Origin of the sequence: Streptomyces sp. NPDC006643, from assembly GCF_042870175.1 — a bacterium.
Classification (GTDB): Bacteria; Actinomycetota; Actinomycetes; order Streptomycetales; family Streptomycetaceae; genus Streptomyces.
The window spans coordinates 1-56,504 of sequence record NZ_JBIAHA010000016.1; the positions used below are offsets into that span (position 1 = coordinate 1).

At 69.6% G+C, this 56,504-nt stretch carries 53 protein-coding genes, 3 tRNA genes and 1 pseudogene; 31 read left to right on the forward strand and 26 right to left on the reverse strand.

Going from position 1 to position 56,504, the window contains the following annotated elements; translation table 11 throughout:
• The 7 genes and pseudogenes from ACFYNU_RS21785 to rpmH all read right to left on the reverse strand — a co-directional run.
• Positions 1–248, reverse strand: a pseudogene (locus ACFYNU_RS21785) (cobyrinic acid a,c-diamide synthase); the annotation flags it as partial.
• A gap of 236 nt (positions 249–484) precedes the next feature.
• Positions 485–1,201 (reverse strand): 16S rRNA (guanine(527)-N(7))-methyltransferase RsmG, encoded by a 717-nt coding sequence (gene rsmG, locus ACFYNU_RS21790; protein WP_356591259.1) that lies wholly within the window; start codon positions 1,199–1,201, stop codon positions 485–487.
• A 110-nt stretch (positions 1,202–1,311) separates the two neighbouring features.
• Positions 1,312–1,824, reverse strand: coding sequence for a R3H domain-containing nucleic acid-binding protein (locus tag ACFYNU_RS21795; RefSeq protein WP_329384992.1), 513 nt, complete (start codon positions 1,822–1,824; stop codon positions 1,312–1,314).
• 60 nt (positions 1,825–1,884) lie between these two features.
• Entirely contained in the window at positions 1,885–3,171 is a 1,287-nt protein-coding gene (yidC, locus tag ACFYNU_RS21800) for a membrane protein insertase YidC (protein ID WP_356591256.1), read from the reverse strand.
• A 3-nt stretch (positions 3,172–3,174) separates the two neighbouring features.
• Complete coding sequence (gene yidD, locus ACFYNU_RS21805; protein ID WP_023540255.1) at positions 3,175–3,540, reverse strand: membrane protein insertion efficiency factor YidD; 366 nt, start codon at positions 3,538–3,540, stop codon at positions 3,175–3,177.
• The gene (gene rnpA / locus ACFYNU_RS21810) at positions 3,537–3,908 is read right to left on the reverse strand and encodes a ribonuclease P protein component (protein ID WP_356591254.1); all 372 of its coding nucleotides are present in this window, start codon (positions 3,906–3,908) and stop codon (positions 3,537–3,539) included. Before rnpA ends, yidD begins: the two co-directional genes overlap by 4 nt.
• A gap of 18 nt (positions 3,909–3,926) precedes the next feature.
• Positions 3,927–4,064 carry a 50S ribosomal protein L34 gene (gene rpmH / locus ACFYNU_RS21815; RefSeq protein ID WP_014047156.1) on the reverse strand — a complete coding sequence of 46 codons (138 nt, stop codon included), beginning with the start codon at positions 4,062–4,064 and terminating at the stop codon, positions 3,927–3,929.
• A gap of 360 nt (positions 4,065–4,424) precedes the next feature.
• On the opposite strand from rpmH, the gene dnaA reads away from it, so the two are divergent.
• The 12 genes from dnaA to ACFYNU_RS21875 all read left to right on the forward strand — a co-directional run bounded on the left by dnaA (position 4,425) and on the right by ACFYNU_RS21875 (position 20,092).
• Positions 4,425–6,257, forward strand: coding sequence for a chromosomal replication initiator protein DnaA (gene dnaA, locus ACFYNU_RS21820; protein WP_356591251.1), 1,833 nt, complete (start codon positions 4,425–4,427; stop codon positions 6,255–6,257).
• A gap of 945 nt (positions 6,258–7,202) precedes the next feature.
• Complete coding sequence (dnaN, locus tag ACFYNU_RS21825; protein ID WP_356591275.1) at positions 7,203–8,333, forward strand: DNA polymerase III subunit beta; 1,131 nt, start codon at positions 7,203–7,205, stop codon at positions 8,331–8,333.
• A gap of 133 nt (positions 8,334–8,466) precedes the next feature.
• Positions 8,467–9,405, forward strand: coding sequence for a phosphogluconate dehydrogenase (NAD(+)-dependent, decarboxylating) (gene gnd / locus ACFYNU_RS21830; protein ID WP_356591249.1), 939 nt, complete (start codon positions 8,467–8,469; stop codon positions 9,403–9,405).
• 50 nt (positions 9,406–9,455) lie between these two features.
• Positions 9,456–10,598, forward strand: coding sequence for a DNA replication/repair protein RecF (gene recF / locus ACFYNU_RS21835; protein ID WP_356591247.1), 1,143 nt, complete (start codon positions 9,456–9,458; stop codon positions 10,596–10,598).
• On the forward strand, positions 10,595–11,194 hold the full coding sequence (locus tag ACFYNU_RS21840) for a DciA family protein (protein ID WP_356591245.1): 600 nt from the start codon (positions 10,595–10,597) through the stop codon (positions 11,192–11,194). The genes recF and ACFYNU_RS21840 overlap by 4 nt, the downstream gene beginning before the upstream one ends.
• A gap of 625 nt (positions 11,195–11,819) precedes the next feature.
• Entirely contained in the window at positions 11,820–13,898 is a 2,079-nt protein-coding gene (gyrB, locus tag ACFYNU_RS21845; RefSeq protein ID WP_356591243.1) for a DNA topoisomerase (ATP-hydrolyzing) subunit B, read from the forward strand.
• An 89-nt stretch (positions 13,899–13,987) separates the two neighbouring features.
• A complete protein-coding gene (gene gyrA, locus ACFYNU_RS21850; protein WP_356591241.1) occupies positions 13,988–16,615 on the forward strand; it encodes a DNA gyrase subunit A in 2,628 nt (875 codons plus the stop codon).
• An 89-nt stretch (positions 16,616–16,704) separates the two neighbouring features.
• Entirely contained in the window at positions 16,705–17,394 is a 690-nt protein-coding gene (locus tag ACFYNU_RS21855) for a DUF3566 domain-containing protein (RefSeq protein WP_356591239.1), read from the forward strand.
• A gap of 82 nt (positions 17,395–17,476) precedes the next feature.
• Positions 17,477–17,550 (forward strand) — tRNA-Ile (locus ACFYNU_RS21860).
• A 323-nt stretch (positions 17,551–17,873) separates the two neighbouring features.
• Positions 17,874–18,113, forward strand: coding sequence for a hypothetical protein (locus ACFYNU_RS21865; protein ID WP_356591237.1), 240 nt, complete (start codon positions 17,874–17,876; stop codon positions 18,111–18,113).
• A gap of 272 nt (positions 18,114–18,385) precedes the next feature.
• Positions 18,386–18,520, forward strand: coding sequence for a DLW-39 family protein (locus tag ACFYNU_RS21870; protein WP_003958712.1), 135 nt, complete (start codon positions 18,386–18,388; stop codon positions 18,518–18,520).
• A gap of 270 nt (positions 18,521–18,790) precedes the next feature.
• Positions 18,791–20,092, forward strand: a complete 1,302-nt coding sequence (locus ACFYNU_RS21875; protein ID WP_356591235.1) for a hypothetical protein — start codon at positions 18,791–18,793, stop codon at positions 20,090–20,092.
• Positions 20,093–20,135: 43 nt separating this feature from the next.
• Here the strand turns inward: ACFYNU_RS21875 and ACFYNU_RS21880 are convergent, their stop codons facing one another.
• A complete protein-coding gene (locus ACFYNU_RS21880; RefSeq protein WP_356591233.1) occupies positions 20,136–21,665 on the reverse strand; it encodes a serine/threonine-protein kinase in 1,530 nt (509 codons plus the stop codon).
• A gap of 40 nt (positions 21,666–21,705) precedes the next feature.
• On the reverse strand, positions 21,706–22,254 hold the full coding sequence (locus tag ACFYNU_RS21885) for a DNA-binding protein (RefSeq protein ID WP_356591231.1): 549 nt from the start codon (positions 22,252–22,254) through the stop codon (positions 21,706–21,708).
• Between the two features lie 180 nt (positions 22,255–22,434).
• Here ACFYNU_RS21885 and ACFYNU_RS21890 point away from each other — a divergent pair.
• A tRNA-Ala gene (locus tag ACFYNU_RS21890) sits at positions 22,435–22,507 on the forward strand.
• Positions 22,508–22,624: 117 nt separating this feature from the next.
• Here the strand turns inward: ACFYNU_RS21890 and ACFYNU_RS21895 are convergent.
• Positions 22,625–23,248: a TetR/AcrR family transcriptional regulator gene (locus ACFYNU_RS21895; protein WP_356591229.1), complete on the reverse strand. Its 624-nt coding sequence runs from the start codon at positions 23,246–23,248 to the stop codon at positions 22,625–22,627.
• 221 nt (positions 23,249–23,469) lie between these two features.
• Between ACFYNU_RS21895 and ACFYNU_RS21900 the strand changes: the two genes are divergently transcribed.
• A complete protein-coding gene (locus ACFYNU_RS21900; RefSeq protein WP_356591227.1) occupies positions 23,470–23,865 on the forward strand; it encodes a DUF6344 domain-containing protein in 396 nt (131 codons plus the stop codon).
• 54 nt (positions 23,866–23,919) lie between these two features.
• Here the strand turns inward: ACFYNU_RS21900 and ACFYNU_RS21905 are convergent, their stop codons facing one another.
• Positions 23,920–24,603 carry a DUF5324 family protein gene (locus ACFYNU_RS21905; RefSeq protein WP_356591225.1) on the reverse strand — a complete coding sequence of 228 codons (684 nt, stop codon included), beginning with the start codon at positions 24,601–24,603 and terminating at the stop codon, positions 23,920–23,922.
• Between the two features lie 343 nt (positions 24,604–24,946).
• Between ACFYNU_RS21905 and ACFYNU_RS21910 the strand changes: the two genes are divergently transcribed.
• Both ACFYNU_RS21910 and ACFYNU_RS21915 read left to right on the forward strand, forming a co-directional pair.
• Positions 24,947–25,474, forward strand: coding sequence for a peptidylprolyl isomerase (locus tag ACFYNU_RS21910; protein WP_356591223.1), 528 nt, complete (start codon positions 24,947–24,949; stop codon positions 25,472–25,474).
• A 144-nt stretch (positions 25,475–25,618) separates the two neighbouring features.
• Entirely contained in the window at positions 25,619–26,512 is an 894-nt protein-coding gene (locus ACFYNU_RS21915; protein WP_356591221.1) for a rhomboid family intramembrane serine protease, read from the forward strand.
• Positions 26,513–26,842: 330 nt separating this feature from the next.
• On the opposite strand, the gene crgA is transcribed toward ACFYNU_RS21915, so the two are convergent.
• The gene (crgA, locus tag ACFYNU_RS21920) at positions 26,843–27,100 is read right to left on the reverse strand and encodes a cell division protein CrgA (protein WP_023540235.1); all 258 of its coding nucleotides are present in this window, start codon (positions 27,098–27,100) and stop codon (positions 26,843–26,845) included.
• 142 nt (positions 27,101–27,242) lie between these two features.
• On the opposite strand from crgA, the gene ACFYNU_RS21925 reads away from it, so the two are divergent.
• The 5 genes from ACFYNU_RS21925 (at position 27,243) to ACFYNU_RS21945 (ending at position 31,322) form a co-directional block, all read left to right on the forward strand.
• On the forward strand, positions 27,243–28,010 hold the full coding sequence (locus ACFYNU_RS21925) for a DUF881 domain-containing protein (RefSeq protein ID WP_356591219.1): 768 nt from the start codon (positions 27,243–27,245) through the stop codon (positions 28,008–28,010).
• A 160-nt stretch (positions 28,011–28,170) separates the two neighbouring features.
• Entirely contained in the window at positions 28,171–28,344 is a 174-nt protein-coding gene (locus ACFYNU_RS21930; protein ID WP_356591217.1) for a hypothetical protein, read from the forward strand.
• A complete protein-coding gene (locus tag ACFYNU_RS21935) occupies positions 28,341–28,982 on the forward strand; it encodes an aminodeoxychorismate/anthranilate synthase component II (protein WP_356591215.1) in 642 nt (213 codons plus the stop codon). The genes ACFYNU_RS21930 and ACFYNU_RS21935 overlap by 4 nt, the downstream gene beginning before the upstream one ends.
• Complete coding sequence (locus tag ACFYNU_RS21940; RefSeq protein ID WP_356591213.1) at positions 28,979–30,382, forward strand: class E sortase; 1,404 nt, start codon at positions 28,979–28,981, stop codon at positions 30,380–30,382. The genes ACFYNU_RS21935 and ACFYNU_RS21940 overlap by 4 nt, the downstream gene beginning before the upstream one ends.
• A gap of 172 nt (positions 30,383–30,554) precedes the next feature.
• Positions 30,555–31,322, forward strand: a complete 768-nt coding sequence (locus ACFYNU_RS21945) for a class E sortase (RefSeq protein ID WP_356591211.1) — start codon at positions 30,555–30,557, stop codon at positions 31,320–31,322.
• Positions 31,323–31,436: 114 nt separating this feature from the next.
• Here ACFYNU_RS21945 and pknB read toward each other — a convergent pair whose 3' ends face one another.
• From pknB to ACFYNU_RS21975, 6 genes are all read right to left on the reverse strand, one after another.
• Positions 31,437–33,446, reverse strand: coding sequence for a Stk1 family PASTA domain-containing Ser/Thr kinase (pknB, locus tag ACFYNU_RS21950; RefSeq protein WP_356591209.1), 2,010 nt, complete (start codon positions 33,444–33,446; stop codon positions 31,437–31,439).
• 367 nt (positions 33,447–33,813) lie between these two features.
• Positions 33,814–35,274: a penicillin-binding protein 2 gene (locus ACFYNU_RS21955; RefSeq protein WP_356591207.1), complete on the reverse strand. Its 1,461-nt coding sequence runs from the start codon at positions 35,272–35,274 to the stop codon at positions 33,814–33,816.
• Positions 35,271–36,680, reverse strand: a complete 1,410-nt coding sequence (locus ACFYNU_RS21960; RefSeq protein ID WP_356591205.1) for an FtsW/RodA/SpoVE family cell cycle protein — start codon at positions 36,678–36,680, stop codon at positions 35,271–35,273. Before ACFYNU_RS21960 ends, ACFYNU_RS21955 begins: the two co-directional genes overlap by 4 nt.
• A 25-nt stretch (positions 36,681–36,705) precedes the next feature.
• Positions 36,706–38,232 carry a Stp1/IreP family PP2C-type Ser/Thr phosphatase gene (locus ACFYNU_RS21965; protein WP_356591203.1) on the reverse strand — a complete coding sequence of 509 codons (1,527 nt, stop codon included), beginning with the start codon at positions 38,230–38,232 and terminating at the stop codon, positions 36,706–36,708.
• 141 nt (positions 38,233–38,373) lie between these two features.
• Positions 38,374–38,889 carry an FHA domain-containing protein gene (locus tag ACFYNU_RS21970; protein ID WP_023540225.1) on the reverse strand — a complete coding sequence of 172 codons (516 nt, stop codon included), beginning with the start codon at positions 38,887–38,889 and terminating at the stop codon, positions 38,374–38,376.
• A gap of 10 nt (positions 38,890–38,899) precedes the next feature.
• Positions 38,900–39,775, reverse strand: coding sequence for a DUF3662 and FHA domain-containing protein (locus ACFYNU_RS21975; RefSeq protein ID WP_356591200.1), 876 nt, complete (start codon positions 39,773–39,775; stop codon positions 38,900–38,902).
• A gap of 314 nt (positions 39,776–40,089) precedes the next feature.
• Here ACFYNU_RS21975 and ACFYNU_RS21980 point away from each other — a divergent pair.
• Positions 40,090–40,176, forward strand: a tRNA-Leu gene (locus ACFYNU_RS21980).
• A gap of 405 nt (positions 40,177–40,581) precedes the next feature.
• Here ACFYNU_RS21980 and ACFYNU_RS21985 read toward each other — a convergent pair.
• Positions 40,582–41,193 (reverse strand): NAD(P)H-dependent oxidoreductase, encoded by a 612-nt coding sequence (locus ACFYNU_RS21985; RefSeq protein ID WP_356591198.1) that lies wholly within the window; start codon positions 41,191–41,193, stop codon positions 40,582–40,584.
• A 107-nt stretch (positions 41,194–41,300) separates the two neighbouring features.
• Here ACFYNU_RS21985 and ACFYNU_RS21990 point away from each other — a divergent pair, with 107 nt between their 5' ends.
• The 4 genes from ACFYNU_RS21990 to ACFYNU_RS22005 all read left to right on the forward strand — a co-directional run bounded on the left by ACFYNU_RS21990 (position 41,301) and on the right by ACFYNU_RS22005 (position 44,739).
• Positions 41,301–41,666: a helix-turn-helix domain-containing protein gene (locus ACFYNU_RS21990; RefSeq protein ID WP_356591196.1), complete on the forward strand. Its 366-nt coding sequence runs from the start codon at positions 41,301–41,303 to the stop codon at positions 41,664–41,666.
• 159 nt (positions 41,667–41,825) lie between these two features.
• A complete protein-coding gene (locus ACFYNU_RS21995) occupies positions 41,826–43,277 on the forward strand; it encodes a DUF2252 domain-containing protein (RefSeq protein ID WP_356591194.1) in 1,452 nt (483 codons plus the stop codon).
• A gap of 104 nt (positions 43,278–43,381) precedes the next feature.
• Positions 43,382–44,308: a J domain-containing protein gene (locus ACFYNU_RS22000; RefSeq protein WP_356591192.1), complete on the forward strand. Its 927-nt coding sequence runs from the start codon at positions 43,382–43,384 to the stop codon at positions 44,306–44,308.
• An 86-nt stretch (positions 44,309–44,394) separates the two neighbouring features.
• Complete coding sequence (locus tag ACFYNU_RS22005; protein WP_356591190.1) at positions 44,395–44,739, forward strand: rhodanese-like domain-containing protein; 345 nt, start codon at positions 44,395–44,397, stop codon at positions 44,737–44,739.
• Positions 44,740–44,934: 195 nt separating this feature from the next.
• Here ACFYNU_RS22005 and ACFYNU_RS22010 read toward each other — a convergent pair whose 3' ends face one another.
• From ACFYNU_RS22010 to paaA, 5 genes are read right to left on the reverse strand one after another with little or no spacing between them, the layout of a single operon-like run.
• The gene (locus ACFYNU_RS22010) at positions 44,935–45,999 is read right to left on the reverse strand and encodes a 2Fe-2S iron-sulfur cluster-binding protein (RefSeq protein ID WP_356591188.1); all 1,065 of its coding nucleotides are present in this window, start codon (positions 45,997–45,999) and stop codon (positions 44,935–44,937) included.
• Complete coding sequence (gene paaD, locus ACFYNU_RS22015) at positions 46,000–46,506, reverse strand: 1,2-phenylacetyl-CoA epoxidase subunit PaaD (protein ID WP_356591186.1); 507 nt, start codon at positions 46,504–46,506, stop codon at positions 46,000–46,002. It lies immediately after the preceding gene.
• A complete protein-coding gene (gene paaC, locus ACFYNU_RS22020; RefSeq protein ID WP_356591273.1) occupies positions 46,500–47,234 on the reverse strand; it encodes a 1,2-phenylacetyl-CoA epoxidase subunit PaaC in 735 nt (244 codons plus the stop codon). Before paaC ends, paaD begins: the two co-directional genes overlap by 7 nt.
• A 41-nt stretch (positions 47,235–47,275) precedes the next feature.
• The gene (gene paaB, locus ACFYNU_RS22025) at positions 47,276–47,566 is read right to left on the reverse strand and encodes a 1,2-phenylacetyl-CoA epoxidase subunit PaaB (RefSeq protein ID WP_356591184.1); all 291 of its coding nucleotides are present in this window, start codon (positions 47,564–47,566) and stop codon (positions 47,276–47,278) included.
• Positions 47,563–48,591: a 1,2-phenylacetyl-CoA epoxidase subunit PaaA gene (gene paaA / locus ACFYNU_RS22030; protein ID WP_388767034.1), complete on the reverse strand. Its 1,029-nt coding sequence runs from the start codon at positions 48,589–48,591 to the stop codon at positions 47,563–47,565. The genes paaB and paaA overlap by 4 nt, the downstream gene beginning before the upstream one ends.
• Positions 48,592–48,704: 113 nt before the next feature.
• Between paaA and ACFYNU_RS22035 the strand changes: the two genes are divergently transcribed.
• The 3 genes from ACFYNU_RS22035 to ACFYNU_RS22045 are packed head-to-tail and all read left to right on the forward strand — an operon-like array spanning position 48,705 to position 51,683.
• Positions 48,705–49,469 (forward strand): DUF5819 family protein, encoded by a 765-nt coding sequence (locus ACFYNU_RS22035; protein ID WP_356591180.1) that lies wholly within the window; start codon positions 48,705–48,707, stop codon positions 49,467–49,469.
• Entirely contained in the window at positions 49,466–50,896 is a 1,431-nt protein-coding gene (locus ACFYNU_RS22040; protein WP_356591178.1) for an HTTM domain-containing protein, read from the forward strand. The genes ACFYNU_RS22035 and ACFYNU_RS22040 overlap by 4 nt, the downstream gene beginning before the upstream one ends.
• 34 nt (positions 50,897–50,930) lie before the next feature.
• Positions 50,931–51,683 (forward strand): RNA methyltransferase, encoded by a 753-nt coding sequence (locus ACFYNU_RS22045; protein ID WP_356591176.1) that lies wholly within the window; start codon positions 50,931–50,933, stop codon positions 51,681–51,683.
• A 49-nt stretch (positions 51,684–51,732) separates the two neighbouring features.
• On the opposite strand, the gene paaN is transcribed toward ACFYNU_RS22045, so the two are convergent.
• Positions 51,733–53,442 (reverse strand): phenylacetic acid degradation protein PaaN, encoded by a 1,710-nt coding sequence (paaN, locus tag ACFYNU_RS22050; RefSeq protein WP_356591174.1) that lies wholly within the window; start codon positions 53,440–53,442, stop codon positions 51,733–51,735.
• 269 nt (positions 53,443–53,711) lie between these two features.
• Between paaN and ACFYNU_RS22055 the strand changes: the two genes are divergently transcribed.
• Positions 53,712–55,241, forward strand: coding sequence for a 3-hydroxyacyl-CoA dehydrogenase (locus ACFYNU_RS22055; RefSeq protein WP_356591172.1), 1,530 nt, complete (start codon positions 53,712–53,714; stop codon positions 55,239–55,241).
• Complete coding sequence (locus ACFYNU_RS22060; protein WP_356591170.1) at positions 55,238–55,834, forward strand: TetR/AcrR family transcriptional regulator; 597 nt, start codon at positions 55,238–55,240, stop codon at positions 55,832–55,834. Before ACFYNU_RS22055 ends, ACFYNU_RS22060 begins: the two co-directional genes overlap by 4 nt.
• 45 nt (positions 55,835–55,879) lie before the next feature.
• On the opposite strand, the gene ACFYNU_RS22065 is transcribed toward ACFYNU_RS22060, so the two are convergent.
• On the reverse strand, positions 55,880–56,377 hold the full coding sequence (locus ACFYNU_RS22065; RefSeq protein ID WP_356591271.1) for an Lrp/AsnC family transcriptional regulator: 498 nt from the start codon (positions 56,375–56,377) through the stop codon (positions 55,880–55,882).
• Positions 56,378–56,504: the final 127 nt, after the last annotated feature.

The following is a 56,504-nucleotide window of genomic DNA, read 5'->3' on the forward strand; positions in this document are numbered from 1 at the left end:
CGGGGGGGGGGGGGGGGGGGGGGGGGCCCCCCCCGGCCCGCCCCCGCCCCCCCCCCCCGCGGGGGCCGCCCGGGGGGGGGGGGGGTGGGGGGGGGGGGGGGGGGTTTTTTCCCCCCACACCCCCCCCCCCCCGACGACTCGGAACGGGGGCCGGGGACCGGATCGGTCATCGGTCCCGCGATGTTGGCGTCGGACCGCAAGGATTCACTCTCCTCGACTTCAGGCTCGCAATGAGGAGAGCCTGCCATGCTTTCGGGGTCGGGAACCAGCGAGGCCCGTGGTTCTGTGGATGAATCCGTATCTGTGGCCAACCCGGTACCTCTTACGAGGGGTTTCTTGCCCCGTGGTGCGGAAGCGGCTCGACCTCGATCGATAATGCCCTGCAACAGTGAGCGACGTTTCACGTGAAACACGATGCACTTGCCGCAGGGCTAGACCGTTACGACACTCCGCAGTCGATGGCCAGGGCTGCTTCTATGGAGCATCACCGACGGCGGCGCGCCCGGTCCGCGCGGGCGGCCTTGGCGCGCTTCGTCGCGAACCGCACCCCGCCGGGGCTCTCCCCGACCTCCGCGCGCACCACGGTGGCCGGCGGATCCACCAGACCCTCACCGACCCGCAGCACCGAGGAATCGATCACACCGAGCTTGCTCAGCGCCGACCGGGCGCCCTTCAGCTCCTCCTCGGCTGTGTCGCCCTTGAGCGCCAGCATCTCGCCGTACGGGCGCAGCAGCGGTACGCCCCAGCCGGCCAGCCGGTCGAGCGGGGCCACGGCACGCGCCGTCACCACATGGACGGGCTGGAGCGTCCCGAGTACTTCCTCGGCCCGTCCCCGTACGACCGTCACATGGTCCAGGCCCAGCAGCTCGACCACTTCCTGGAGGAAGTTCGTCCGCCGCAGGAGCGGCTCCAGCAGCGTGATCCGCAGATCGGGGCGCACGAGCGCCAGCGGGATCCCCGGCAGTCCGGCCCCCGAGCCGACGTCACAGACGCTCACGCCCTCGGGTACGACCTCGGAGAGCACCGCGCAGTTCATCAGGTGCCGCTCCCAGAGCCGTGGCACCTCACGCGGCCCGATGAGACCGCGTGTGACTCCCGCGTCAGCGAGGAGCTCCGCGTACCGGACAGCGGCCGGGAAGGATTCTCCGAACACCGTCCTCGCCTCGTCCGGCGCAGGGGGAACCTCTGCTGCCTCCGTCACGGGAACCGTCCTTCCGTACTGAACCACCCGAGTGTGGCTCACAGTCACTGTCTGGCTGACAAACGTCGGCCCCGTCTGTGGACAGACGGGGCCGAGAACCGGGAGACCGCTCAGGCAGGGAGCACAACGACGAAGCGCTGCGGCTCCTCGCCCTCGGACTCGCTGCGCAGTCCGGCCGCCGCGACGGCGTCGTGCACGACCTTGCGCTCGAAGGGCGTCATGGGGTTCAGCTTCACCGGCTCGCCGGTGCTCTTCACCTCGTCGGCCGTCCTGGCACCCAGCTCGGCCAGCTCCGTGCGCTTCTTCGCCCGGAAGCCTCCGATGTCCAGCATCAGCCGGCTGCGGTCTCCGGTCTCCCGGTGCACCGCGAGGCGCGTCAGCTCCTGGAGCGCTTCGAGCACCTCGCCGTCCCGCCCGACGAGTTTCTGAAGATCACGGCCGCTCACATCGCTGATGATCGAAACCGCGGCCCGGTCGGCCTCGACGTCCATGTCGATGTCACCGTCGAGGTCGGCGATGTCGAGCAGACCTTCGAGATAGTCGGCCGCGATCTCGCCTTCCTGCTCAAGACGGGTGAGGGTGTCACTACCCTCGGCGGCGGCGGAGATGGTGCCTTCCGACACGGATGGACTCCTTCTTACTACGGGCTTGCTACGGGCTCTACGGGCTTCGGGGAGCTGCGCTTACTTCTTGGTCGGGTGCTTGGGCCGCTGCTGACCCTTGCGCGCCCCGGCCTTGGCCCGTGCGCCACCACTGCCGTTCTTGCGCGGTGGCTGCTTGGGCTGGCCGTCCTTCGGCTCGTCCTTCTTCTGAAGCGACGTCTTGGGCGCGGCGTCGGCGGCCTCGGCCGCGTCGTCCGAAGGCTTCGTTCCCGAGGTCTTCGACACGGGCTGCTGGCTGCCGCCGGCCTGCCGCTTCGACTTGGGCTGGCGCTTGGGCTGCTGCCGCCTCGCCGCGTGCGACTCGCCCTCGGGCAGAACCTCACCCTTGATCACCGTGCCGTCCGCCTGGGCGACGAGACCGGTCTTGGAGAGGCTGGTGATGAACTTGCGCTCATTGTCGTTGCGGTCGGGCCCCTTGGCCACGATCGCCGAGACGATGTTGCGCCGGCGCTTCGAGCGGACCTCGTTGTGCGTGGAGATGCTCTTGAGCAGCCGCTGCAAGTACTGGTCCTGGGCCTTGCTGCCCGGAGTCGGGTTCTGGTTGATCACGTACATCTGCTGGCCCATGGTCCACACGTTGGTGGTCAGCCAGTAGACGAGGACACCGACGGGGAAGTTGATGCCCATCACCATGAAGATCAGCGGGAAGATGTACATCAGCATCTTCTGCTGCTGCATGTACGGCGTCTTGACCGTGAGGTCGACGTTCTTCGTCATCAGCTGGCGCTGCGTGTAGAACTGCGACGCCGACATCAGGACGATCATGATCGCGGTGACGACACGGACCGAGATCTGCGTGGCGTCCAGGGACGCGACCTTGTCGGCACTGTCGGTGAACTTCGCGGCCAGCGGGGCGCCGAAGATGTGCGCCTGGCGCGCGCTGTCGAGCAGCGACTGGTTGATCACGCCGATCGTCTTGCCCGAGGCGATGCTGGAGAGCACGTGGTACAGGGCGAAGAAGAACGGTGACTGCGCCAGGATGGGAAGGCACGAGGAGAGCGGGTTCGTGCCCGTCTCCTTGTACAGCTTCATCATCTCTTCGGACTGACGCTGTTTGTCGTTCTTGTAGCGCTCCTGGATGGCCTTCATCTTGGGCTGAAGGACCTGCATGTTCCGGGTCGACTTGATCTGCTTGACGAACAGCGGGATCAGACAGATCCGGATGAGCACCACCAGGGACACGATGGACAGTCCCCAGGCCCAGCCCGTGTCGGGGCCGAAGATCGCCCCGTACACCGTGTGGAACTGGACGATGACCCACGAGACTGGCGTGGTGATGAAACTGAAGAAACTGGCAATCGTGTCCACTAATCAGGCTCCTTGAGCATGGGACGAGGTCTCTGCGGCCGGACTCGGAGTTTCGGGGGCCGAGGCCGAACCCCCGGAAGGCACGCCGGCGGCGGATTGCCCGCCCTTGGTGCCGCGCCACGCGTTGCGCAGCAGTTCATGCCACCGCGGGCGCTTGCGCGGTGGGACATGGTCCACGCCGCCCGGCGACCACGGGTTGCACCGCAGAATGCGCCAGGCCGTCAGACCGGTGCCCTTGATCGCGCCGTGCCTGTCGATGGCCGTGTAGCCGTAGTGGGAACACGACGGGTAGTACCGGCAGACGGGCCCGAGCAACGGGCTGATCGTCCACTGGTACAGCTTGATCAGAGCCAGCAGTGGGTACTTCATCGCGCGCCCCCTCCCAGCAGCCGCTCAAGGGCGGCGTCCAGGTCTCGGGCCAGCTGTTCATGGTCGGCGTCGCCCGCACCGGGCAGCGCTCGTACGACAACCAGGCTACCGGGGGCCAGCCGGGACAGCCGATCGCGTATGAGGTGACGGAGTTTCCGCTTCACCCGGGTCCGTACGACGGCCCCGCCCACGGCTTTGCTTACGACGAAACCCGCCCGCGTCGGGGGATCGCTCTCCCCTGGCGCGTGCGGGCCCGTAGTACCGCTACGTAGATGTACGACAAGGAGCGGGCGTCCGGCCCGGCGTCCCCGGCGTACCGCGGTCGCGAAATCCTCGCGCCGCCTCAGCCGATTCTCGGTAGGCAGCACGTCATAACCTGTTGGCGATCAGGCGGACAGGTTGGCGCGACCCTTGCCACGGCGGTTCGCGAGAATCGCGCGGCCGGCGCGGGTGCGCATACGGAGCCGGAAGCCGTGGGTCTTGGCACGACGACGGTTGTTCGGCTGGAAGGTGCGCTTGCTCACTCGGGGGCTCCAGAGATGATGATTGGGAAGGCGGGACATCGCCTGGCTGTCACCGTGCGCCCACGAGAAGCTCGCGATTACGCCCGAGTGCACCGCTTCACGACCACAGATCGTGATCCTTGCCCATCGGAGGCAGGCGGCAGCAGCCATCGACAACTCGACCTGGTCACGGTACGCGCGGCTACGCCATACGGTCAAACCAGCTGGCTGCCACGTTCCATTATGCACAGCCTGTGGACAACAACTTGAACCACGTGGGTGCCCTGACTACCGTGGCCGAACTCCGGATTCTTTTCCGCCGGTCTTCCCACCCCGTCCCGAGAACCACATATTCGTGGGACCAGCGAGAGAGCGTGCCCTGTGGCTGACGTACCTGCCGATCTTGCCGCAGTGTGGCCACGAGTGCTGGAGCAGCTCCTCAGGGAGGGCCAGCAGGGCGTCGAGCCCAAGGACAAACAGTGGATCGAGCGCTGCCAGCCACTCGCGCTGGTGGCCGACACCGCGCTGCTGGCCGTGCCCAACGAGTGGGGCAAGCGCGTGCTCGAAGGCCGCCTCGCCCCGCTCATCAGCGAGACCCTGAGCCACGAGTGCGGGCGCCCGATCCGTATCGCCATCACCGTCGACGACTCGGCCGGCGACCCCGTACCGCCGCTGCCCCAGCAGAGCCGCTACCAGAACTCCCAGCACGACGACGGCCGCGACGCCCGTGATCCGCGTGACGGCCGTGATTCCCGTCACGACGACCCGCGGCCGGACGACCCCCGGCACGACGACATGCGCCCGGACGGCGGCTACCACCCCTACGGCCGCCGTCCCTCCGACGACGACGGCATGCCGACGGCCCGCCCCGCGTACCCCGACTACCAGCAGCAGCGCCCCGACCCCGGCGCCTGGCCCCGTACGCAGGAGGATCTGTCCTGGCAGCAGCAGCGGCTCGGCGGCTTCCAGGACCGTGACCCGTACGCGACCGCCCGCCCGCAGCAGCCCCAGCACGACTACCGGCCGCCGCAGCCGCAGGAGAGCCACCCCTACGACCAGCAGCGGCAGCAGCGCCCCGAGCGGCACGACCTGGACCCGCAGCAGTCGCGGCACGGCGGCCGGGGCGGCGCGACCGGACCGCTCGGCGCGCAGGCCTCGCCGCCGCCGGGGCCCGGTGAGCACCACGCGCGTCTGAATCCCAAGTACCTCTTCGACACCTTCGTCATCGGGGCGTCCAACCGGTTCGCGCACGCGGCGGCCGTCGCCGTCGCGGAGGCTCCGGCCAAGGCGTACAACCCGCTCTTCATCTACGGCGAGTCCGGACTCGGCAAGACGCACCTGCTGCACGCCATCGGGCACTACGCGCGCAGCCTCTATCCCGGCACCCGGGTGCGGTACGTGAGTTCGGAGGAGTTCACCAACGAGTTCATCAACTCCATCCGCGACGGCAAGGGCGACACCTTCCGCAAGCGCTACCGGGACGTCGACATCCTGCTCGTCGACGACATCCAGTTCCTGGCGAGCAAGGAGTCGACGCAGGAGGAGTTCTTCCACACCTTCAACACGCTCCACAACGCGAACAAGCAGATCGTGCTCTCCTCGGACCGGCCGCCCAAGCAGCTGATCACCCTGGAGGACCGGCTGCGCAACCGCTTCGAGTGGGGTCTCACCACCGACGTACAGCCGCCGGAGCTGGAGACGCGTATCGCGATCCTCCGTAAGAAGGCGGTGCAGGAGCAGCTGAACGCGCCCCCCGAGGTGCTGGAGTTCATCGCCTCGCGGATCTCGCGCAACATCCGTGAGCTGGAGGGCGCGCTGATCCGGGTGACGGCGTTCGCCTCGCTCAACCGGCAGCCGGTGGACCTCGGGCTGACCGAGATCGTGCTCAAGGACCTCATCCCCGGCGGCGAGGACTCGGCCCCCGAGATCACCGCGGGCGCCATCATGGCGGCGACGGCGGACTACTTCGGGCTGACGGTGGAGGACCTCTGCGGCTCGTCGCGCAGCCGGGTGCTGGTGACGGCGCGCCAGATCGCGATGTATCTGTGCCGTGAGCTGACGGATCTGTCGCTGCCCAAGATCGGCGCGCAGTTCGGCAACCGCGACCACACGACCGTGATGCACGCGGACCGGAAGATCCGCGCGCTGATGGCCGAGCGGCGCTCCATCTACAACCAGGTCACCGAGCTCACCAACCGCATCAAGAACGGCTGAGGCCACCGGCCGAGGACACGTCGGCCGCCGGCCTCAGGACGCCTCAGGGCGCTTCGGGACACCGTCCCGGGGCGCCCTTCGTCATGTCCGTCGGCGGGCCGGAGTCGGATCCGGCGGGTCGGCGTCGGATCCGGCGGGTCATCGGGGCGTGACGGGCACTCAACCGCTGTTCGAATACGGGGTGTCGAGGGCTGCTTCTCCACAGAAAAGGGCCCGATCTCCCGTCCACACCCTGGGGATGGATAAGTTGTCCAGACTGCGTCCACAGGCGGGCCGACCGGAAGTCGATCATGCCAGGTCAGACCCCTGGGGATTTGTGGCCAACTTTCCTCCACAGCCTGTGGACAGTTTTCTCACCCACAGGCACGCGCTCCCGTTGTCCACCGGCGGCCCACAGGAGACGGCCTGTTGCCCACAGCTTCGGCCCGCTTCTCCACATCGCTGTCCACTGTTCGGCAACAGAACACGACTGTTCACCGTGTCGAGTGAAAGGCGTCACATCGAGGTTGCCTCGGACCCTGTGGGGAACGTCGGAAAAGCTGGGGACGACCCTGGGGAGAAGTAGGGGTGCCCTGTGCACCGCCTGTGCAGAACTTTCGGCTGTCCACAGAGCGATGGGGTTGTCCACCGACGGCGCCCACAGGCCCGGTGGACAAAAAAGTGGGCTTGACCTGCGAAAACGACGTTATCCACGGAATCCACAGGCCCTACTACTACTAACACCTGGAGTTACCTGGGAATCTGCTGGGAAGTGGGTGCTGTGCACAACTCGGCGCCGGACCGCTCCCGGCCGGTTGTCGCGACTTGACCCCGAGCAGCACCGAGTGTCGGTGCCGTACGTCAGACTGGTCCCCGGCAACCTCACCCTGCCCATGGCGGAGTGAGCTCATGCCGACGACGAAGAAGGCCGGCAGGGCGAGTCAGCAACAGCAGGAGGCGGTTCCGGTGAAGATCCGGGTGGAGCGCGATGTACTGGCGGAGGCGGTGGCCTGGGTGGCCCGTAGCCTCCCGGCCCGTCCGCCGGCGCCCGTTCTTGCGGGCCTTCTGCTGAAGGCCGAGGAAGGCGCGCTCAGCTTCTCCAGCTTCGACTACGAGGTCTCGGCCAAGGTCTCGGTGGACGCCGAGGTCGAGGAGGACGGCACCGTCCTCGTCTCCGGCCGGCTCCTCGCCGACATCTGCCGCGCCCTCCCCAACCGGCCGGTGGAGATTTCCACAGACGGTGTACGGGCGACGGTGGTCTGCGGCTCCTCGCGGTTCACCCTGCACACACTGCCTGTGGACGAGTACCCGGCACTGCCGCAGATGCCGACCGCCACCGGCACCGTGCCCGGTGAGGTCTTCGCCTCCGCCGCCGCCCAGGTGGCCATCGCCGCGGGCCGTGACGACACGCTCCCGGTGCTCACCGGCGTACGGATCGAGATCGAGGGCGACACGGTCACCCTGGCCTCGACCGACCGCTACCGCTTCGCCGTCCGCGACTTCCTGTGGAAGCCGGAGGTCGCCGACATCTCCGCGGTCGCCCTGGTGCCCGCCAAGACGCTGCTGGACACCGCCAAGGCCCTCACGAGCGGTGACACGGTCACGCTGGCGCTCTCGGGCTCCGGTGCGGGCGAGGGGCTGATCGGTTTCGAGGGCGCCGGACGCCGGACGACCACGCGGCTCCTGGAGGGCGACCTCCCGAAGTACCGGACGCTGTTCCCGACGGAGTTCAACTCGGTCGCGGTGATCGAGACGGCGCCGTTCGTCGAGGCCGTCAAGCGCGTGGCGCTGGTCGCCGAGCGCAACACCCCGGTGCGGCTCAGCTTCGAGCAGGGTGTGCTCATCCTCGAAGCCGGTTCCAGCGACGACGCACAGGCTGTGGAGCGGGTCGACGCGAAGCTCGACGGCGACGACATCTCGATCGCCTTCAACCCGACGTTCCTGCTCGACGGCCTGAGCGCCATCGACTCTCCCGTCGCACAGCTCTCCTTCACGACCTCCACCAAGCCCGCGCTCCTCAGTGGGAAGCCCGCGCTGGATGCCGAGGCCGACGACGCGTACAAGTACCTGATCATGCCGGTGCGGCTGTCGGGCTGATCGCGTCCCCCGCCGGGCTGGGTCGTACGGACCGTCCCGGCGGGCCCGGCGTAGGCTCGGGCGGGGCCGCGCGGCACTGGCGCCGCCCGCCCCTGCCTGAACGACTGTCGGCTCAACGCTTAAGGAACCACTGATGGAGCTCGGTCTCGTCGGCCTCGGCAAGATGGGCGGCAACATGCGCGAGCGCATCCGCCGCGCAGGCCACACCGTCATCGGATACGACCGGAACGCGGACGTCGCCGACGTCCACAGCCTCGAAGAGCTGGTGAGCAAGCTCAAGGGCCCCCGGGTCGTCTGGGTGATGGTCCCCTCGGGTGCGGCGACGCAGTCGACGATCGACGAGCTGTCGGGACTGCTGTCCCCCGGCGACGTGGTCGTGGACGGCGGCAACTCCCGCTGGACGGACGACGAGAAGCACGCGGTGCAGCTCGGCATCAAGGGCGTCGGCTTCGTCGACTGCGGTGTCTCCGGCGGCGTCTGGGGCCTGAAGAACGGCTACGCGCTGATGTACGGCGGCGACGCGGACCATGTCGCGAAGGTCCAGCCGATCTTCGACGCGCTCAAGCCGGAGGGCGACAAGGGCTCGGTCCACGCGGGCAAGGTCGGCGCCGGCCACTTCGCGAAGATGGTCCACAACGGCATCGAGTACGCGATGATGCAGGCCTACGCCGAGGGCTGGGAGCTGCTGGAGAAGGTCGACTCGGTCACCGACGTCCGCGAGGTGTTCCGCTCCTGGCAGGACGGCACGGTCATCCGTTCCTGGCTGCTGGACCTGGCGGTCAACGCGCTGGACGGCGACGAGCACCTGGACGCCCTGCGCGGTTACGCCGACGACTCCGGCGAGGGCCGGTGGACGGTCGAGGCGGCCATCGACCACGCGGTGCCGCTGCCCGCGATCACCGCGTCGCTGTTCGCCCGGTTCGCGTCCCGGCAGGACGATTCGCCGCAGATGAAGATGGTCGCCGCGCTGCGCAACCAGTTCGGTGGCCACGCGGTCGAGCAGGCGGACGAGAGCACGCCGGGCAAGCCCGGTAAGCCCGTCAAGCCGGGCGGGCCCAAGAACAAGAAGTAGCCCTTCGCAGTCGCGGAGGGGCGCGGGATCAGGGGAGGCCGGGCACGTCCATGCACGTCACTCATCTCTCGCTGGCCGACTTCCGCTCGTACGCCCGGATCGAGGTGCCGCTCGATCCGGGCGTCACCGCGTTCGTGGGGGCCAACGGGCAGGGGAAGACCAATCTGGTCGAGGCGGTCGGCTATCTCGCCTCGCTCGGCAGCCACCGGGTCTCCTCGGACACCCCGCTGGTGCGGATGGGCGCCGAGCGGGCGGTGATCCGGGCCGCCGTCACCCAGGGGGAGCGCTCGCAACTGGTCGAGCTCGAACTCAATCCGGGCCGTGCGAACAGGGCCAGGATCAATAGGTCTTCGCAGGTCAGACCGCGTGATGTGCTGGGGATAGTGCGGACGGTGCTGTTCGCGCCGGAGGATCTGGCGCTGGTGAAGGGCGATCCCGGTGAGCGCCGGCGCTTCCTCGACGAGCTGATCACGGCGCGCTCCCCGCGTATGGCCGGCGTGCGCTCGGACTACGACCGGGTGCTCAAGCAGCGCAACACCCTGCTGAAGTCGGCGGCGATGGCGCGGCGGCACGGCGGACGCGGGATGGATCTGTCCACGCTCGACGTGTGGGACCAGCATCTGGCCCAGGTGGGCGCGGAGTTGCTGGCCCAGCGGCTGGACCTGATCGAGACCTTGCAGCCGCTGACGGACAAGGCGTACGAGCAACTGGCGCCCGGTGGCGGTCCGGTGGCCCTGGAGTACCGTTCCTCCTCCGCCGACCCGGATGGGGCGGGCGCCGAGGCGCCGCGTTCGCGCGAGGAGCTGTACGCGCGGCTGATGGCGGCGCTGGCGGGGACACGTAAGCAGGAGATCGAGCGGGGGGTCACGCTGGTGGGTCCGCACCGGGACGAACTGCTGCTGAAGCTCGGCCAGTTGCCGGCCAAGGGGTACGCGAGCCACGGCGAGTCCTGGTCGTACGCGCTGGCGCTGCGGCTGGCCTCGTACGATCTGCTGCGCGCCGAGGGCAACGAGCCGGTGCTGGTCCTCGACGACGTCTTCGCCGAGCTGGACGCACGGCGCCGGGAGCGGCTCGCGGAGCTGGTGGCGCCGGGCGAGCAGGTGCTGGTCACGGCCGCGGTGGACGACGACGTGCCGGACATTCTGGCCGGGGTGCGGTTCACGGTGGCCGGCGGCACGGTGGAGCGGGCATGAGCGGCCCCGAGCGCCCGGCCGCGCCCACCGGTCCCGCGCTGCCCGACCCCGCTTCGGCGGCGCCGTCGGAGACGTCGGCCGCATCGGCGCCTGTCGAGTCGTCGGGTGTCGACCTGGCGCGGGTCGCGCTGCGGGCGGCGAAGGAGCAGGCGCGCGCCCGTGGTGCCGCGGCCCAGCAGAAGAAGCAGGTCAGACGGGGTGGTGGCCCCCGGTCGGGGGCGGGCGCCGACGGCCGTGACCCGCTGTCGCTGGGCGCCGCCATCAACCGTCTGATCACCGAGCGGGGCTGGGAGACGCCCGCTGCCGTGGGCGGGGTGATGGGCCGCTGGCCGCAGATCGTGGGTGACGACCTGGCCAGGCACTGTGTGCCGGAGCGGTACGAGGAGGACGAGCGGATCCTCACGGTGATCTGCGACTCGACGGCCTGGGCGACGCAGCTGCGGCTGCTGGCCCCACGGCTGGTGGCCCGGCTGAACGAGGACCTGGGGCACGGCACGGTGAAGGTGATCAAGGTGCGTGGCCCGGCCGGTCCGCCCCGGCGCTTCGGCGCGCTGCGGGCGCCCGGCAGCAAGGGCCCGGGGGACACCTACGGCTGAGGCCGGCGGTACGGCGCGGGCGCCCGGCGCGGTGCGATACCCGGCCGGGTCCCGGTCACGTACCGCTCCCGGAGGCGTACGCCGGGACACGACGACGACCTCCGCGCCCCCGCCGGGCCCCGGAAGCCCCCTGCCCGAGCCCCTCTCGCGTCTCCCCGTACGGCTGACCGGCCCGCGTCGGCGTTGACCTTCGCGCCACGCCGCGCCGTCCCGCGCCACTCCGACGGGCTCCGCGGACCACCGCGAGAGTCCCAACAGCCCCTCCGCGAGACCCACTTCACACACGTCTCCCGGCGCTGCCGCGAGCCCTTCCGGAGAGCCCTGTGACCTCCTTGTACGGCTGCGGAGAGTGAGGTGTCCCGCACGGTAGCCGGAGGTTGACAGCCCGAAGCGCTCAAAGCCCGTGTGAGCCTCTTGGAGCCCCTGCCCGAATATGGGGAGTCGGCAGCCGCTGGTTCAGGGCGGCACATGCGGACTCAGGTACCGGCAAACCCCCATTCGGGTCGCCGCTACCGGTAGACTGATGGAGAATCCCGCCTCGTCGGCGGGACTCGCCTTCCAAGACTGTCAAACACTGTCGCAAGCCGAACGACGCAGCCGCTCCCGCCTGTCCGGAGATCGGTCTGTGCTGTGCCAGAAAGGGCGCTTCGTGGCCGATTCCGGCAACCCCAACGAGAACACTCCGTCCGTAGCCACCGGTGAGAACGGCGAGGTAACGGGCTCGTACAACGCCAGTGCCATCACGGTGCTGGAAGGCCTGGACGCTGTCCGCAAGCGTCCGGGTATGTACATCGGCTCGACCGGTGAACGTGGCCTTCATCACCTGGTGACCGAGGTCGTCGACAACTCCGTCGACGAGGCCCTGGCCGGGCACGCGGACACCATCGACGTCACGATCCTCGCCGACGGTGGCGTACGCGTGGTCGACAACGGCCGTGGCATCCCCGTGGGCATCGTCCCGTCCGAGGGCAAGCCGGCCGTCGAGGTCGTGCTGACGGTGCTGCACGCGGGCGGCAAGTTCGGCGGCGGCGGCTACTCCGTCTCCGGTGGTCTGCACGGCGTGGGTGTCTCCGTGGTGAACGCGCTGTCGACGAAGGTCGCCGTCGAGGTCAAGACCGACGGTCACCGCTGGACGCAGGATTACAAGCTCGGGGTGCCGACGGCGCCGCTGGCGCAGAACGAGGCGACGGACGAGACGGGCACGACGGTCACCTTCTGGGCGGACCCGGACGTCTTCGAGACCACGGAGTACTCCTTCGAGACGCTGTCCCGGCGCTTCCAGGAGATGGCCTTCCTCAACAAGGGCCTGACCCTGAAGCTGACCGACGAGCGCGAGTCGGCCAAGGCCGTCGTGGGCGCCGACGTCGCGGGCGCGGACGCCGCCGAGGCGGCCGGCGAGGAGCCGGTGCGCAGCGTCACGTACTTCTACGAGGGCGGCATCGTCGACTTCGTGAAGTACCTGAACTCCCGCAAGGGCGAGCTGATCCACCCCACGGTCATCGACATCGATGCCGAGGACAAGGAGCGGATGCTCTCGGTGGAGATCGCGATGCAGTGGAACTCGCAGTACAGCGAGGGGGTGTACTCCTTCGCGAACACGATCCACACGCATGAGGGCGGTACGCACGAGGAGGGCTTCCGCGCGGCGATGACCGGCCTGGTCAACCGCTACGCGCGCGAGAAGAAGTTCCTGCGCGAGAAGGACGACAACCTGGCGGGCGAGGACATCCGCGAGGGTCTGACCGCGATCATCTCGGTCAAGCTGGGCGAGCCGCAGTTCGAGGGCCAGACGAAGACCAAGCTCGGCAACACGGAGGCGAAGACCTTCGTACAGAAGATCGTGCACGAGCATCTGACGGACTGGTTCGACCGGCATCCCAATGAGGCGGCCGACATCATCCGTAAGTCGATCCAGGCCGCCACGGCCCGTGTCGCGGCCCGTAAGGCGCGGGATCTGACCCGGCGCAAGGGCCTGCTGGAGTCGGCGTCGCTGCCGGGCAAGCTGAGTGACTGCCAGTCGAACGACCCGTCCAAGTGCGAGATCTTCATCGTCGAGGGCGACTCGGCCGGCGGCAGCGCGAAGTCCGGGCGCAACCCGCAGTATCAGGCCATTCTGCCGATCCGCGGAAAGATCCTGAATGTCGAGAAGGCCCGGATCGACAAGATCCTCCAGAACACCGAGGTGCAGGCGCTGATCTCGGCGTTCGGCACCGGTGTGCACGAGGACTTCGACATCGAGAAGCTCCGCTATCACAAGATCATTCTGATGGCGGACGCCGACGTCGACGGCCAGCACATCAACACGCTGCTGCTGACGTTCCTCTTCCGCTTCATGCGCCCGCTGGTCGAGGCGGGTCACGTGTATCTGTCGCGTCCGCCGCTCTACAAGATCAAGTGGGGCCGGGACGACTTCGAGTACGCGTACTCGGACCGGGAGCGCGACGCCCTGGTCGAGCTGGGCAAGCAGAACGGCAAGCGGATCAAGGAAGACTCGATTCAGCGCTTCAAGGGACTCGGCGAGATGAACGCCGAGGAGCTGCGCATCACGACGATGGACGTCGACCACCGGGTGCTCGGTCAGGTCACGCTCGACGACGCGGCGCAGGCCGACGACCTGTTCTCGGTGCTGATGGGCGAGGACGTCGAGGCACGGCGCTCGTTCATCCAGCGCAACGCCAAGGACGTCCGCTTCCTCGACATCTGAGTCGACACCCGCGTCGACATCCTCGTCGGTCTCCCGCTGACGACCGCTGACGAATGCTTCGTAAAGGCCGAAAGGAACACTGACCAGCAATGGCCGACGAGAACACCCCCGTGATGCCCGAAGAGGTGCCCGCCGTGGAAGGCGTGGGCATGCGTGTCGAGCCCGTGGGGCTCGAAACGGAGATGCAGCGCTCGTACCTCGACTACGCGATGTCCGTCATCGTGTCGCGCGCGCTGCCCGACGTACGGGACGGTCTGAAGCCCGTCCACCGCCGGGTGCTGTACGCGATGTACGACGGCGGCTACCGGCCCGAGAAGGGCTTCTACAAGTGCGCCCGCGTCGTCGGTGACGTCATGGGCACCTACCACCCGCACGGCGACTCCTCGATCTACGACGCGCTGGTCCGTCTCGCGCAGCCGTGGTCGATGCGGATGCCGCTGGTGGACTCCAACGGCAACTTCGGCTCTCCCGGCAACGACCCGGCCGCCGCCATGCGGTACACCGAGTGCAAGCTGATGCCGCTGTCGATGGAGATGCTCCGGGACATCGACGAGGAGACCGTCGACTTCACGGACAACTACGACGGCCGCAACCAGGAGCCGACGGTCCTGCCGTCGCGCTTCCCGAACCTGCTGATCAACGGCTCGGCCGGCATCGCCGTCGGTATGGCCACCAACATCCCGCCGCACAACCTGCGCGAGGTCGCCGCGGGCGCGCAGTGGGCGCTGGAGCACCCGGAGGCCTCCCACGAGGAGCTGCTGGACGCGCTGATCGAGCGGATCAAGGGTCCGGACTTCCCGTCCGGCGCGCTGGTCGTGGGCCGTCGGGGCATCGAGGAGGCGTACCGCACGGGCCGTGGCTCGATCACGATGCGCGCGGTCGTCGCGGTCGAGGAGATCCAGAACCGGCAGTGCCTGGTCGTGACGGAGCTGCCGTACCAGACCAACCCCGACAACCTCGCGCAGAAGATCGCCGACCTGGTGAAGGACGGCAAGGTCGGCGGCATCGCGGACGTGCGTGACGAGACGTCCTCGCGTACGGGGCAGCGGCTGGTGGTCGTGCTCAAGCGCGACGCGGTCGCCAAGGTCGTGCTGAACAACCTCTACAAGCACACCGACCTCCAGACGAACTTCGGCGCGAACATGCTGGCGCTGGTGGACGGTGTGCCGCGCACGCTGTCGATCGACGCGTTCATCCGGCACTGGGTGACGCACCAGATCGAGGTCATCGTCCGGCGTACCAGGTTCCGGCTGCGCAAGGCCGAGGAGCGCGCGCACATCCTGCGCGGTCTGCTCAAGGCGCTGGACGCGATCGACGAGGTCATCGCGCTGATCCGGCGCAGCGACACCGTCGAGACGGCGCGCGGCGGCCTGATGACGCTGCTGTCGATCGACGAGATCCAGGCGAACGCGATCCTGGAGATGCAGCTGCGCCGGCTGGCGGCGCTGGAGCGGCAGAAGATCGTCGCCGAGCACGACGAACTCCAGGCGAAGATCGACGAGTACAACAAGATCCTCGCCTCGCCGGAGCGGCAGCGGCAGATCGTCAGCGAGGAACTGGCGGTGATCGTCGACAAGTTCGGTGACGACCGGCGTTCCAAGCTGGTGCCCTTCGACGGTGACATGTCCATCGAGGACCTGATCGCCGAGGAGGACATCGTCGTCACCATCTCGCGTGGCGGCTATGTGAAGCGTACGAAGACCGACGACTACCGCTCGCAGAAGCGCGGCGGCAAGGGCGTGCGCGGCACGAAGCTCAAGTCGGACGACATCGTGGACCACTTCTTCGTGTCGACGACGCACCACTGGCTGCTGTTCTTCACGAACAAGGGCCGGGTGTACCGGGCGAAGGCGTACGAGCTGCCCGACGCCGGCCGGGACGCGCGGGGCCAGCACGTGGCCAACCTGCTGGCGTTCCAGCCGGACGAGAAGATCGCGCAGATCCTCGCCGTACGGGACTACGAGGCGGCGCCGTATCTGGTTCTGGCCACCAAGGCCGGTCTGGTGAAGAAGACGTCTCTGAAGGATTACGATTCGCCCCGCTCCGGTGGTGTGATCGCGATCAACCTCCGTGAGACGGACACGGGGGCGGACGATGAACTGATCGGTGCCGAGCTGGTGTCGGCGGACGACGATCTGCTGCTGATCAGCAGGAAGGCGCAGTCGATCCGGTTCACCGCGACGGACGACTCGCTGCGTCCGATGGGGCGGGCGACATCCGGTGTCAAGGGCATGAGTTTCCGCGAAGGGGACGAACTGCTGTCGATGAATGTGGTGCGGCCCGGTACGTTCGTGTTCACTGCTACTGACGGCGGCTACGCGAAGCGAACCAACGTCGACGAGTATCGAGTTCAAGGACGTGGCGGCCTCGGAATCAAGGCCGCGAAGATCGTGGAGGACCGCGGGTCGCTGGTCGGTGCGCTGGTGGTGGAGGAGACGGACGAGATCCTCGCCATCACCCTGGGCGGCGGTGTGATTCGCACGCGAGTCAACGAAGTCAGGGAGACGGGCCGTGACACGATGGGTGTCCAACTGATCAACCTGGGCAAGCGCGATGCCGTGGTCGGCATCGCTCGTAATGCCGAGGCCGGTCGTGAGGCTGAAGAGGTCGAAGGGGTTGTCGGCGATGATGCCGACGAGGCCCCGGTGACCGACGGAGCCACGCCTGCCGAGGACGCTGAGGGCACAGAGCCCTCGGTCGCGGAGCACGAGGAGTAGACAGCGTGAGTGGAGCCACGGGCGCCGGATCGGCCGCTTCCGGAGCGAACGGTGCCCGTGGCCCTGCCACGGACTCCCAGGGGGTTACGGTGACCGACACCCGGGGGCAGCAGCCCCCCTACGAGACGTACGGATCCGAGCAGCCGCAGCAGCAGGCGGCGCAGCCGTACCACCCGCCGCAGGCGTATCCGACGCCGTCGGGCGGGGGGACACAGGGCGGGGGCACGCAGGGCGGACGGCAACGTTCGGCCGCCCAGCCGTCGCAGGCCCAGCCGCACGTCCAGCTGGGCCAAGGACAGGCGCAGGGCACGGGCACCGCCCAGCCCGGACAGGCATCCACGAGTGGCGGCCGGCAGTCCACGACCGCGGGCGTACGCCTCCCGCGCACGGGGGCGCGTACGACTCCGCGTACGCGCAAGGCCCGGCTGCGGGTGGCGAAGGCCGACCCGTGGTCGGTGATGAAGGTCAGCTTCCTGCTCTCCATCGCGCTCGGCGTGTGCACGGTCATCGCCGCGGCGGTGCTGTGGATGGTCATGGACGCGATGGGCGTCTTCTCGACGGTGGGCGGGACGATCAGCGAGGCGACGGGCTCGAACGAGAGCAACGGCTTCGACCTTCAGTCGTTCCTCTCGCTGCCGCGTGTGCTCATCTTCACGTCGGTGATCGCGGTGATCGACGTGGTGCTGGCGACGGCGCTGGCGACGCTCGGATCCTTCATCTACAACCTGTCGGCGGGCTTTGTGGGTGGCGTCGAGCTGACGCTCGCCGAGGACGAGTAAGGGCCCGCGCGAGAGCGCGGGGGCGGCCTCCTTATCGATTTTGGGACTGGCCCTGGAGTGCGCTAATCTTCAGGGGCAGCGCGGGGCTATAGCTCAGTTGGTTAGAGCGCATCCCTGATAAGGATGAGGCCACAGGTTCAAATCCTGTTAGCCCCACAAGAGTTGGACGTGCTGAGCAGAAGCCCGGCAGATCTCAGGATCTGCCGGGCTTTCTGTATGTGCGTGGGGCCGTGTCGCGCATTCCCGGCCGATATCGGGGCGCTGTCGTGCGTCGCCTGTGGGCCGCCGCGAGGTGTGCGGGCCCAAGCCGTCGATTGGGCCTGCGGTTGGGCCTTGGGGCCCATGTCGGGGGTGTGGTGCCGCCGTATGTTTCTCATGTCGCCAGCGGGACCGGCCAGGAGGAAGCCGGAGCCGCGAGTGGCACCGAAGACTCGTACGAGTCGGCCGGTACTCGGCCGGCCGACACAAAGGGGAATCTCATGTCGAACGTCACGCTGAAGGCCGCCACCAACGCCAAGCTCTACGTCGGCACCTGGGCGAACACCGCTGTCACCGCCATCAAGCGCCGCAGCGACAAGGGTCAGGGCGCGGTCGAGTACGTCGGCGTCATCGTCCTGGTGGCCCTGATCATCGCCGCGATCGTCGGTTCCGGTGTCGACGAGACGATCGCCGAGGGCCTGTCGAACACCGTGGACGAGATCCTCGGCGGCGGAGAGTAAGCCTTCAGCAACCCCGGTCGCGGGCCTTTCGAACCGCGCGGCGAGTCCTGACGAGGATGACGCCGCAGGCCCGAATCCCGCTGATCGCACAAGGGCCGATCCGCCCGGACAGTGAGACTCCTGTCCGGGCGGATCGCTTTCTGTTGTCAGGGTGTTGACTGGTCGTCGCGGCCCTTGAGTTGGGGGCGCATGTAGGTCACCGATCGGTATCGGCCGGTGTGTATAGTCGGGCGCCAGAAGGCCCCTAAGACAAGGAAAGACGAGGTCGCGCGGTGAAGAAGCTTCTCCTGGTCGCACTGGCCGCCATCGGCGGGCTCCTCGTGTACCGCCAGATCCAGGCGGATCGCGCCGAGCAGGATCTGTGGACGGAGGCGACCGACTCCGTGCCCGCAGGTTCGGGTGTCTGAGACCCAGTAGTCGGTTCGCGGGCCCCGGTCGCTGAGGCGACCGGGGCTTCGTGCTGTCGTGGGGGCCGTGGGCACGGCGAGTTCGCCTTGGTGAATGATTTGGTTGCTTTTGTGAAGTTCGGGGCCAGGGGGCGCGTACGGATCATTGGTGCGCGCAGACAGGGGCGGGAGCGGCGGGGCAGGATGGACCGGTACCCGGGCCGCCGTGGAGCGGTGGGTACGGGCCGTTGGCGGTGGGCGGCGGAGCCGCGGGACGACAAGGGGAAGCTCGTGAAGAGGCTGCGCGGCACGGGCCGGGGCGCGATCGTCGCGGCTGCGGCGATGTGCGTGGTGGCGGCGCAGCCGGGACTGCCGGGCGGAGCCGCACTGGCCGGGACCGCTCTGACGGCCGACGGGCCCACTCCGTACGCGTTCGATCCCCGTGCGGTGGCTGTCGAGGGCGCGGCGACCACGACCACCGCGGAGCTGCTCGAAGCGGGCTCCACGTACCGCTCGTCGATCGGGCCGGGCAAGCGGCTCGTCTACCGGCTGGACCTGGACGACGCGAGGAACGCGTACGTGTCGGCCACCGCCGTGCCCGCGTTGGGGTCACGGGTGGCGTACGGCGACGAGCTCACCATCACGATGGAGGACCCGCAGGGCAAGGAGTGCGACTCCGCGCAGGCCCGGATCCTGCCGCCCGGTGTCTATCCGCGGCCACTGACCGCGTACGTCTCCCGGACGCTCGACAGCACGGAGGACGAGTCCTGCCAGGAGGCCGGCCCGTACCACGTGATCGTGGAGCGGAAGTCGAAGTCCACGTCCACGCAGGACCCGTGGGAGCTGGAGCTGCGCCATCTCTCCGAGCCGGGGCTGACGGAGGCCGGGCGCACCGAGGCGCCCGGGGACTGGTCGACCGCCTCCCCCCGGCCGCCGTCCGACGCTCCGAAGCGACAGGAGGGCGGCGCCGGATTCGCCGACGCGGCGGATCTGGGGGACGGGCGGTGGACGGCGGCGATCGATCCCGGTGAGTCGCTCTTCTACCGGGTGCCGGTCGACTGGGGGCAGCAGCTGTTCACCACCGCGGAGCTGGGTGCTTCGGAGGGGGACGGCATCGTCAGCGGGGCGGTGTCCCTCGCGGTGTACAACCCGGCGAGGGGGCTTGTCGACAGCGTCGGATCGATGTCGTACAGCGGCAGGCGGAAGGCGTTGTCGACGGAGCCGGCGCCGCCGGTGGACCACGCGAACCGCTTCGGCTCCACCGCCGACGAGCGGGCGATGCGCTTCGCGGGCTGGTACTACGTGCGGGTGAGCCTCAGCCCCGAGGTGGGCGAGAAGTTCGGGCAGGGGCCGCACGACCTGACGCTGCGGGTGAGGGTCGACGGGGAGGCGAAGGACGGGCCGGGATACGACGGTGCGGCCGGTGAGTTCGATGTGCCGGACACCGGCGTGGGAGAGGCCGGGCCGGCGGGCGACGCGGACAACGGCACGATGACCCTGGTCGCCGCGGGCGGGATCGGGACGGGCACGGTGCTGGTGCTGGGGCTCGGCGGGTGGATGCTGATCGCGCGGCGGCGGGAGGCGGGCCGGTAGCGGCGGGGCGGAGCTGGGCTGGTTGGGGCGTCAGGTCTGGGCGTCAGGTCTGGGCGAGGGCCCAGAAACCCACGGCGAAACAGACCAGTGCGAGCAGCAGGACCGGGATCGTCACCTTGAGTGGCGGTCCCGGTCGCTTGTGCGGGACGGGCACGGGCGTCGGCATGGGCGTGGACATGGGGGCCGGGAGCGGGGCCGGTGGGTACTGGGTGGGAACCCCAGGCTGCTGAGCGGTGTATCTACGAGTGTGCGGCAGGTCGTGCGGCACTTCGGCGGTGGTCGCCTGCGACGGGTCGGGCGCGGCGGGGGAAGGGGAGACGGGCGGATGCGTGGGTGCGGAGTAGGCGGCGACGGGTGGGTACGGCTGCAACGGGTGCGGCCCGGAAGGGGATTGGCGGGGCCGGGGTTGCGGGGGCTGCGGTTGCTCGGGTTGGTGGTGTGGCTGCTGCTGCTCGGCGCGGGGCGGCGGCGGGGGGAGATGGAAGCTACCGGTCTCCGACATGGAGGTCTGCGGGGCCGGCTGCTGCGGTACGGCGGGCGTGCCGGCCGTCCAGGGGGCGCCCTGGGAGGGCTGCCCGCCGGTGGCGCCGCCGGTCATCCCCCCGGTCATCCCCCCGGTGATGCCACCCGTGTGCTGATTTCCGTACGACGGCGGCCGGGGAGCCGGTGCGGGGCGGCTCGGTGCCGACTCCGTGACGGGCCCCTCGGGGCCGAACTGGGGCGGCAGCGGCCCGAGTTGGTCGAAGACCTCGACGGGCTCGTCGTCCGCCGTCTGCTCGGGCAGCAGCTCGACGGCCGCGGTGAGCGCCTTGCGGGCGCCCGTCGCCGTACGGAACCGGGCGTCCGGGTCCGGTTGGAGCAGCCCGGCGAGGACCTGCCACAGCGGCTCGGGAATCCCCTGCGGCGCTCCCGGGGTGCCGTGCGCGGTGAAGTACTCCACCAGGGCCTTGGCGTCGGGCTTCTGCCCCTCCAGCAGATAGAGCGCGACCAGGCCGACGGCGAAGAGGTCGGCGGGGAAGTCCGGCTCCGCGCCCCCCATCTGCTCCGGTGCGAAGTAACCGGGCGTGCCCACCACGTAGTTGGTCTCCGTCAGGCGCGGTTCACCCTTGCGCATGGAGATCCCGAAGTCGGACAGCCGCAGATGCGGCCGGCCGGTCCCGGTGGCCTCCAGCAGTATGTTGGCGGGCTTGATGTCGCGGTGGACGACTCCCTCCGCGTGCACCGCGGCGAGACCGGACAGCAGCTGGTCGAGCAGGAGACAGACGAAGCGCGGCGGCAGGGGACCGTAGTCACCGATCACATGGGCCAGCGATCCGCCGCTCACCAGATCCATGGTGAACAGGACCTTGTCGTCGTCGGCGGCCCAGCTGGCCGGTGCGAGTACGTGCGGGTGATCGATCCGCACGGCCTGCTCGCGTACGAAACGCAGCAGGGTGTGCGCGTCGCTCTGTTGCAGCACCTTGGCCGCCACATACCGACGGCGCCGGTGGTCCCAGGCACGCCAGACGGCGCCCACACCACCACGTCCGATCGGATCGACCAACTCGTACCGACCAGCGAAGACCTCACCCATCGCGCCGCGCTCGCTCCCAGCCGTCCTGTCCGGACAGGACCTAGTTCTGATGCGCCTCGTAGTGTGCGACCGCCTCGGCGGTGCGCCCGGCTCCGTACACCCGGAGAAACTCTGCCAGTTCGGGGTGGCTGGGTGCGAGGGAGTCCGCGGCGTCGATGATGTCACCGGCGGCGGCGACCGACCGCAGCAGTGACTGGATCTCGCGGACGACCCGTCGCACGGTCGGCGCGCCCGTGCTGTTCGTCGTCTGGCTGGTGGCGGTGAGGACGGAGCCGCCCTGCGACTTCTTGACCTCGTCCATCCGGGAGGTGGCCTCGGCGGCGCTGACGCTGCCGTCGGCGACCTGGCCGGCGAGATCCTGGAGCGCCTGCACGCGCTGGACCACGGCGGGATTGCCGATCTTGGCGCGCTGGCCGCTCATCAGCTGGGAGAGCATCGGGGCCGACAGGCCGAGCACGGCGGCGAGCCTGGCTTGATTCAGCCCCAGGTCGTCGATGAGCCGCCGGAAGAGTGCTCCCAGTGGCTCGCCGTACCAGCTGCGCTGGAGTTCTCTGGCTCTTGCTGTCGATTCCTGCTGTGCGGCGTCCATTCGCGTCTCCCCATCGCTTCCCCAGGCGGCAGCTTCGCTGCTGCGAACCTCTGGGGCATCCTACGGAGCGGGGTCGCGCACCGGGAGTCCCAATCCTTTTGCGGGATCACGGCGGACACCCGGTACTCTGGTCCCCGGCGGTCACCGAGAGATTGCGCGGCGCCGTCGTACACCCCTTCCGGGGCCTTAGCTCAGTTGGTAGAGCGCTGTCTTTGCATGGCAGATGTCAGGGGTTCGACTCCCCTAGGCTCCACTTCACACAGCCTCTCCGATCTGCGGAAACGTAGACCGGAGAGGCTTTCTCACGCGCGGTCCGCGTGCGGTCCGCCGCCGGCCGTCGCGCCGATCGCACGAATGGTCTGACGTGGCCTCAGGAATCGCTCGTCGGGACGTAGAGGTCGATGAGCTGGGCGAGGTGGCGGCCGGCGGTCAGCAGTGGGCGTTCGCTGCGGGAGACCTGGGCGGCCAGTTCGGCGCCCTCCAGGGTGCTGATCACCGTGTGGGCCAGATCGTGGGCGTCGTCCTCGGCGACGCCGGCCCGGCGAAGACGGGCGTACACCAGGTCGCGCCAGTTCGCGAACGCGGCAGCCGCGGCCTCCTGGATGTCGGGCGCGCGGCCCGCCGTACCGAGGGCCGTGGCGGTGACGGGGCAGCCGTCGACCCAGTCGGACTCGCGCAGCCCCTTCGCGAGGCGCCGCGCGCAGTCGATCACGGCCTGCGCGGGGCCGGTGGCCGCGTCGAGGGTCAGGCGCAGTTCGTCGGCGAACTCGCGCTCGCCGTGGCCGATCGCGGCGACGGCCACCTGCTGCTTGCCGCCGGGGAAGAAGTGATAGACCGACCCGAGTGTGGCCCCGGCCTCGGTGGAGATCTGCTTGATTCCCGTGCCGTCGTAGCCCTGGCGCTGCATGAGCAGCGACGCCGCGCGGACGATGCGCTCGCGTGTGCCGACCGGGCGCTCCGCACCCGTGGTGGGGTCCTGCTCCGCTGTCCTCACACCGGCACTCTACTGGGTAGAGCGCTCGCTCCAGAGGGCGGCCGGAAGCCCGTCCGGCGCGGTCCGACTAACGACTAATGCACTCGTTGCACCGTACGGGTGGTGTTCATCAGAAGAACTGCGCAGCGGCTGCGTGGGTCCGCCGATTCCCAAGATGCGTACACATCATGAGGAAGGTATGTAGATCGCTCAACCCGAGCGCAACCTGAAAGCGAGGGGTCATGGCCGCCTTCAAGGTCAAGAATCTGTGGACCGTCTTCCTCACCGCGTTCTTCGCGGTGCTCACCACCCTGGGGCTGACCGCCCCCGCCGCCGCCGCGGACGGCGCCGTACAGCAGCCCGCCGAGCAGCCCGCGAAGCCCGGGAAGGGGCAGTCGCCGGTCACCGCCGAGGAGCGGGGCGGAGGTGAGGCGGCACCCGCGGTGCGACGGGCACTGCCGGAGAACGCGCGGCCGGCGGACACGTCGAGGCCGCCGACCATCGAGCAGCGTATCCGCGCCGAAGCGCACGGCTCGTCACCGTCGGTCCGGCGCCTGCCCGTCGACACCCGTACGGACGCCGACGTGGCGCGTGACAACCGGTCGGCCGCCGACGCGGCGCTCACGGTCGCGGCGTGAGCGGCCGGGACTCCCTGCGGACTCCCGGCGCCCCCGCACCACACGCGTCATCCGTCACGGACGGTCGTCGCGGTCCTTCTTCCCAACTTCCTCGGCCTGCTTGGCCCGTACCTCCGGATCGAGCGCACCCTGGCTGCCGTCGACGGACGACAGCGACGTGTTGTGCTCGGAGACCTCGGTAGGAGCGGGCGGTTCCACCAGCCAGTCGGGATTGGCCTGCTTGTCCCACCACTTCCACGCGGCGAAAGCGCCACCGCTCAGCACACCGAGGACCACCAGGCCCTTGGCGAGCCGACCGCATTTGGCCCGTCGCTCATGCTTCCTCACAAGCTTCTGGACCTCCTTCACCGTGATCTGTCCGCGCAGCGCGGCGAGAGCGGCAGCGGAACGAGCCGCTGCTTCCCCCGCGACCGGCTGTGCGACGGAGACCGCGTGCTCGACACGCGGCACCGTGTAGCTGGCTGCCTGACGCGCTGCTGTACGCGTCCGGGCCGCCGCACGCTGTGCTGCCTCGTCGACCTTGGGGGGCACAAGCGGCGCCACATGGGCGCCGTACTGAACACGAGCCTGCTTCGCGGCTTCGCGCACCTTCGGTGCGAGCCGGGCGCGGGCCTCTTCGGCGTACAACGCGGCCTGTTCCTTGGCCGTATCGGCGTAGGGTGCCACCGCTTCCGCGGCGTGCAGCACGCTCTCCCTCGCCGAATCGGTAGCGGCGCGCACGCTGTCCATGCGGGTCACAGGATCCTCCTCCTCGGTGGCGGTCAGGGGCTTGGGGGTTTCCCCCGTTATTGGACAAAGATCCGCCTGTCCACCCAGATCGAAATCATGCCTCCCGCCCGCCGTACCGGCATGCGGTACGGGCATCCGGGTCATGGACGACGACTTGGGGCGATGCCTGGGCATTGCGGTGCAAGGTGAGCCTGGCGACGACAATGCCACGGTTCACCGCGGTGTGCCCCGTCAAGCCCGTTACTGCCTCTCCTTTCTCTCGACGTGGCCCCGCCGTCGCCCCGCCGCCCCCCGGCCGTCGCCGTCCGTGCGAGGATCGACAGAGTCAGAGCAGACTCACGGAAGGCAGATCGTGGCCGAGCAGCTTTACGCCACCCTGAAGACCAACCACGGCGATATCGAGATCCGGCTCCTGCCGAACCACGCGCCGAAGACGGTCAAGAACTTTGTGGAGCTCGCCAAGGGCGAGCGCGAATGGACCAACCCGGCGACCGGTCAGAAGTCCAGTGACCGGCTGTACGACGGGACCGTCTTCCACCGGGTCATCAGCGGTTTCATGATCCAGGGCGGGGACCCGCTGGGCAACGGCACCGGTGGTCCGGGGTACGAGTTCGGGGACGAGTTCCACCCGGACCTCTCCTTCGACAAGCCGTACCTCCTGGCCATGGCGAACGCGGGACCGGGCACCAACGGCTCGCAGTTCTTCGTCACCCTGGCGCCCACCACGTGGCTGACCCGCAAGCACACCATCTTCGGCGAGGTCACCGACGAGGCGAGCAAGAAGGTCGTGGACTCCATCGGAGCCACCAAGACCAACCCGCGCACCGACCGCCCGGTGGAGGAAGTCAAGATCGAGTCGGTCGTCGTCGAGTCCCGCTGAGGATCCGTCCGCGGCACACGTCACGACGTCTCGGATTCCCGTTCGGGGAACCATCCCGCCCTGCCCGTCCGTAGTGGTTACATACCGGACGGGGAGGGCGGTGCGCTGTGCGCCCTTCCGCCGCAACGAGTACCGAGGGGACCGATGGACCAGCAGCCCGAGGGCCCGGACCGGCCCGCAGTCGACGCGACACCCCACTGCTACCGGCACCCGGACCGTGAGACGGGTATCCGCTGCACCCGGTGCGAGCGGCCCATCTGCACGGACTGCATGATCAGCGCGTCCGTCGGATTCCAGTGTCCGAACTGTGTACGGGAGGGGTCCGGTACGGGCATGTCCCCGACCGCCGCCCGCCCGCGCACGATCGCCGGCGGCACCGTCGCCTCCGATCCCCGGCTGATCACGAAGATCCTGCTGGGTCTGAATCTCGCGGTCTTCGTCGGTGTCCTCGTCAGCGAGCAGCGCGTCGTCGGCGAGCTGGATCTCATCGGGCACGCCTTCAACCCGGAGATCGGCGAGATCGTGGGTGTCGCCGACGGGCAGTGGTATCGCCTGTTCACGGCGATGTTCCTGCACCAGGCCGTGTGGCACATCGCGTTCAACATGCTGGGGCTGTGGTGGCTCGGCGGTCCGCTGGAGGCGGCGCTCGGACGCGTGCGCTTCGTCGCGCTGTATCTGATCTCCGGGCTGGCGGGCAGCGCGCTGACGTATCTGATCGCCGCGCCGAACCAGCCGTCGCTCGGTGCCTCGGGGGCGATCTTCGGTCTGCTGGGCGCCACGGTCGTACTGATGCGCCGGATGAACTACGACATGAGGCCGGTCCTCGCGCTGCTGGCGCTGAACCTGCTCTTCACGTTCACCTGGTCCGGCATCGCCTGGGAGGCGCATCTCGGCGGTCTGGTCGCGGGTACGGCGATCGCGGTGGGCCTCGTACACGCGCCGCGTGAGCGCCGGGCGCTGGTGCAGTGGGGCACCTGTGCGGTGGTGCTGCTGGCGACCGTCGCGATCGTCGTGATCAGAACGAGTCAGCTCGCCTGAGGTCGGCGAGCCCCCCGGTTTCCAGGGGCCCGAGGGCCGTCGGAGGCCCGTCGGGACCCCTCGGCGGCCCGTGAAGCACACAGTTGTCCACAGCGTGTGCCGGATCTTGTGCAATCTGTGGGGGAACATCAGTGCCCCTTGTCGCTGATCAGGGTTTTCCCAGCAGAGACAAGGGGCGAGACGCTTCATCACAACGGCCGAAGCAGGCGTTCCAGTCACACCGGCGTCAACTTGCCGTGGAGTTATCCACAGATCGTCAGACCTTTTCCCCCGGCTGTGGACAGCACTGTGGATAAGTCTCTGGGCAGAGCTTGACGACGGCCGTCGCCGCTACTTCCACTGGGTGGAGACGCCGAAGCCGGCGGCGATGAACCCGAAGCCGACCACGATGTTCCAGTTGCCGAAGGCGTCGATCGGCAGCGAGCCCTCGGTCACATAGAAGACGACGATCCAGGCCAGCCCGACGAGGAACAGGGCGAGCATGACCGGCGCGACCCAGCTCCGGTTGGACAGCCTTATCGTGGTCGACTGCTTCGCCGCGGGGGGCGGCGTGAAATCGGCCTTCTTGCGGATACGTGACTTCGGCACGAGGGACTCTCCTGTCGATGCGCTGCGTGACCGCGCAGGTAACTGAAACGGTGTGCCGGGAGTGAGGAGCAGGGGGAACGCTGCCTCCCCCGGGCGTCCGTTAGCGTAGTGCTTCCGTGGCGCCTAAGGAGATAAGGGTACGTTGAGCAATTCTGCCGACTCCCCCGAAGGGCCGGTCCGCCGACCGATCTGGCGGCCGGTCCGGCTGCTCACGGCCGGGGTCTTCGCCCTCGCCGGCCTCATCTTCGTCACCAGCTTCAACACGGCGAAGGGCACCAACCTCCGTACGGACGACTCCCTGCTCAAGCTCTCGGACCTGATCCAGGAGCGCAGCGACAAGAACGCCGAACTGGAGGAGTCCACCGGCGTCGTACGGGAGAACGTCGACAGCCTCGCGGGCCGCGACGACGGCTCCACCAAGGCCGAGGACGCCAGACTCCGTGGTCTGGAGGACGCGGCGGGGACCAAGAAGGTCTCGGGCCAGGCCCTCACCGTCACCCTGGACGACGCCCCGCCGGACGCCACGGCCAATCCCGGCTTCCCCGAACCGCAGCCCAACGACCTGGTCATCCACCAGCAGGATCTCCAGGCCGTCGTCAACGCCCTCTGGCAGGGCGGCGCGAGCGGCATCCGCGTCATGGACCAGCGGCTGATCTCCACCAGCGCGGTGCGCTGCGTCGGCAACACCCTGATCCTCCAGGGCCGGGTCTACTCACCGCCGTACAAGATCACGGCCGTGGGGGACCAGGGCAAGCTCCGCAAGGCGCTCGACGAGTCGCCGGCGATCCAGAACTACCAGCTTTACGTGCAGGCGTACGGGCTCGGCTGGCAGGTGGACGAGCACGCCGAGACCACGCTGCCCGGCTACACGGGCACCGTGGATCTCCACTACGCGAAGCCGGTGAAGTAGCCCGGCCGTCCGCATGTCGCCCGCCTCTTGAGAAGAAGAGGGCAACGGCACACCTGACCCATGCGCCGCCCACGTGACCGCCCGGCCCCTTAGTCTGGTTCGGTACCGCGCGCCGGTACGGCGGCGTGGGCGGGGAACGGGTCGGAACGGAAGGGACAGCATGTACGGCTGGATCTGGCGGCATCTGCCGGGCAACGTGTGGGTGCGGGCGGTCATCTCGCTCGTGCTGGCGCTGGCGGTCGTCTTCATGCTGTTCCAGTACGTGTTCCCGTGGGCGGAGCCGATCCTCCCCTTCGGGGACGCGACGCTGACCGGTGAGGGAGGCAATTCATGAGCGGCGCCCGCGTGCTCGTCGTGGACAACTACGACAGCTTCGTCTTCAACATCGTCCAGTACCTGTACCAGCTCGGCGCGGAGTGCGAAGTGCTGCGCAACGACGAGGTGTCGACGGCGCACGCCCAGGACGGCTTCGACGGGGTGCTGCTCTCCCCCGGTCCCGGCACTCCCGAACAGGCCGGTGTCTGCGTCGACATGGTGCGCCACTGCGCCTCGACCGCCGTTCCCGTCTTCGGGGTGTGCCTCGGTATGCAGTCGATGGCGGTCGCGTACGGCGGCGTGGTCGGCCGCGCCCCCGAACTGCTCCACGGCAAGACCTCGCTGGTGACGCACGAGGGCAAGGGCGTGTTCGCGGGGCTGCCTTCGCCCTTCACCGCGACCCGCTACCACTCGCTGGCCGCCGAGCCCGCCGAGCTGCCGGACGAGCTGGAGGTCACCGCGCGCACGGCCGACGGCATCATCATGGGCGTGCGCCACCGTGAACTGGCCGTCGAGGGAGTGCAGTTCCACCCCGAGTCCGTGCTGACCGAGCACGGCCATCTGATGCTCGCCAACTGGCTCGCGCAGTGCGGTGATCCGGGCGCCGTGGACCGGTCGGCGGGCCTGGCGCCGGTGGTGGGCAAGGCGGTCGCGTGACCGCACTCCGCCCCGAACATGACGCGGGTTACGGCGCCTCGTACGAGCAGCGGGAACCGTACGAGGAACCAGGCGCGTTCGAGGCGGCGGTGGACGGACTCGCGGATCCGCTGAACGATCCCCTTCCCGGGCAGGGCCCCGCGCCGGCCCCCGCGCCCGCGCCCCTGGACCCCGCGACTCCCGTGGCTCCCACAGCTCCGACGGCCCCCACGCGGCCTTCGTCGCCCGGCCCCTGGGCGGCGGCGGGGGACGGGATATCGCCGTCGGCGCCGCCGTCGTCCGCGGAGCGGGAGTGGTCCGGGTACGGGCCGTATCCGTACCAGGCGGAGGTGCCCGCCGCGTACGGGCAGGACTGGGCGGCGCAGGTCGCCCCGGAGGCGGTGCCGGTCCAGGCGCCTCCCCTCGTACCCGAGCCGTCGCCCGTACCCGCGCCCCGCCCGGATCCCGGTCCGCCGTACGTCCCCGCCCGGGACGGCGGGACCGCCGCCGGAAGCGCCGAGGAGGCCACGGCCCTCCTGCCCACCGTCTCCGAAAGCGGCCCGGACCCGGTGCCGCGGCCCGAACCGCCCACCGGGGGCCGTGCGGAGCGCCGTAAAGCGGCCAAGGGCGGCCGTGGACGCGGTCGTACGCGCCCGCCGGGCGCCGGAGGCCCCTCGGGTGCTCCGGACGCCTCAACGCCCGCCAGGCCGCTCTCCCGCGTCGAGGCGCGGCGGGCCGCCCGCGCCCTCAAGGACAGTCCGGGGGTGATCCTCAGCCGCGCGGTCGGCGAGATCTTCATCAGCCTCGGTGTGCTGATGCTGCTGTTCGTCACGTACCAGTTGTGGTGGACGAACATCCAGGCCGACATGTACGCGGGCAAGGAGAAGGACAAGATCCAGCAGGGCTGGGCGGACGGCCGTCAGCCCGGAGCCTTCGAACCCGGCCAGGGGTTCGCGATCATGCACATCCCCAAGCTCGACGTGGTCGTGCCGATCGCCGAGGGGATCGACAAGGCGAAGGTCCTGGACCGCGGCATGGTCGGCCACTACTCGGAGGGCAGGCTCAAGACGGCGATGCCGTCCGACAAGCAGGGCAACTTCGCGGTCGCGGGACACCGCAACACCCACGGTGAGCCGTTCCGTTACATCAACCGCCTGAAGCCCGGCGACAAGATCATCGTGGAGACGCAGGACGCCTACTTCACGTACGACATGGCGAGCATCCTCCCGCAGACCGCGCCGTCGAACGTGGGCGTGATCGGTCCGGTGCCGCCCGGGTCCGGTTTCTCGGAGCCGGGGCGATACATCACGTTGACGACCTGTACGCCGGAATTCACCAGTACGTATCGAATGATCGTGTGGGGCAAGATGGTTGAGGAACGGCCACGCGACAAGGGAAAGCCCGACGCTCTCGTCGGCTGAACGAATCACGACGGAGACCAGGGACCAGGGGACGGGTGCTGTGGCAGCGGGAACAGGGCGCGACGACGGGGACGCGAGCGCATCCGAGGAAACCGGGAAAAACGATTCATCCGCGACAACCGGGGTGGTCGAGCCCGCTCCCGAGGCTGAACCCTCAGGGCCCGAGTCGGAGTTGGAGTCGGAGCCCGAGTCGGAGTCGGAGTCCTCAGGATCCCGGCCCGAGCCCGTACCGGCTTCCGCCGCCGCCCCCGCGCCGGTCCGTCGGGGGCGCAGCCGTGTCGCCTCCGCCGTCAGCGTCTTCGGTGAACTGCTCATCACCGCGGGCCTGGTGCTCGGCCTCTTCGTCGTCTACTCGCTGTGGTGGACGAACGTGCTGGCCGACCGCGAGGCCACGAAGCAGGGCAACGAGGTACGCGACGGCTGGGCCGACGGCCGCGGCGGTCCCGGCGCCCTCGACGTCAAGAACGGCATCGGCTTCCTGCACGTGCCCGCGATGAAGAACGGCGAGGTCCTCGTAAAGAAGGGCACGGATCTCAAGTCCCTGAACAACGGTGTCGCCGGCTACTACACCGACCCGATCAAGTCGGCGCTCCCCAAGGACAAGCAGGGCAATTTCTCGCTGGCCGCGCACCGTGACGGGCACGGCGCGAAGTTCCACAACATCCACAAGCTCAAGACCGGTGACGCGATCGTCTTCGAGACGAAGGACACCTGGTACGTCTACAAGGTCTTCAAGGACCTCCCGAAGACCTCGAAGTACAACGTGGACGTGCTCAAGCCGGTCCCCAAGGAGTCGGGCAAGAAGAAGCCCGGCCGCTATCTGACGCTCACGACCTGCACGCCGATCTTCACGTCCGACTACCGCTACATCGTCTGGGCGGAACTGGAGCGCACCGAGAAGGTCGACGAGAAGCGGACGAAGCCGGACGAGCTTCGCTGAGCCCGAGCCTTTGACACGACCGGCCGGCACGACGAAGCCCCGGTCAGCACGAAGCCCCGGCATCCTCTTGAAAGGATGCCGGGGCTTCGTCGTCTTCTTCAGGAGGTGACGGCCTCAGTCGTCGCCGAAGTTGCCGCCGATGAAGCCTCCGTTGTCACCACCGCCGTTGTTGTTGCCGCCACCGCCCGTGGGGGCGACGAACAGCGTCACGGTGCTGCCCTTGTCCACCGGCTGACCGCCGGGCGGGTTGCTGGCGATCACCCTCGCGTTCGGGTCGTTCGGCGAGTTCGGTGCCAGTGCGACCACCAGACCCAGGGCTTCCAGCTGGGCCTTCGCCTCGGTGAACGTCTTGTTCGTGAGGTCGCCGGGGACCTGCACCTTCTCCGGCTGCGGCGGGCCCTTCGAGACCTGGAGCGTGATCTGGCTGTTCTTGGGCGCCTTGGTGTTGCCCTCCGGGTTCTGGCCGACGACGGTGTTCGCGGCCTTGTCCGAGTCCACATCGGTACGCGCGACCGTGAAGCCGAGCGTTTCGAGCTGGCTCTTCGCCTCCTCGAACGGCTTGTCCGTGACGAGCGGCACCGGGACCTGGGCCTGCTTGGCGACGGACAGCGTGACCGTCGAGCCCTTCTCGGCCTCCGAGCCGCCGTTCGGCTTCTGGCTGACGACCGTGCCGGGGTCCTGGTCGCTCTCGACCTGCTTGGTCTTGACGTCGAAGTCCGCTTCCTCAAGCGTCTTCGTGGCGTCCTCGACGGCCTCGTCCGAGACGTCGGGCACCTGGACCTTCGGCGCGCCCTCGGAGACGACGACCTGGACGGTGTCGCCCTGGTTCATCTTGTCGCCGGACGCGGGGTTCTGGGAGCAGATGGCGCCCTTGGGCTGGTCGCAGCGCTCCGTGCCGGACTGGGACAGCTCGACCGACGCGTTGCTCGCCAGCAGCTTCGCGTCCTCGAACGTCTCCCCCACCAGCTGTGGCGCGCTGATCTGGTCCGAGCCGCCGTCGCCGCCGAAGACGGCCTTGCCGATCAGGACGGCGCCCGCGAGCACCAGGACGCCGGCGAGGATCAGCAGGATCGTCGAGGTGTTGGACTTCTTCTGCCGGCGCCGGTCCGGGCGGTCGTCGTAGTTGCCGTAGCCGCCGCCGTCGTCGGGGTTGACCGGCGGCATCATCGACGTCTGGCCGCCGCCGTGAGGGGCGGTGCGCAGGGCCGTGGTGGGCTGGTCGTCGGAGCCGCCGTAGCCGCCCGCGTAACCGACCGCGCCCATCGCCGCCGTGGCCGCGACGGGCTGGCCGTCGAGGCAGGCCTCGATGTCGGCGCGCATCTCGTCCGCCGACTGGTAGCGGTAGTCGGGGTCCTTGACGAGCGCCTTCAGCACGATCGCGTCCATCTCGGGCGTGATCTCGGGGTCGAAGGTGCTCGGTGCCTGGGGCTCTTCCCGTACGTGCTGGTACGCGACGGCGACCGGTGAGTCGCCGATGAAGGGCGGGCGCACGGTCAGCAGCTCGTAGAGCAGACAGCCGGTCGAGTACAGGTCGGAGCGCGCGTCGACCTGCTCGCCCTTGGCCTGCTCGGGGGAGAGGTACTGCGCGGTGCCGATGACCGCGGAGGTCTGGGTCATCGTCATGCCGGAGTCGCCCATGGCGCGGGCGATGCCGAAGTCCATGACCTTGACCTGGCCGGTGCGCGTCAGCATGACGTTGGCCGGCTTGATGTCGCGGTGGACGATCTGGGCGCGGTGCGAGTACTCCAGCGCCTGGAGGATCCCTACGGTCATCTCCAGCGTGCGCTCGGGCAGCAGTCTGCGCCCGGAGTGCAGCAGCTCCCGCAGGGTGGACCCGTCGACGTACTCCATCACGATGTACGGGATGGACACCCCGTCGACGTAGTCCTCACCCGTGTCGTAGACAGCGACGATCGCCGGGTGGTTGAGGGAGGCGGCCGACTGGGCCTCTCGGCGGAACCGGGCCTGGAAGGACGGGTCGCGGGCGAGGTCGGCCCGCAGCGTCTTCACAGCGACGGTGCGGCCGAGCCGGGTGTCGTGCGCGAGGTACACCTCGGCCATGCCACCACGGCCGAGCACCGAGCCCAGCTCGTACCGGCCGCCGAGGCGACGCGGCTCTTCCATACTGTTCCAGCCCTCTCCGTCTGTCCCGACCGCACCGGTGTGCGGTCCGGCGGTGTGCTGTTCGCGCATACGCTACCGGGCACGCCGCATCCGGTCCGACCGTCCCTGGTAGCTGATACAGGACTGGTACTTGAATGGCCACATATCGGTTGTTATCGCTGGTGGTTCGCTGGTGAGACAGGTCACTCATGAGACAGCGGCGGCCGAATTTCCATTCCGCGGAATTCGGCCGCTCAGCGCGCCGGGTTCGGTGTAGGCGGAATCTGTTTCCGTCTTTATCGGTGGTCCGCGGGCCCGTCGGGCGGCCGGTCAGACAATGGCCCGGACAGCGTCGGGAGCTGTCCGGGCCAATGCGGGAATATCCCGATTACTTCTTGCTGTCGATCACGGCTTTCATGACGTCCTTGGCGATCGGGGCGGCGAGGCCGCCACCGGAGATGTCGTCACGGGTGGCGTCGCTGTCCTCGACCACGACCGCGACGGCGACCGGTGAGCCGTTCTCGCCCTTGGCGTACGAGATGAACCAGGCGTACGGGTTCTTGCTGTTGTTCTCGCCGTGCTGCGCGGTGCCGGTCTTGCCGCCGACGGTCACGCCGGGGATCTCGGCGTTCGAGCCGGTGCCCTCACTGACGACCGTCTCCATCATCTCCTGGAGCATCTGCGCGTGCTCCTGGCTGACGGGCTGGCCCATCTCCTCGGGCTCGGTCTTCTTGATCACGTCCAGGTTCGGCGCTTCGAGCTGGTCGATCATGTACGGCTTCATCAGCTTGCCGTCGTTGGCGACGGCGGAGACGACCATCGCCATCTGGAGCGGGGTGGTACGGGTGTCGAACTGTCCGATGGAGGAGAGCGCGGTCTGCGAATCGTTCAATTCCTCGGGGAAGATCGAGGCGTTGGCACGGACCGGAACGAACTGCTCCTCGTTGAAACCGAATTTCTTCGCGGTCTCCAGCATCTTGTCCGCGCCGACGTCATAACCGAGCTTGCCGAAGACGCTGTTGCACGAGACCCGGAGCGCGTCCTTGAGCGTCGCGTCCTTGCACGGGATGTTGCCCTCGTTCACCAGCGGCGTCGTCGTCCCCGGCATGGTCCACGGCAGCGGGGAGTCGGTCTTCGCGTCGATGTCGTCCACCACACCGTGCTCCAGCCCCGCGGCGGCCGTCACGACCTTGAAGGTGGAGCCGGGCGGATACGTCTCGCGCAGCGCGCGGTTGAGCATCGGCTTGTCGGTGTCCTTGCCGAGCTTGTTCCACGCCTTCTCGTCCGAGGCGCCGTAGCCGGCGAAGGAGGTGGGGTCGTACGAAGGGGTGGAGGCCAGCGCGAGGATCTTGCCGGTCCCCGGCTCCAGGGCGACGACGGCGCCCTTCTTCTTGCCCAGCCCCTCGAAGGCCGCCTTCTGCGCGGCACCGTTGAGGGTCGTGACGACGTTGCCGCCCTTCTCCTCGTCGCCGGTGAACATCGCCATCGTGCGGTCGAAGAACAGCTGGTCGTCGTTGCCGGTGAGGATCCCGTCCTCGATGCTCTCGATCTGCGTGGCGCCGAAGGCCTGCGAGGCGTAGCCGGTGACCGGCGCCCACATCGGACCTTCCAAGTAGGTCCGCTTGAACTTGAAGTCGGTGTCGTCCGTCTTCTTCGATCCGGTGATGGGCTTGCCGTCGACCACTATGTTGCCGCGCTCGCTCGCGTACCGCTCGATCAGGACGCGGCGGTTGCGTTCGTGGCTGTTCAGCTCGTCGGCCTCCACGTACTGGAGCCAGTTGGTGCGCAGCAGCAGGGCCAGGACGAGCAGCCCGCAGAAGATCGCGATGCGTCGCAGGGGCTTGTTCACGGTCGGACCACCTGGGTCATCTCGGCGTCGGGTGACGGTGCGGGCGCCGGGGCCGGGCGGCGCGCGGTGTCGCTGATTCTGATGAGGATGCCGATCAGCGCCCAGTTGGCGATCACCGACGAACCACCGGCCGCGACGAACGGCATGGTCATACCGGTCAGCGGGATGAGGCCCATGACGCCGCCCGCGACGACGAAGACCTGGATGGCGAAGGCGCCGGAGAGGCCGATCGCCAGGAGCTTGCCGAACGGGTCACGGGCGGCGAGCGCGGTCCGTACGCCGCGCTCCACGATCAGACCGTAGATCAGCAGGAACGCCATCGTGCCCGCGAGCCCGAACTCCTCGCCGACGGTGGACAGGATGAAGTCGGAGTTGGCGGCGAAGCCGATCAGGTCGGAGTTGCCCTGCCCGAGCCCGGTGCCCAGCGTGCCGCCGGCGCCGAAGGACATCAGCGCCTGGCCGACCTGCTCACTCTGCGCCCAGGTGGAGTCCGCGAAGGGGTTGAGCCAGAAGTCGACGCGCTGCTGGACGTGCGGCTCGAACGTGGCGACACCGACCGCGCCCACGGCGGACATCAGCAGGCCGAAGACGATCCAGCTGGTGCGTTCGGTGGCGACGTACAGCATCACCACGAAGAGGCCGAAGAAGAGCAGCGAGGTGCCGAGGTCGGTCTCGAAGACCAGGATCAGGATCGACATGGCCCAGACCATGAGGATCGGGCCGAGGTCGCGACCGCGCGGCAGATAGAGGCCCATCACCCGGCGGCTGGCGAGCGCCAGGGCGTCGCGTTTCACCATGAGATAGCCCGAGAAGAAGATCGCGATGATGATTTTCGCGAACTCTCCTGGCTGGACGTTGAAGGGGCCGATGCTGACCCAGATCTTCGCGCCGTTCACCGCCGGGAAGAAGACCGGGAGGATCAGCAGGACCAGCGCCACCGCCATGGAGATGTACGTGTAGCGCTGGAGGATGCGGTGGTCCTTGAGCAGCAGCAGGACGGCGACGAACAGCGCGATGCCGATCGCGGAGTAGAGCAGCTGCTTGGGGGCGTCCGGGGTGAAGCCGCCGAACTGCCGCTCCGCGCGGGCGATCAGCCGGGGTGACTGGTCGAGCCTCCAGATGAGGACGAGTCCCAAGCCGTTGAGGAGGGTGGCCAGCGGCAGCAGCAGCGGGTCGGCGTACGGGGCGAACTTACGCACCACGAGATGGCCGACACCGGCCAGCAGACCGATGCCCAGGCCGTACCCGATCATGCCGCTGGGCACTTCGTCGTTGACCGCCAGGCCCACGTTCAGATAGGCGAGGACCGGGATGATGACGGCGAAGGCGAGCATCGCGAGCTCGGTGTTGCGGCGGCTCGGCGCTTCGATCGCGCCGATGGTGGTCGTGTTGGTGACAACGCTCATGGTGGTGAAGGCCCCCTACGGCCGGCTACTGCTTACCGCAGTTCGAGGCCAGCTTCTGCTCCTCCTCCGAGAGGCTGGGGCCCGGAGAGGGAGTCGTCGTCTTCGACGTTTCTGGCTTGGAATTGGTGGTGCTGCCGGTCTGCGGCTTCGTTCCGGTCGTACCGCCGGCCTCGCCCTCGCCGGTGATCGCGTTCGCCGCGCGCTCGGACTCGCGGCGCTGTTCGTCCTTCTTGCACGCCTCGGCCTGCTTGGAGAGGTCGTCGATCTTGGTGCGCGCGGAGGCCTTGCTGCCCTCGGCGATGGTGTCCTCGACCTGCTTGCGCTGGTACGGCGGCAGGTACTTGAGTTCGATCTTGGTGAAGTCCTGTTCGACCTTCGACAGCGAGACCCAGGCCAGATCCTGGCTGATGCCCCGGTAGAGCGCGACGTGCTCGTCGTTGCTCCCGACGTAGTACTGCGTCTGGGTCCAGCGGTAGCCGCCGTACAGACCGCCGCCGACGACCGCCAGCGCGAGCACGGTGTAGAACGACCGCTTGAGCCACTTACGGCCCCCGGAACGCGGCTTGACGAAGTCGTCGTCGCTGTAGGCGCCGAAGCCGGCGTCCGGCGGCATGCCGCCGTAACCGGCCCCGTCCCCGCTGCCGGGCGGGCCGAAGCCGCCCTGGGGGGGCTGGTGCTGCTGCGGTACGGGACGGCCGAGGCCGGCGGCGCGGCCGGCCGGCGTCTGCATCGACGGGTCGCTGTCGGAGGTGTGCAGCTGCTGGTTCTCCGCGACGGCGCCCACGACGACCGGGGTGTCGTTGAGCTGCCCGGCGAGGGTGTCGTTGGACTCGACGTCCAGGACGTCGGCGACGATGCAGGTGATGTTGTCGGGACCGCCGCCGCGCAGAGCGAGCTGGATGAGGTCCTGGATGGTCTCCTGCGGGCCCTGGTAGCTCGCCAGGGTCTCTTCCATCGTCTGGTGCGAGACAACGCCGGAGAGGCCGTCCGAACAGATCAAGTACCGGTCGCCCGCGCGGACTTCACGGATCGAGAGATCGGGCTCGACATGGTCGCCGCTGCCCAGCGCGCGCATCAGCAGGGAGCGCTGCGGGTGGGTGGTGGCCTCTTCCTCGGTGATGCGCCCCTCGTCGACGAGGCGCTGCACCCAGGTGTGGTCCTGGGTGATCTGCGTGAGCACACCGTCGCGCAGGAGGTACGCGCGGGAGTCGCCGACATGGACGAGGCCGAGGCGCTGGCCCGTCCACAGGAGGGCGGTGAGCGTGGTGCCCATGCCCTCCAGCTGGGGGTCCTCCTCGACCATCACGCGCAGCTGGTCGTTGGCGCGCTGGACCGCCGTACCGAGGGAGGTGAGGATGTCCGATCCCGGCACGTCGTCGTCGAGCTGCACGAGCGTGGAGATCACCTCGGACGAGGCGACCTCACCGGCGGCCTGGCCGCCCATGCCGTCGGCGATGGCCAGGAGGCGGGGACCGGCGTAACCGGAGTCCTCGTTCCCCTCCCGGATCATGCCCTTGTGCGACCCGGCGGCGAAGCGCAGAGAAAGACTCATGCGCGCCTCTCCTGTCGGTTCGCCAGCCGAATGTGGTGCCAGCCGGTCTCGAGCCACACTGCCCACCCTCCGGTCGGGAGCCTGCCGCGGTCCCGGTGCGGGACCGCCGCGGCTCGCTCGCTCCGCTCGCTCATTGTCGTACTACTTCCGCAGCTCGATGACGGTCTTGCCGATGCGGATCGGCGCGCCCGGCGGAATCGGTGTCGGGGTGGTGAGCCGGGTCCGGTCGAGATACGTGCCGTTGGTGGACCCGAGATCCTCGACGATCCACTGGCCGTCCCGGTCCGGGTAGATCCTGGCATGCCTGCTGGACGCGTAGTCGTCGTCCAGCACGATCGTTGAGTCGTGCGCCCGGCCCAGGGTGATGGTCTGTCCCTGGAGGGCCACCGTGGTGCCGGTGAGGATCCCCTCCGAGACGACCAGCTTCGTGGGCGCCCCCCGGCGCTGGCGCCCGCCCTGCGACCGCTGCGCGGGAGGCGCGGCGGTCTGGCGGGCGGCGCCCTGCGGCGGCCTGGCGTCGGCGTTGCGGCGTGAGCCGCGCTGCGTGACACGTGTGCCGAACAGATCGCTCCGAATGACCTGGACGGCCACAATCACGAACAGCCACAGAACGGCTAGGAAACCTAGCCGCATGACCGTCAGGGTCAGCTCTGACATTGCCCCCGCTTCACCCTTCGGCTTGCCGGTAAACGATGGTGGTTTGGCCCACGACGATCCGCGAGCCGTCGCGGAGCGTAGCGCGGGTGGTGTGCTGTCCGTCTACCACGATGCCGTTGGTGGACCCGAGATCCTGGATCGTCGAGGGCGTTCCGGTCCGAATCTCGCAGTGCCGGCGGGAGACGCCGGGATCGTCGATCCGCACGTCGGCGTCGGTGCTGCGGCCCAGCACCAGCGTGGGGCGCGAGATCTGGTGGCGATTGCCGTTGATCTCGATCCAGCGGCGGACCTGGGCGCCCGGCATCGCCCCGGGGGGCGGTGTCGAGGGAGGCTGCGCCGCCTGTCCCGGGCGCCCGGCGCCCGGCGGGGGCGACGGAGGCATGGGAGGCGGTGACGAGGGCGGGTATCCGTAGCCGCCCGGAGGCGCGGCCGACGGGGGCGCGGGCGCCCGGCCCGGGGCCGCCCCGCGTGCGGGTGCCGGTCCCGGCCCTTGCTCGGGGCCTTGCGACGTACTCGACGCGAGGGTGCGGCTGCGCACCCGGTACAGACCGGTGTCGAGGTCGTCGGCCTTCTCCAGATGGACCTTGATCGGTCCCATGAAGGTGTAGCGCTGCTGCTTCGCGTAATCGCGGACGAGCCCGGAGAGTTCGTCGCCGAGCTGTCCCGAGTACGGGCTGAGGCGCTCGAAGTCGGGCGCGCTCAGCTCCACGATGAAGTCGTTGGGGACGACGGTCCGTTCGCGGTTCCAGATCGTGGCGTTGTTGTCGCACTCACGCTGAAGGGCGCCGGCGATCTCCACGGGCTGGACCTCGGACTTGAACACCTTCGCGAAGGTGCCGTTGACCAGACCTTCGAGTCGCTGCTCGAAGCGCTTCAGGACTCCCATGGGGCACCTCCTCCGTCGTTGCCGTCCTGGTACTGCTTACTGATCGTATCCACGCGTGGGGAAATCGGGTGGTTCCCCTTGTCTGCCCCGTCGATGAGTGTCACCTCTCACACGGATCGTAGAGGCGGCCCCAGGACAGTGTCCCGCATGCGGGGTGCACTCCGGAGGAGTGGGGGAGGCCGCTCCAGGTTGCTTGTTCCCCGGCAGGGATGCCGAGACAAACGGATGTGATTCCACCCTGTGCAGCGTGCTAATCTTTTCGATGTCGCCAGGCGATCACACCAGCAGGTGAGAGACCGGACGGCACACCCAATGCGCGGGTGGCGGAATAGGCAGACGCGCTGGATTCAGGTTCCAGTGCCCGAAAGGGCGTGGGGGTTCAACTCCCCCCTCGCGCACCAGGAACACCGGTGGATCGGTGTTCTGAGCAACGACGGAACGGTCGTCATCGTGATAGCGATGGCGGCCATTTTGTTGTGTGGCGTTGTGCGGTGTTGTGCGTTGTGGCAGGTCAGGGTTGGGGTGGCGGCGGGGTGGTGGCCACCGGTATTTGGCGGTCGGCGGTTGATCGTTGACTGGTATGCCTGGTGTGAGGTGTGTCTCACGCGGGTGGTACGTCACGATCGTGGTGCGGCTCCATCAGAGGCTGCTGTGCTTCGTGCTCGACGGGCTGCGGGCCGTTGGCTGCCGATAGCTGAACCGCACCCGTGCCCGGTCCTGAGGCGGCACGGGTGCGGGTGCGGTGCGGTTGCGGGGTCGGCCGTGGGGCCGGGTCGTTGTGGGGTCGGGTGGGTCGTGGGGCCGGGTCAGGCCGCCAGGCGGGCGGCCAGGGACTTGGCCTTGCTGGCCGCCTCCTCGCGCGCCTTCGCGCGGGACGCCTCGGCGAGGGGGATGAGGTCGGCCATCGCGGGCACCGAGTGGGCCAGGGTCAGTTCGGGGACGATGAAGTCGACCTCGACGCCGAACATGCCGTTCAGCACCTTCTCCAGATAGTTCTGGACGAACTCGAAGTCCTGGCGCGGGGTGCCCGCCGCGTACGAGCCGCCGCGGCTGGCGACGACCGTGAACGGCCTGCCCTTGATCGGGCTGTCCTCGCCGGCGTTGTGGCCGACGATGATCACGTGGTCCAGCCAGGCCTTCAAGGTGGACGGGATCGTGAAGTTGTACATCGGGGCGCCGATGAGGACCGCGTCCGCGGCGGCCAGTTCGGCGGCGAGCTCCGCCCGCAGCGCGTTCTCCGCGCCGGCGGCGACGGCGGCGATGTCCAGGTGCGGAAGCGGGGCGGCGGCGAGATCGCGGTAGACGATCTCGCCCTTGGGGTGCTGTTCGCGCCAGCCGTCGACGAAGGAGGCCGTGACCTCGCGAGAGGCCGATCCCTGCGGGGAGACGGCGGAGTCGAGGTGCAGCAGCGTGGCCATGAGGATCTCCATGGGTGGGGTGAGGTGTGCAGATTCGTTCGTACCTATGGATAGCACAGTAGCTTACTTTTTGTTAGGTACTCATGGCTTCGCAGTACACTGAGCCCATGGAGGGAAGCGGGGACCCGTGCAGGCCGGCCGACGTGGGGATGACGCGCGTCTTCGAGCTGTTCGGCAAGCGGTGGACCGGGCTGATCGTGTCCGTCCTCATGCAACGCGCCGTGCATTTCGCGGAGTTGCGGCGGGCGATCCCCGGCATCAGCGAGCGCATGCTGTCCGACCGGCTCACGGAGCTGGCCGCGGCCGGGCTGCTCGTGCGTGAGGTCGAGGAGGGGCCGCCGCTGCGGGTCGCGTACCGGCTCACGGAGGCGGGGACGGCGATGAAGCCCGCGCTGGAGGAGCTGGGGCGGTGGGCGGAGAAGCACCTGGCGGGCGAGAGCGGCTGTCCGCCGCGGTGCGACGGTTCCGACTAGCGTCCCGCGTCGGGTCTGGCCGCGGGGCGGTCTTGAGCTGAGTGGGTTGCCGGGAGTCGGCAGGTCGGAGGGTTATCCACAGGGGGAGACGGCTGTCGGGGTGCGGGGGTACCGTCGTGGCCAGTTGATGTTGGTCGAGTTCGGGGGAGGCGGCGTGCCATGGGTGAGGCCGGTTCGGTGGTGACGGACGCGCGCATTCCGGTGGTGCCGGGCTTCGCGCGGCGCGTGACGTCGGGTGGTGCGGAGAGCACTCCCAAGCAGGAGGGGAAGGCGCTGCGGGAGCAGGTGCCGAGGTCCTCGCACGACTCGCTGGTGCTCTCGGCCGAGCGGCCGGACGCGGTGCGGGCCGTCGAGGAGTCGAACCGTGACCGGGTGCCCGCGCTGGCGCCGCTGCGGGTGGGCCGTATGGCCGCGAATCCCTTCGCGTTTCTGCGGGGCGCCGCCGGACTGATGGCGCATGACCTGGTGGGGACTCCCGTGACGGGCGCGGGCGCGCAGATCTGCGGTGACGCGCACGCGGCGAATTTCGGGTTGTACGGGGACGCGCGAGGCCGCCTCGTCATCGACCTCAACGACTTCGACGAGACGGTCGTCGGCCCCTGGGAATGGGACGTCAAGCGGCTCGCCACCTCGCTGGTGCTCGCCGGGCGGGTGGCCGGCGCCGACGAGGAGGCGTGCCGGCGCGGCGCCCATGACGCGGTGGGCGCGTACCGGCGCACGATGCGGCTGCTGTCGAAGCTGTCGGCCCTCGACGCGTGGAACGCGATCGCGGACGAGGAACTGGTCTCCCACGCGGACGCGCGCGACTTGGTGGGGACGCTGGAGCGGGTGTCGGAGAAGGCCCGTAAGAACACGAGCGCGAGGTTCGCCGCCAAGTCGACCGAGGTCATGGACGACGAGGGCGACGGGAGCGGTGGTGCGGGGGCGCAGCGGCGGTTCGTCGACGCGCCGCCGGTGCTGCGGCGGGTGCCGGACGAGGAGGCCGCGGCGGTCGCGGCCTCGCTCGGTGAGTACGTGACCACGCTCTCGGAGGACCGGCTGCCGCTGCTCGCGCGGTACGCGATCCACGACGTGGCGTTCCGCGTGGTCGGCACGGGCAGCGTCGGGACCCGGTCGTACGTGGTGCTGCTGCTGGACCACCGGGGCGAGCCGTTGGTGCTCCAGGTGAAGGAGGCGCGGGCGTCGGCGCTGTTGCCGTTCGTGGAGGCGGCCGGGTTCGAGACGCCGGGTGTGGAGCACGAGGGGCGCCGGGTGGTGCTCGGGCAGAAGCGGATGCAGGTCGTCAGCGACAACCTGCTGGGCTGGACGACGGTGGCCGGCAGGCCGTATCAGGTGCGGCAGTTCAGGAATCGCAAGGGCAGCGTGGACCCGGCCGCGCTCCCGGCCGACCAGGTCGACGACTACGCGCGGATGACCGGCGCGCTGCTGGCCAGGGCGCACGCGCACAGCGTGGACCCGCGGCTCGTCGCGGGCTACTGCGGAAAGAACGAGGAGCTGGACGAGGCGGTCGCGGCTTTCGCCGTCGCGTACGCGGACCGGACCGAGGCGGATCACGCCGAGCTGGTGACGGCCGTCAGGAACGGGCGGATAGCCGCCGAGCTCGGCGTCTGAGGGCGGCGGGGTTCCGGGGCTGAGCCCCGGGATCCGCGGGGCGTGGCGGGGCGTGGGACCAGGGATGTGGAGGAGTGGGGTGTGTTCGCCCGTAGGCTGGACGGGTGACGCAGGACGCCTTCGGGGAGCCGACGATCCGTAACGACGACGAGCAGGACGTGCCAGACGTGCCGGACGCTACGACAGCCGCGACGACGGATGCCGAGAAGGACCCGGACGCCACGACGGGCGCCGCCGACGGGGCGGGGGCCGAGCAGCGGCCGGAGGCACGGCTGGAGCGGGCCGTGCGGGCCGCCGAGCAGGCGCTGATCGAGTTCGAGATCGCGCTGGAGACGTTCCGGGTCGAGGTGGAGAACTTCTCCCGGCTGCATCACCAGCGGCTCGGCCCCATGTACGCGCGGCTGGACGAGCTGGACGCGATGATCGCCGAGGCCCGTGCGTCCCGGTCGGGCGACCCCGAGGATCTGCGCAAGGCGCGTGAGGCACGGGCGATGGTGCAGCCGATGCCGGGGATCGAGGAGCTGTTCCACGACTGGCTCGACTCCGACGGTCTGTCGCCGGAGGCCGCGGCGATGCTGACCGACCAGCCCGTGCAGCCGCCGAAGCGGGTGCGGCCGACCGACGAGGTGCGCAAGCTCTACCGCGACCTCGCCCGCAAGGCCCACCCGGATCTTGCGCAGGACGACACCGAGCGGGCTCGGCGGGACGAGTTCATCACCCGGGTGAACGCGGCCTACGGGCGTGGGGACGAGGCGCTGCTCCGGCAGCTCGCCGAGGAGTGGGCGGCGGGACCCGCGCCGAAGGAGCCGCGTCTGAGCGAGAGCGAGGAGCTGTACGCCCGGCTGGAGTGGCTGGCCCAGCGCAAGGAGATGCTGACGCTCGTGGCGAAGGATCTGGAGCAGAGCGCGATCGGCGCGATGCTTCAGATGGCGCCGGACGATCCCGACCGGCTGCTGGAGGAGATCGCCGAGCAGCTGCTCGCCGAGGTTTCGGGACGCGAGTCCGAACTGGCCAGGTTGGTGCAGCAGTAGCGCGTCGCGTGCGCGAGGCTGTACCTGAACCAACCGCCGTATCTGTCGCACCGGCGGACACACCCGTACGAGAGAAGGCACATCACATGAGTTTCGCCCAGCTGCCCGCGGTGGATGTCGCGGCGGTACCGTCCGACGGTCTGGTGCTCGACGTCCGTGAGGACGACGAATGGGCGGCGGGCCATGTCGAGGGCGCGCTGCACATTCCGATGAGCGATTTCGTGGCGCGCTTCGGTGAGGTGACCGAGGCGGTGGCCGACGGGCGCAGGGCGTTCGTCATGTGCCGGGTCGGCGGCCGGTCCGCGCAGGTCACCCAGTATCTGGTGCAGCAGGGCATCGACGCGGCGAACGTCGAGGGCGGGATGCAGGCCTGGGACGGCGCCGGCCGCCCGATGGTCACGGACAACGGCAGCGCGGCGTTCGTGCTCTGACGCGCTGGTGGCTGACGCTCTGAGGCTCTGACGCCCCTGGCTCTGGCTCCCTGGCGGTCCGTCACCGGTACCGCTCCGCCATCCCGTTGACCCGGTTCGCCGTGGTCGCCGGGGTGGTCATGGCGGTGCGGGCCGCCGCGACGGCGGGCCCGCCTCCGCGGGGGAGACGGGCCCGGTGGCGTGGGTGGGGCGCTGTCAGCGGTCGAAGTCCAACTCGACCTCGGCGGTGGCCGGATGGGACTGGCAGGCCAGGACGTAGCCCGCTTCGGTCTCCTCCGGCTCCAGGGCGAAGTTGCGGTCCATCCGCACCTCGCCCGAGACGAGGAAGGCCCGGCAGGTACCGCAGACCCCGCCCTTGCACGCGTACGGCGCGTCCGCCCGGCTGCGCAGCACCGTCTCCAGCAGGGAGTCGCCCTCACGGACGGGCCAGCTGCCGGAACGGCCGTCGAGCGTCGCGGTGAGCGTGCTCCCGGACGGAGCGGCCGACGCGGCGGCGCCCGTGGCGGGTGTGACCGCGCCCAGCGCACCGTCGTCGACGTGGAAGATCTCCTGGTGGATCATCTTGCGCCCGACGCCCAGGCCGCGCAGTGCCCGCTCCGCGCCCTTGACCAGACCGAGCGGGCCGCACAGGAACCAGCCGTCGACACCGTCCACCGTGAGCAGAGCGGGCAGCAGCTCCGCCAGCCGCTCCTCGTCCAGCCGGCCCGAGGGCAGCCCAGCCTGCTGCTCCTCCCTGGACACCACCGTGACCAGCTGGAAGCGGCCCGGATAGCGGTCCTTCAGGTCCGCGACCTCTTCGAGGAACATCGTCGAAGAGACCGTGCGGTCGCTGCGGATCAGACAGAACCGGGCGTCCGGCTCCCGTGCGAGGAGCGTCGAGGCGATCGACAGCACCGGGGTGATGCCGCTGCCGCCGACGATCGCGGCGAAGTGCCCGGCGCGCGGCGTGAGCACGAAGCGGCCGGTCGGCTCCATGACCTCGACCGTGTCGCCCACGGTGAGTTCCTTGAGGGCGTACGTCGAGAACTCGCCGCCCTCGACCAGTCGGATGCCCACCCGCAGCTCGGGGCGCTCGCCGGCGGGCGCGCAGATCGAGTACGTACGGCGGATCTCCTCGCCGTCCACGACGCGGCGCAGCGCGATGTGCTGACCCGGTGTGTGGCGGAACGTCTCGTCCAGCTCGGGCGGCACGGCGAAGGTGACGGTCACCGAGTCGTCCGTGAGCCGCTCAACCTCGCTGACGCGGAGCGGATGGAACATCTACAACTCCTTGAAGTGGTCGAACGGTTCACGGCAGGCCGTGCAGCGGCGCAGCGCCTTGCAGGCGGTGGAGGAGAACCTGCTCAGCAGTTCGGTGTCGGTCGAGCCGCAGTGCGGGCAGCGGATGGCGAGGGTGAGCCGCACCGGTCCGTCCGTGCTGTGCGGGCGGGGCGGTGCGATGCCGAACTCCGCGAGTTTGCGGCGGCCTTCGGCGCTGATGTCGTCCGTCGACCAGGCGGGGGAGAGCACCGTGACGACGGAGACGTCCGGTATCCCGTTCTCGTGCAGCACGCGCTCGATGTCCGAGGACATCGTCTCGATCGCCGGGCAGCCGGTGTAGGTCGGGGTCAGCTCGACCTCGACCCTGCCGGGTCCCGAGACATGGACGGCGCGCAGCACGCCCAGCTCCTCCAGCGTCACGACCGGCAGCTCGGGGTCGGGCACGGAGCCGGCGAGCGCGCGCAGTTCGCTCTCCAGCGCGGTCGGTCCGCTCGTGCCGGTCACCATGACGCTCCCGGGTGGCTGCGGTGCAGATGCTGCATCTCGGCGAGCATCCGGCCGAACGACTCGGTGTGCAGGCCCTGTCGTCCCGCGCCCGCCGTCCATGCCCCGGAGCGTGGCCCGTCGGGCACGGTGAGCGTCGCGCGCTCCAGCACGGCGGTGATCGAGGAGAGCCAACTCTCCTCCAGCTGCCGCCTGTCGACGCCGTCGAGTCCGGCGCCGTCGCCGATGGTCTGGAACATCTCGCCGGTGAACCGCCACAGCGCCGTACAGGCCCGCTGCATCCGCTCATGGCTCTCGGCGGTGCCGTCACCGAGGCGCAGTGTCCACTGCTCGGCGTGGTCCTGGTGGTAGTCGACCTCCTTCACCGCCTTGGCGGCGAGGGCGGCGAACGGGCCGTCCCCGGTGGCCAACTGCCCGTACAGCAGCCGCTGGTAGGTGGAGAAGTAGAGCTGGCGGGCGATCGAGTGGGCGAAGTCGCCGTTCGGCTGCTCGACCAGCTGGAGATTGTGGAAGGCGCGCTCCTCGCGCAGATAGGCCAGCTCGTCCTCGTCCCCCACCAGGGTGTAGAGGATCCGGGCCTGGCCCAGCAGGTCCAGCGCGATGTTGGCGAGGGCGACGTCCTCCTCCAGCTCGGGCGCGTGGCCCGCCCACTCCCCCAGCCGGTGCGACAGGATCAGCGCGTCGTCGGCGAGGGCGAGAGCCGTGGTCGCGGTCCCGGCGCCGAGGCCGATACCGGAGCCGGTCCCGGGGTCCGTGTCCGTCGGGGTGCCGCTCACAGGTGGCGCACCCCCTCCGGGATCTCGTAGAACGTCGGGTGCCGGTACGGCTTGTCGCCGGCCGGCTCGAAGAACGAGTCCTTCTCGTCCGGCGAGGACGCCGTGACCGAGGCGGAGGGAACCACCCAGATCGACACGCCCTCGCTGCGCCGGGTGTAGAGATCGCGCGCGTTGCGCAGGGCCATCTCCGCGTCCGGTGCGTGCAGGCTTCCGGCGTGTGTGTGCGAGAGGCCACGACGGGACCGCACGAACACCTCCCACAGAGGCCACTCGGTCGAACCGCTCATGCCGTCGCCTCTCCCGCGGCGTCGACGCCGCTGCCATTGCCGCTGCTGGTGCTGTTGCCGCTGTGCTTCGCCGCGTACGCCGTCGCCGCCTCGCGCACCCAGGCGCCTTCCTCGTGCGCACGGCGCCGTTGGCTGATCCGGGCCTCGTTGCAGGGCCCGTTGCCCTTCAGGACCTCCCGGAACTCGTTCCAGTCGATCGCCCCGAAGTCGTGCTGTCCACGCTCCTCGTTCCACTTGAGGTCCGGGTCGGGGAGCGTCAGGCCGAGCGCCTCGGCCTGGGGGACGCATATGTCCACGAACCGCTGCCGCAGTTCGTCGTTCGAGTGGCGCTTGATCTTCCAGACCATCGACTGCGCGGAGTGCGCCGACTCGTCGTCCGGCGGGCCGAACATCATGAGCGACGGCCACCACCAGCGGTTCACCGCGTCCTGCGCCATCTCGTGCTGCGCGGGGGTGCCCTGGCTGAGGGCGAGCAGGGACTCGTACCCCTGGCGCTGGTGGAACGACTCCTCCTTGCAGATGCGGACCATCGCGCGGGCGTACGGCCCGTAGGAGCAGCGGCAGAGCGGGACCTGGTTCGTGATCGCCGCCCCGTCCACCAGCCAGCCGATGGCGCCGACGTCCGCCCAGGTCAGCGTCGGATAGTTGAAGATCGACGAATACTTCTGGCGGCCGGCGTGGAGCTTGTCGAGCAGCTCGTCCCGGCTCGTGCCCAGCGTCTCCGCCGCGCTGTACAGATACAGCCCGTGTCCCGCCTCGTCCTGCACCTTGGCCATCAGGATCGCCTTGCGCCGCAGAGAGGGCGCGCGGGTGATCCAGTTGGCCTCCGGCTGCATGCCGATGATTTCCGAGTGCGCGTGCTGAGCCATCTGGCGGACGAGCGATGCGCGGTATGCCTCCGGCATCCAGTCGCGGGGCTCGATGCGCTCGTCGGCGGCCACGGCGGTGTCGAACGCCGCCTCCTGTGCCGCTGCCGTCGTCTCCATCGTTGCCTCCACAGCCGTCCCCGCGGTCACTGCCGTCATCCGGGCCCCCTACCGACCGATCGTTCGGTTCATGGACTTCAATGGTCGGTCGGCGGCCCGTAGGGTGTCAACCCTGTGGATAACCGACTGTGGAAAGACGGGGAACGGGGCGGATGGATTCGTACGACGACAAGGGCGTGAATCCGGAGTCACCACCGGGTCCACCAGCGGGTCCATCGGCGGGCCCACCACCGGATTCATCAGCGGCCCCGTCGCAGGGGATAGCGGGGCTCTCCTTCCGCTATCAGGTGGTCGCCGCGCTCGCCCTCGCGGTCGTCGCACTGGTCGGGGTGGTCCATCTGGCCATGGTGTTCCTGCACGTCGCGCCCGACAACACGGTCTCCAAGAAGTACGGCGAGCAGGTGGGCGACTGGGTCTTCCCGGAGTTCGAGCAGAACTGGAAGCTCTTCGCGCCCAACCCGCTCCAGCAGAACATCGCCGTCGAGGTCCGCGCCGAGGTGCGCAAGGCGGACGGATCGCGCGGTACGACCGGCTGGATCAATCTGACCGCCGAGGACGGCGCGGCGATCCGCGGCAACCCCCTCCCCAGCCATGTCGACCAGAACGAGCTGCGCCGGGGCTGGGACTTCTACGTCAACTCGCACGACGACAAGGCTCGTCCCAACGGTCTGCGCGGACAGCTCTCCGAGAGCTACATACGCCGGATAGTCATGCTGCGCCTGGAGTCGCACGATCTCGGCGGCCCCGTCGAACGTGTCCAGGTCAGGTCCGCCACCCGATTGATCGCGGCGCCCCCCTGGAGTGCCGAGAAGAGCAACACCAAGCCCGCCTACCGCGCCTTCCCGTGGTGGACCGTGACTCCCGAGGATCTGCCCGAAGGCGTACGGAACCACGGCGCCGGGGAGGCCCGCGGATGAGCCACCTCGCGGACCCCGCCGGCACCACAGGCCTTGCCGGCACCGCAGACCCAGCCCGCACGACAGACCCCGCGGGCCCCGGCGACGCCGCCCGCCGGCCGGCCTTCGGCCGCAAGGCCGCGCTCGCCCTCCACCGCGTCACGTCCCAGGCCCTGGGCCCCCACCAGAGCGCCGTCGTCCGGATCGGCTTCGCCGCCGCCTGGCTCCTCTTCCTGCTGCGCGAACTCCCCAACCGCCGTGAGCTGTACGGGCCCGGCAGCCCGTGGAGCTGGGACATGGCCCAGCAACTCATCGCGGGCAACGGCGCGTTCACCACACTCATGTGGTCCGACAGCGGTTTCTGGTTCGAGATCGTGTACGCCGTCGCCGTACTGTCCAGCGCCCTGCTGATGCTCGGCTGGCGTACCCGCACCATGTCGGTGCTCTTCATGGTGGGCGTGCTGTCCCTCCAGAACCGCAGCATCTTCATGGGAGACGGCGGCGACAACGTCATCCATCTGATGGCGATCTATCTGGTGCTCACGCGCTGCGGTCGGGTCTGGTCGCTCGACGCCCGCCGGGAGGCCCGCGCCGCGCGTGTCGTGGCGTCCGGCGGCACCGCGCCGGTGGACCGGGTCGGACCGCTCCTGTGGGTCGTGCTCGGCGTGGCCCTGCTGGGCACGCTGCTGGACACGACGGGCGGCGAGTGGTGGGTGACGGCGCTGCTGTGGACGCTGTGGCTCTCCCAGGGGCTGTGGTGGGCGGTGAACCGGTACGCGCCGAGGAGCGAGCCGCGCGCGCTGCTGGACGTCATCGCGAACCTCACCCACAACGGCACACTCGTCGTGATCATGGTCGAGGTCTGTCTGATCTACGCCACGGCCGGCTGGTACAAGGTCCAGGGGTCGCGCTGGCAGGACGGCACCGCGCTGTACTACCCGCTGCACCTGGACTACTTCGCCCCGTGGCCCGCCCTCTCCGACATCCTGGCGTCCAGCGGTGTGATCGTGCTGCTGCTGACGTACGGCACCGTCATCGTGCAGGTCGCGTTCCCGTTCACGGTCTTCAACCGGCGGATCAAGAACGTCCTGCTGGTGGCCATGATCCTGGAGCACGCCGGGATCGCCGTCCTGCTCGGGCTGCCGTTCTTCTCGCTGGCGATGATCGCCGCCGACGCCGTCTTCCTGCCGACCGTCTTCCTGCTGTGGGTCGGCGACGCGGCGACGCGCGGCCGACGGCGGCTCACCGCGCGGCCGGCGTACCAGGACATGGGCGGGGCGCAGGGCGAGCACGAGGCGAAAGGCGAGCACGGAGCGAAGGGTGAGCACGAGGCCGGCGGTGGCAGCGTGCCGGACCAGCGCCGGAAGGACGAGGCCGGGTCGGGCGCGCAGGGCGCCAAGCCCCCGTCGTCGCCCGGCCCCGACGCGGACAGCTCGCTCGTCCGGTGACGGCCGTCCCCGCGCGCCCGCCTACGCTGGGGCGATGAACGACGTCGATCCCACGAGCGCCCTGCGGCTCTGGCACGAGACCGCCCCCGGCGCCGTGGTGCTCGACGGCTTCCACGCGCTGAAGCACGCGCTGCGGTTCGGGGCGGACGTGCGGCTCGCCGTCACCAGTGACAAGGAGTCCGTGCTCGCCCTCGCGGCCGAACTCGCCGACGATCTGACCGGCATCCTGCGCCGGACCGTCGCCGAGGTGCCCGCCGACGAACTGCGGGATCTCGTACCGAAGGTGCACCCGACGCGGGTGGTGGCCCTGGCGGTCCGGCGGGGACGTACGGAGAACCTGGCCGCCCTGGCGGCGGCGCCCCGGCGCTCGCCGGTCGTCGTCCTCGACAACCCCCGCAATCTCGGGAACGTCGGGGCGGTGGTGCGGCTCGCGGCGGGCTTCGGGGCGACGGGTGTGGTGACCACGGGGGATCTCGACCCGTGGCATCCGAACGTCGTCCGCGCCGGGGCCGGGCTGCATTTCGCGACGGCCGTGGAGCGGCTGTCCCCGGACGCCTTCCCCCCGGGCCCGCTGTACGCCCTGGATCCGGAGGGCGACGACATCCGGTCGGTGGCCCTCCCCGACGACGCGCTGCTCGCCTTCGGCTCCGAGCGGCACGGGCTCAGCGCCGAACTGCGGGAGCGGGCCGACACGTTGCTGGCGCTGCCGATGCGGCCCCAGGTCTCCAGCTACAACCTCGCCACCAGTGTGGCCATGACCCTGTTCCACTGGGGCGGGCCCAACTGACCCGCGCCCGGCCGCCCTTGGACGGCCGGGCCCGGCGTCGTCGCTCGTGTCACGCCTGGCGGCGGACCTCCACCGTACGGAAGCGGTTGGCCACGAACGCCGCGTCGCACAGCGCCGCGTTCGCCGCCGGATTGCCGCCGGAGCCGTGGAAGTCGGAGAAGGCCGCGGTCTGGTTCACATAGACGCCGCCCGTCAGATTCAGGGAGAGCTGGGCCAGCTCCTCCAGACAGACGTCCTCGACGGCGCGCTCGGTCTCCGCCGACGTCGTGTACGCCCCGACGGTCATCGCGCCCTTGTCGCGCACCGTACGGCGCAGCAGCTCCAGCGCCTCCTCGGTCGAGTCCACGGCGACCGCGAACGAGACCGGGCCGAAGCACTCGGCGAGATACGGCGCCTGCGAGCCGTCCCCGCTCTCCGCCGTGTCCCACTGCTTGCGCGAGCCGTCGGACTTGACGATCACCGGCGTACGGACCACCGCGTCCGGGAAGTCCGGGTTGGCGATCTCGCGCGAGGCGAGCGCCACGTCACCCAGCGAGTCGGCGGCGTCCAGCCTGCCCTTCACGTCCGGGTTGACCAGCGCGCCGAGCAGGCCGTTGGCGCGGGCGTCGTCGCCCAGCAGGCCGCTCACCGAGGCGGCCAGGTCGGCGACCACCTCGTCGTACGACTTCGCGCCCGCGTCCGTCGTGATGCCGTCGCGTGGGATCAGGAGATTCTGCGGGGTCGTGCACATCTGGCCGCTGTAGAGCGAGAGCGAGAAGGCCAGATTGGCGAGCATGCCCTTGTAGTCGTCGGTGGAGTCGACCAGGACCGTGTTGACGCCGGCCTTCTCCGTGTAGACCTGCGCCTGGCGGGCGTTGGTCTCCAGCCAGTCGCCGAAGGCGGTGGACCCGGTGTAGTCGATGATCTTGATCTCGGGCCGGACGGCCAGGGTCTTCGCGATGCCCTCGCCGGGGCGCTCGGCGGCCAGCGCGACCAGATTCGGGTCGAAGCCGGTCTCGGCGAGCACCTCGCGGGCCACCTTCACCGTGAGGGCGAGGGGCAGCACCGCGCGCGGGTGCGGCTTGACGAGGACCGGATTGCCGGTGGCCAGCGAGGCGAACAGGCCCGGATAGCCGTTCCACGTAGGGAAGGTGTTGCAGCCGATCAGCAGCGAGACGCCGCGTGGCGCGGCGGTGAAGGACTTCCGCAGCTCCAGCGGGTCACGCTTGCCCTGGGGCTTCGACCAGTCGGCGTCGTCGGGGGTGCCGGTCTGCTCCCGGTACGCGTACGCCACCGCCTCCAGGCCGCGGTCCTGGGCGTGCGGTCCGCCCGCCTGGAACGCCATCATGAACGCCTGTCCGCTGGTGTGCATCACGGCGTGGGCGAACTCGTGGGTGCGGGCGCTGATCCGGGCCAGGATCTCCAGGCTGACCAGGGCGCGGGTCTCGGGTCCCGCCGCGCGCCAGGCGCTCATGCCCGCGCGCATGGCGGGCAGCAGGACGTCCACGTCGGCGTGCGGATACTCGACGCCCAGCTCCGGCCCGTACGGCGAGACCTCGCCGCCCGTCCAGCCGTCGGTGCCCGGCTGGTCCAGATCGACGCGGGTGCCGCGCAGGGCCTTGAACGCGGCCAGTCCCTCGGCGGGCGCGCTCTCGCCGTACGCCTTCGGGTGCTCGGGGTGCGGCGACCAGTAGGCACGCGTGCGAATCGCGTCGAGGGCCTGGTCGAGCGTGGGCCGGTGCTTCTCGGTGAGCTGCTGGGTGCTGAGCTGGGCGGCCATGACTGACCAACTCCTCTTCGAGCTGGGCGGGACAGGGGGACATGAGCGACAGGGGGACACGGGCAACGGACAGAGTTAGAGTAACCGAACGATCGGTCGGGACAAGGGGGGCTGTGGAAAACCCGCGTTTTCCGGCCGCGCCCCCCGCAGGCCGGCCCGTCGGCGCGGACGGTGTCGTTCCGGTCAGTTCCGGCTGATCGCCACCCGAGACCGGCCGCCTTGGGGAGGTCCCGTACCGCGGCGGAAGTCCATACAGGAGGATCGGGTTCATGACTGCAATCGAGCGCTCCCGCGTCGTCGCGGTGGTCGGCACCGGCACGATGGGACAGGGGATCGCCCAGGTGGCTCTTGTCGCCGGCCATCCCGTGCGCCTCTACGACGCCCTGCCCGGCCGCGCCCAGCAGGCGGCGGAGGCCGTCGGAGCCCGGCTGGACCGGCTGACGGAGAAGGGCCGGCTGGACGCGGCGGCCCGCGACAGCGCCAAGGCCCGGCTCCTGCCCGCCGCGGAACTGTCCGACCTCGCCGACGCCGCGCTCGTCGTCGAAGCCGTCCTCGAACAACTGACGGTCAAACAGGAGCTGTTCGCGGCGCTGGAGGACATCGTCGGCGACGACTGCCTGCTCGCCACCAACACCTCCTCGCTCTCCGTCACGGCCGTCGCCGGCGCCCTGCGCCTCCCCGGCCGCTTCGTCGGGCTGCACTTCTTCAACCCCGCCCCCCTGCTGCCGCTGGTCGAGGTCGTCAGCGGTCACGCGACGGACGGGACGACGGCCACGCGCGCGTGGGAGACGGCGGCGGCGTGGGGCAAGACCCCGGTGCGCTGCGCCGACACCCCCGGCTTCGTCGTGAACCGCGTCGCACGCCCCTACTACGCCGAGGCGCTGCGCCTGCACGAGGAGCGGGCCGCCGACCCCGCGACCATCGACGCCGTCCTGCGCGAGTCCGGCGGCTTCCGGATGGGCCCCTTCGAGCTGACCGACCTCATCGGCCAGGACGTCAACGAGGCGGTCACCCGCTCCGTCTGGGAGTCCTTCTTCCAGGACGCGCGGTTCACGCCCTCCCTCGCCCAGCGGCGCCTCGTGGAGTCGGGCCGGCTCGGCCGCAAGTCGGGCCGGGGCTGGTTCGGTTACGAGGACGGCGCCCTTGCCCCCGTACCGGACACCGCGCCGCCCGCCGACCCGCCGTCGTCCGTGGTCGTCCACGGCGAGCTGTTCGCGGCGGCGGCGCTGCCCGAGCTGATCGAGGCGGCCGGGATCGACGTCATACGTAAGGAGGCCGGCCTCCCCGGCCGTCCCGGGTGGCTCGAACTGCCCTGCGGCACCCGGCTGTTCCTCACCGACGGCAAGGCGGCGGACAGCTCCCCCGTGCCACTGATCCACTTCGACCTCGCGCTCGACTACCGCGCCGCGACCCGGATAGCCCTGGCGCCGTCCGCCACGGTGGCCGAGGAGTCGGTCCGCGCGGCCGTCGGTCTCTTCCAGGCGCTCGGCAAGCGGGTCAGCGTGATCGCCGACGTCCCCGGCATGATCGTGGGCCGTACCGTCGCCATGCTCGTCGACTTCGCGCTCGACGCCGAGGCGCGCGGCGTCGCCTCCGCCGAGGACATCGACACCGCGATGCGGCTCGGCGTGAACTACCCGCGCGGACCGCTCGACTGGGGCGCCGAGCTGGGGGCGGGGCGGACGCTCCAACTGCTGGAGAGGCTGCACGAGGAGTACCCGTCCGGCCGGTACGCCGCCTCACAGGCGCTGCGCCGCCGCGCCGCCGCCGAGGCCGGACCGGAAGGGGCGGGCTCATGACGACGGCCAAGCGGGACACCTACACCCCCGAGACCCTGCTGACCGTCGCCGTCGGCGTCTTCAACGAACGTGGCTACGACGGCACGTCCATGGAGCATCTGTCGAAGGCCGCGGGGATCTCCAAGTCCTCGATCTACCACCATGTGGCGGGCAAGGAGGAACTGCTGCGGCGCGCGGTCAGCCGGGCCATCGACGGTCTCTTCGGGATTCTCGACGAGCCGGGCGCCGCGCGTGGCAGGGCCATCGAGCAGGTCGAGTACGTGACGCGCCGCACCGTCGAGGTCCTGATGGCGGAGCTGCCCTACGTCACCCTGCTGCTGCGGGTGCGGGGCAACACCAAGACCGAGCGGTGGGCGATGGAGCGGCGCCGTGAGTTCGACCAGCGGGTCGCCGATCTGCTGAAGGCGGCGGCGACCGACGGCGACCTGCGGGCGGACATGGACATCCGGCTGGCGACACGGCTGCTCTTCGGCATGATCAACTCGCTGGTGGAGTGGTACCGGCCGCAGGCGGCCGGCGGCTACGACAGCGACCAGGTGGCCGAGGCTGTCGTACGGATGGCCTTCGACGGGCTGCGTACCGAGGCCTCGTAGCCCGCCGGCCCGTACCTGGCGCCCCTGAGGCCCCCGGCGCCCGTTTCAGGGCGCGGGCGGGGCCTGCGGGTCGAGGTCCGTCTCCTCGAAGACCAGCAGGGTGCGGGTGGACAGCACCTCGGGGATCGACTGGAGCCGTGTCAGGACCAGCTCCCGCAGCGTGCGGTTGTCCGGCGCGTGGACCAGCAGCAGCACGTCGAAATCGCCGCTGACCAGCGCGATGTGCGTGGCGCCCGGCAGCTCCTGGAGCTGCTCGCGCACGGTCCGCCAGGAGTTCTGCACGATCTTGAGCGTGATATAGGCGGAAGCGCCCTGACCTGCCCGTTCGTGGTTGATCCTGGCGCCGAACCCCCGGATCACCCGGTCCTCGATGAGCCGGTTGATCCGGGCGTACGCGTTGGCGCGGGAGACATGGACGCGTTCGGCCACGGACCGTATCGAGGCGCGTCCGTCCGTCTGGAGGATGCGCAGGATGTCGCGGTCGATCGCGTCCAGCGGCCGGGGCGGGGGCTCCTGCCCGGTCCGCTCCCAGCCCTCGGCCATTTGTTCAGCCGCCATGTCCCCCACCTCTCCGCTCTTGGACACCTTGTGCCCGTCCCAGGTTGTGCAGAACCGTTTGTCCACAGGCTGAAGGTGCCAGTAGCCAAATTGGCACGGCGACCGAACAATC

Bases quoted from the DNA above. Each gene is read 5' to 3' on its own strand.
- ACFYNU_RS21915 (WP_356591221.1), top strand. From the start codon at position 25,619: ATGGACCAGCAGCCCGAGGGCCCGGACCGGCCCGCAGTCGACGCGACA.
- ACFYNU_RS21975 (WP_356591200.1), bottom strand. From the start codon at position 39,775: ATGGGAGTCCTGAAGCGCTTCGAGCAGCGACTCGAAGGTCTGGTCAAC.
- ACFYNU_RS21990 (WP_356591196.1), top strand. From the start codon at position 41,301: ATGGAGGGAAGCGGGGACCCGTGCAGGCCGGCCGACGTGGGGATGACG.
- paaB (WP_356591184.1), bottom strand. From the start codon at position 47,566: ATGAGCGGTTCGACCGAGTGGCCTCTGTGGGAGGTGTTCGTGCGGTCC.
- paaA (WP_388767034.1), bottom strand. From the start codon at position 48,591: ATGACGGCAGTGACCGCGGGGACGGCTGTGGAGGCAACGATGGAGACG.
- ACFYNU_RS21985 (WP_356591198.1), bottom strand. From the start codon at position 41,193: ATGGCCACGCTGCTGCACCTCGACTCCGCCGTCTCCCCGCAGGGATCG.
- ACFYNU_RS22045 (WP_356591176.1), top strand. From the start codon at position 50,931: ATGAACGACGTCGATCCCACGAGCGCCCTGCGGCTCTGGCACGAGACC.
- gnd (WP_356591249.1), top strand. From the start codon at position 8,467: ATGGAGCTCGGTCTCGTCGGCCTCGGCAAGATGGGCGGCAACATGCGC.
- ACFYNU_RS21900 (WP_356591227.1), top strand. From the start codon at position 23,470: ATGGCCGCCTTCAAGGTCAAGAATCTGTGGACCGTCTTCCTCACCGCG.
- ACFYNU_RS22060 (WP_356591170.1), top strand. From the start codon at position 55,238: ATGACGACGGCCAAGCGGGACACCTACACCCCCGAGACCCTGCTGACC.
- ACFYNU_RS21965 (WP_356591203.1), bottom strand. From the start codon at position 38,232: ATGAGTCTTTCTCTGCGCTTCGCCGCCGGGTCGCACAAGGGCATGATC.
- ACFYNU_RS22035 (WP_356591180.1), top strand. From the start codon at position 48,705: ATGGATTCGTACGACGACAAGGGCGTGAATCCGGAGTCACCACCGGGT.
- ACFYNU_RS22010 (WP_356591188.1), bottom strand. From the start codon at position 45,999: ATGTTCCATCCGCTCCGCGTCAGCGAGGTTGAGCGGCTCACGGACGAC.
- yidD (WP_023540255.1), bottom strand. From the start codon at position 3,540: ATGAAGTACCCACTGCTGGCTCTGATCAAGCTGTACCAGTGGACGATC.
- recF (WP_356591247.1), top strand. From the start codon at position 9,456: ATGCACGTCACTCATCTCTCGCTGGCCGACTTCCGCTCGTACGCCCGG.
- paaD (WP_356591186.1), bottom strand. From the start codon at position 46,506: ATGGTGACCGGCACGAGCGGACCGACCGCGCTGGAGAGCGAACTGCGC.
- ACFYNU_RS22040 (WP_356591178.1), top strand. From the start codon at position 49,466: ATGAGCCACCTCGCGGACCCCGCCGGCACCACAGGCCTTGCCGGCACC.
- ACFYNU_RS21865 (WP_356591237.1), top strand. From the start codon at position 17,874: ATGTCGAACGTCACGCTGAAGGCCGCCACCAACGCCAAGCTCTACGTC.
- gyrA (WP_356591241.1), top strand. From the start codon at position 13,988: ATGGCCGACGAGAACACCCCCGTGATGCCCGAAGAGGTGCCCGCCGTG.
- ACFYNU_RS22065 (WP_356591271.1), bottom strand. From the start codon at position 56,377: ATGGCCGAGGGCTGGGAGCGGACCGGGCAGGAGCCCCCGCCCCGGCCG.
- ACFYNU_RS21885 (WP_356591231.1), bottom strand. From the start codon at position 22,254: ATGGACGCCGCACAGCAGGAATCGACAGCAAGAGCCAGAGAACTCCAG.
- ACFYNU_RS21840 (WP_356591245.1), top strand. From the start codon at position 10,595: ATGAGCGGCCCCGAGCGCCCGGCCGCGCCCACCGGTCCCGCGCTGCCC.
- pknB (WP_356591209.1), bottom strand. From the start codon at position 33,446: ATGGAAGAGCCGCGTCGCCTCGGCGGCCGGTACGAGCTGGGCTCGGTG.
- ACFYNU_RS22055 (WP_356591172.1), top strand. From the start codon at position 53,712: ATGACTGCAATCGAGCGCTCCCGCGTCGTCGCGGTGGTCGGCACCGGC.
- ACFYNU_RS21970 (WP_023540225.1), bottom strand. From the start codon at position 38,889: ATGTCAGAGCTGACCCTGACGGTCATGCGGCTAGGTTTCCTAGCCGTT.
- paaN (WP_356591174.1), bottom strand. From the start codon at position 53,442: ATGGCCGCCCAGCTCAGCACCCAGCAGCTCACCGAGAAGCACCGGCCC.
- ACFYNU_RS21930 (WP_356591217.1), top strand. From the start codon at position 28,171: ATGTACGGCTGGATCTGGCGGCATCTGCCGGGCAACGTGTGGGTGCGG.
- ACFYNU_RS21960 (WP_356591205.1), bottom strand. From the start codon at position 36,680: ATGAGCGTTGTCACCAACACGACCACCATCGGCGCGATCGAAGCGCCG.
- ACFYNU_RS22005 (WP_356591190.1), top strand. From the start codon at position 44,395: ATGAGTTTCGCCCAGCTGCCCGCGGTGGATGTCGCGGCGGTACCGTCC.
- ACFYNU_RS21935 (WP_356591215.1), top strand. From the start codon at position 28,341: ATGAGCGGCGCCCGCGTGCTCGTCGTGGACAACTACGACAGCTTCGTC.
- ACFYNU_RS21995 (WP_356591194.1), top strand. From the start codon at position 41,826: ATGGGTGAGGCCGGTTCGGTGGTGACGGACGCGCGCATTCCGGTGGTG.
- ACFYNU_RS21880 (WP_356591233.1), bottom strand. From the start codon at position 21,665: ATGGGTGAGGTCTTCGCTGGTCGGTACGAGTTGGTCGATCCGATCGGA.